The sequence below is a fragment of the Streptomyces lacaronensis genome, from assembly GCF_047337785.1.
Taxonomy (GTDB): Bacteria; Actinomycetota; Actinomycetes; order Streptomycetales; family Streptomycetaceae; genus Streptomyces; species Streptomyces lycopersici.
Genome location: NZ_JBLHDK010000003.1, coordinates 6597333 through 6655003 on the forward strand (window position 1 = coordinate 6597333; position 57671 = coordinate 6655003).

Consider the following 57671-nt stretch of genomic DNA (forward strand, 5'->3'; position numbering starts at 1 on the left):
GGCCTCCGGGCTCGTTCCCGTTGTGGACGCCGAAGCGGTCATGCGGCGGTGCCTCCCTTTCGGCCGCGTCCCCCGGAAGACAGCAGCAGGTGGATCAGATACGGGGCGCCGACCGCCGCCGTCAGCACACCCACCGGCAGTTCGGTCGGCGCGAACAGCTTGCGGGCCAGCAGATCGGCGGTGACGACGATGAACGCTCCGGTCAGGGCCGAGCACAGCAGCGGGATCTGGGCGGTCCGGGTCATCCGGCGGGCGATCTGCGGGGCGAGCAGCGCCACGAAGTCCACCGGGCCGGCCGCGCCCGTCGCCATCGACGCGAGTACGACGCCGAGGGCCACCAGGCCCAGCCGCGCCCGCCCGAGCCGTACGCCCAGCGCGGTGGCCGTGTCGTCGTCCATGGACACCGTGCGCTGCGCCCGCGCCGCCCACAGCACACCGGGCAGCAGCACCAGCAGCGCCCAGCCGAGGGGAGTGGCCTCGCCCCAGCCGCGTCCGTTGAGCGAACCGGTCATCCACACCTTCGCCTGCTGGGCCACGAGATAGTCGCCCTTGGTCAGGAAGAGATGGGTGATCGAGCGCAGCGCGACGGCGAAGCCGATGCCGATGAGTACGAAGCGGGCCGCCTGGAGTCCGCCGCGCCAGGCGAAGACGTAGACCAGCGCGGCGGCGGCGAGGCCGCCCGCGACGGAGAGGTACGGCAGGACGGCGTAGGAGCTGACCCCGTAGGTCATCGCGCCCACGGTCACCGCGCTAGCGCCCTGGCTGACGCCGATGATGTCGGGGCTGGCGAGGGGGTTGCGGGCCACCGTCTGGATCAGCGCCCCCGCGATGCCGAAGGCGGCGCCGACCATCAGGCCGAGCGTCATCCTGGGCAGCCGCAGCGTGCCGACGACGAGGTCGTTCGGGGTGGCCTGGCCGAGGCCCCACTGGGTGTGCAGGACGGCTTTTACGGCCTCGCCAGGGGTGATGAAGCTCTCGCCGACGCACAGATACGTCACGCAGGCGGCGGCGGTGGCCAGGGCCAGCCCGATCGCGACGAGGGCCGAGCGGCGGTGCAGCAGGAACGATCCGCCACGTCCACCACGTCCGCCATGTCCACCATGCCCTTTGCTCTTGATGCGGATCAGGCCGTACCCGGCCGGGCGGATCCCCGGGCGGGCCTCCGGGATCTCCGCGCTGACCGTACGGGCGTCGGTACGGCTCTCCATCGCCGTCACGCGGCCACCGCCTTCCGGCGCACCAGCGTGACCAGGAAGGGCACCCCGATCAGCGCGGTCATCACGCCCGCCGGGACTTCGCTCGGCGGGAAGACGACCCGGCCCACCACATCCGAGACCAGCAGCATCACCGGGCCGATCAGGGCGGCCATCGGCAGCACCCAGCGGTGGTCGGTGCCGACGATCGCGCGGGCGATATGGGGGACCGCGAGGCCGATGAACGCGAGCGGACCGGCGGCGGCGACCCCGACGCCGGTGAGGATCGTGGCGCCGAGGGCGGCGACGATCCGTACGACCGCCACGTTCTGGCCGAGCCCCTTCGCGACGTCCTCGCCGAGCGCCAGCGCGTCCAGACCGCGTGCCACCGCGATCACCAGCACCGTGCCGACCAGCAGGAACGGCCAGATCTGGCCGACGATCCCGGTGTCACGCCCGGCGAGCGAGCCGATCTGCCAGAAGCGGAACTCATCCAGGGCCGCCGCCTTCGTCGTCAGCACGCCCGTTGTCACGGACACCAGCAGGGCGTTGATCGCGGCGCCGGAGAGCGCGAGTTTGACCGGGGTCGCGCCGCCACGCCCGCTGGTGGCGATGGCGTAGACGGCGACCGACGCCAGCCCCGCGCCCGCGAAGGCGAACCAGACGAAGCCGCTGAGCGTGTGCACCCCGGCGAAGGCGATCGCGAGCACCACGCCCACCGAGGCGCCCTGGCTGATGCCGAGGATGCCGGGGTCGGCGATCGGGTTGCGGGTGACGCCCTGCATCACGGTGCCCGCCATGGCGAGCGCCGCGCCGACCATCAGCCCGATAAGGGTCCGCGGCAGTCGCAAGGACCGCACGATGTCGGCGGCATCGCTCGAACCGCCGTGCAGCAGCGCGTCCAGGACCGCGCTCGGGGCGATCTGGCGGCTGCCCACGGCGAGGCTCAGCAGGACGGCGAGCAGCAGGGCGACGACGGCCGCGGCCGTCCAGCCGAGGCGGCGGCGGACCAGGGAGGCGCGAACTGGGGAGGCGGGGGCCGGGGAGGCGGGGGCCGGGGAGGCGCGGACCAGGGGGGCTCTGGGAGGGCGGTTGCTGGCCCGGTCGGCGGTCATCGCGTCCGTTCGCTCGTCGGCTACGAAGTTAGGCGAGGCTAAGTGTATGGGGTGGGCCAAGGCACAATGGCGGGCATGTCTTCGCACTCCGCTCTCACCGTCGGCTTCGACCTCGACATGACCCTCATCGACTCCCGGCCGGGCATCAAGGCGGCGTACGAGGCGCTCTCGGCCCGGACCGGCACCTACATCGACTCCGACCTCGCCATCACCCGGCTCGGCCCGCCGCTGGAGCAGGAGCTGGTGCACTGGTTCCCCGATGAGCGCGTCGAGGAGATGGGCGAGCTCTACCGCGAGCTCTACCCGGAGTACGCGATCGCGCCCACCCCGGCCATGAAGGGGGCGCGGGAGGCGATCGAGGCCGTGCGGCGGTCGGGCGGCCGGGCCATCGTCGTCACCGCGAAGCACGAGCCCAACGCCAAGCTGCACCTGAGCCACCTGGGCATCGAGGCGGACGCGGTGATCGGCTGGCTGTGGGCCGAGGCCAAGGCGGAGGCGCTACGGGAGTACGGGGCGACGGTGTACGTCGGGGACCACACGGGTGACGTACGGGGCGCCCGTACGGCCGGTGCGCTGTCCGTGGCGGTCGCCACCGGGCCCTGCGCGGTGGATGAGCTGCTCACGGCCGGCGCGGATGTCGTGCTGGACGATCTGACGGCGTTCCCGGCCTGGCTGTCGGGCTACATAGGTGATCGCACGGCGGGCTGAGCTGCCCAGTTCACGAGTTCACCAGCTCATTACGAGCTCTCGAGCTCTCGAGCTCCCGAGCTCAGCCAGTTCACCTGATGCACTCGGTCCACCTGATGCACCCGGTTCACCCGGACGGCGGTACGCGGGGCGGTGACACCCGGGCGGCGGCCGCGGCCTCCCGCCGCTGTGCCGCGATGGAGCGCAGCAGCCCGGCGGCGGCGAGGGCGAAGCCGACGCCCATCAGCATGCAGACGACGTACGCCACCGAGGGCAGCGGATCCGCGCCCAGGAAGAGTGGCGCGACGGTGACGAGCGTGGCCACCGCTCCGATGGCGAAGACGATGACACCGGACCGGATGAGCCGGTCGCCGGGAAGGGGCGCCTCTCGAGGGTGGCCGGGGGAGCCGCCGCGGTGCGGGGTTTCATTACTCACCGGACCAGGGTAGATCCGTGCCAGAGCGCGCATAGGAACCACCCGGGTACGTCTTGTCACCAGGCTCGGGACCATTAGCCTTGGTGGTGGCGGGTCTTACGACCCGCTGTAGTGCTATCGAGAGCTGTTTTTCCGTGTTTTCCGACGAGCGACGAGGACGAGACAGACGTGCCTACCGGCAAGGTCAAGTGGTTCAACAGTGAGAAGGGCTTTGGCTTTCTCTCCCGCGATGACGGTGGCGACGTCTTCGTTCACTCGTCGGTGCTTCCGGAAGGCGTCGACTCACTGAAGCCGGGGCAGCGCGTGGAATTCGGCGTGGTGGCCGGAAATCGCGGGGATCAGGCATTGTCCGTCACCGTTCTCGATCCGACTCCTTCCGTGGCGGCCGCCCAGCGCCGCAAGCCGGATGAGTTGGCGTCCATCGTCCAGGACCTGACCACCCTGCTGGAGAATGTGACGCAGCAGCTGGAGCGCGGCCGCTATCCGGACAAGGCACACGGCCACAAGATCGCGGGCATGTTGCGGGCGGTGGCCGACCAGCTCGACGTCTGACCTGAGTCCGGTCTGAGCCTGATCTGAGTCCGGTCGGAGTTCGGTCCGAGTCCGGTCTGAGCCTGACCTGAGTCCGGTCGGAGTCCGGTCTGAGCCTGACCTGAGTTCGGTCCGAGTTCAGTCCGAGTTCGGTCCGAGTTCGGCCTGAGCGCCCGGCGCGCATCGGCACATACGACATTCCGTCATTCCGTCATACGCGATTTCTCCAGCGGAGCCGGATGGATACCCATCCGGCTCCGCTGGGCGTGCGACCACTTGCCGAAGCGTCAGACCACGTCCAGCGCCCCGGGTCCGAGGGGCGGTACCAGCCCCTCCGCCGCCGCCCGGGTCAGCAGCCCGCGCACCGCGGCGTAGCCGCTCTCGCCGAGGTCGGCGGTGAACTCGTTGACGTACAGCCCGATGTGCTGATCGGCCACGGCCGGGTCCATCTCCTGGGCGTGGTCCAGGACATACGCCCGCGACGCCTCCGGGTCGTCCCAGGCCATCCGTACCGATGTCCGGGCGGCGTCGGCGAGCTCCCGCAGCCGCTCGGAGCCCAGTGAGCGCTTGGCGATGATCGCGCCGAGCGGGATCGGGAGTCCGGTGGTCTGCTCCCAGTGCTCGCCCATGTCAGCCAGGCAGTGCAGTCCGTAATTCTGGTAGGTGAACCGGGCCTCGTGGATGACGAGCCCGGCGTCGACCTCGCCGTCCCGCACCGCAGGCATGATCGCGTGGAACGGCAGCACCTTGATCTCGCCGACCCCGCCCGGCACCTCGGCGGCGGCCCACAGCCGGAAGAGCAGATACGCGGTCGAACGCTCGCTCGGCACCGCGACCGTCTTCCCCGCCAGATCCTTGCCGGTGAGCTGCTGTCCCTCGCCGGGCTGCCGCGAGAGGACCAGCGGACCGCAGCCGCGACCGAGCGCGCCGCCGCAGGGCAGCAGCGCGTAGTCGTCCAGCACCCACGGCAGTACGGCGTACGACACCTTCAGTACGTCGAACTCACCGCGCTCGGCCATCCCGTTGGTGATGTCGATGTCCGCGAAGGTGACATCGAGCGCGGGCGCGCCGGGGACGCGGCCGTGGGCCCAGGCATGGAAGACGAACGTGTCGTTGGGGCACGGGGAGTAGGCGATCTTCAAAGGCTCAGTCAGGGGATCGCTCAGGGGCTCAGTCACTGCCGGGTTCCTTCCGGGTCAAAGGTCCAGGTGCCGAGGAGGGGGGCGATGGTCGCGAAGGCGCCCGTGAGCGCTTCGAGCGCCTCCCCGATCCGCCAGGCCGCGCGGTCGCGCGGTCCGACGGCGTTGGAGACCGTCCGTACCTCCAGGGTGGGCACGCACTGGGCCGCGGCGGCCTCCGCGACGCCGAAGCCCTCCATGGCCTCGGCGACGGCGCGCGGATGGCGGCGCAGCAGCTCGGCGGCCCGTTCGGCGCTCCCGGTCACGGTCGACACGGTGAGCACGGTGCCGCGCACGGCGTCCGTCGCCTCGGCGACGGCGGCGACGAGCGGGGCGGGCGGGAGGTGTTCGACGGTTCCGAAGCCCAGCTCGGTGACGGCGGCGAAGCCGTCGGGAGTCTCGGCGCCCAGGTCGGCGGCGACGATGGCGTCGGCGACGACGACGGAGCCGAGGTGCGCGGCGGCGGGCGTTGTGGGGGAGGTCGCTGGGGTGGAGGTGGAGGGTGCTCCGGTGCCGGGCGTTGTGGCGGCGGGCGCTGCGGTGTCGGGCGTCGTGGCGGCGGGCGCTGCGGTGCCGGGCGTCGTGGCGGCGGGCCGCGCCGTGGCCGTGGTGGGCAGCGCGGCGACGGGGTGCGCTGTGGTGAAGCCGCCGCCGATACCGGCCGATACGGCGAGGTCATAGGGGGTGCGGGCGACCGCGGCCGCGGTCAGGGCGGCGGCGGTACCGGCCGCCGCGGCTGCCGGGCCGACCCCGGCGGCCAGGACGTCCACGGTGAGCGGCGGCCCGGTGGGCGGCGCCGGGCTCAGCCGGTGGAGCACCCCACCGGGGACGGGGAGTTCGGCCAGCTCGGGGGCCGTGGCGCCAACGCCCCGTACGACGGCGTCCCGCTCGGCGGGTACGGCCGTGACGATCAGTACGCGCATGGGTGACTCCCCCTTGTCACACACAACCCTGTCGCGGCGCGGCCGGCTGCCCGGTGTGACCGGGCCTCGTCCTGCGGAGTCCCGCCTGTCGGGAGTCCCGTCGGGAACCCTCTCAGGGGGCCAGTCGGGAGTCCCATCGGGAGTCCCATCGGGAGTCCCGTCGGGAACTCCGCCAGGGGGCCAGTCGGGAACCCCGTCAGGAGTCCCGTTCCAGCGTGAAGCGCCAGATGCCCTTGACGCCCTGGCTGCTCTTGCCGAGCTCGGCGACCGTGATGGTGACCTTCTTCTCGAGCGTGGTCTGGCCGGTCTGCGGGTTCTGCTTGGAGAAGAGCGTATCGCTGTCGAAACTGCGGTACGTCTCCTTGCTCGCCTCGGCCATGACCGGGTTGTTGGCGATCAGGCCCCAGCTGGACTTGGCGATCTCGGGGTCCACCCCCAACCGCACCTTGTCCCCAGGGGTCACCTTGATCGTCTTCTCGGGCTTGGCGGACAGGCAGTCCTTGAACTTCTTCGAGCTCAGGTCCTTGCCGTCGCCGTAGCAGCCGTTGCTCGCCTCGGCCGTCACGGTGTTCGAGCCGACCGTCACCGTTGCCAGCGGGGTCGGCTTGTCGCAGGCGGAGAGGGCGACGAGCCCGAGGGACACGGCACAGGCGGCGGTGACGGCGCGGCGGCCCTTGCCCCTGGAAAACAGCGCAGCGGTCATGCGGGCAGGCTATCTGGCCCCACCGATCGTCTCGCGCGCGGGTACGACTCGCCGACGGCGGTCCCGCCAGGGACCCAGGCCTCCGGTAGCTCCCAGGACTCACACCGCCCGTTGATTCCAGAACTCACGCCCCCCGTAGCCCCCAGAACTCACGCCACGCGCGGATACGGCGCCCCCTGTCGGGAGGCGCTCAGCAGTCCGCGGACGCTCAGCGCCGTGCCCAGAGCGATCACCGCCGCGGCGACCGCCATCCCCAGCGCCCCGTGGAGCGGCAGCACGATGCCGATGGCGCCGCCGACGACCCACGCCATCTGGAGCGTCGTCTCGGACCGCGAGAACGCCGAGGTGCGGACCTCCTCCGGGACGTCACGCTGGATCAGCGCGTCCAGCGACAGCTTGCCCAGCGCCTGGGAGATCCCCGCGGTGGCGGCCACGGCGGCCACCGTCACAGCGCCGTAGAGGGCCGCCGACACGATGAGCACGCCCAGGGCTGAGCTCAGCACCACCGCGATGATCAGTTCCGGGCCGCGCGCCCGCAGCCAGGCGCCGATCGCGGTGCCCAGCGCGTTGCCGCCGCCCGCGCAGACCGCGGCCAGGCCGAGCGAGATCTCGGGGCCGAGTCCGCCCAGCGGCTGGTCGCGGAGGAGGAAGGCGAGGAAGAGGGTGAGGAACCCGGACAGGGTCTTCAGCGCGGCACACGCTTGCAGGGCGTGCAGCACGGAGGGGCCGACCGTACGGAGGCCGGGCCGCCCGGACCGGCCCCTCCAGAAGGCGATCCGGGAGAAGACAGTCCGGGAGAAGGCAGTCCTGGAGAAGACGGTCCTGGAGAAGGCGGACCTGTCCCCACCGGTCGCCGGGGCGGTCCTGGCCCCGCCCACCCTGGCCTTGGGCTTGCGCACCGTGACCGGCAGATGCAGATGACGCTGCCCCGAGGTCAGCTGCGCCCTGGCCTCGCCCTTCGAGGAATCCACCTTGTGCGGCAGGGTGAACGACAGGAATGCGCCCAGCACGAAGATCACGGACGCCCCGTACAGCGGCCAGCTCGGCCCGATCTGGTGCAGCCCGGCCCCCAGCGGGGCGGCCGCGCCGGTGGCGAGCAGCCCGGCCAGGGTGACCCGGGAGTTGGCCTTGACCAGGGAGAAGTGGGGTGGGAGCAGCCGTGGCACGACGGCGGAACGGACGACTCCGTACGCCTTCGACGCCACCAGCACGCCCAGGGCCGCCGGATACAGCTCGAGCCCGCCGCCCGCCACCGCGCCCGCCATCGTCAGCGCGAGCACCACGCGGGTCAGCATCGCGCCCGCCATCGCCGCGCGGCGGCCGTGCGGGATGCGGTCGAGCAACGGGCCGATGACGGGGGCGAGCAGCGCGAACGGCGCCATGGTGATGACCAGGTAGAGCGCGACCCGGCCACGGGCCTCGTCGGTCGGGACCGAGAAGAAGATCGTGGAGGCGAGGGCGATGGTGATCAGCATGTCGCCCGCGGAGTTCACCGCGTGCAGTTCGATCAGCTTGCCGAGCCCCGACTCGCCGGCGCCGTGGGCGTGGGTGGCCCGGCGGATGCCGCGCCCGGCCGCGGTGAAAGGGAGGCGGAGCGCGAAGGGGAGACGGAGCGCGTGGACGATCCAGCGGCCCGGCCTTCTGGTCGAGCCGCCGCTGTACCACCGCGTTCCTGCCACCTGACCATGGTGCAGCCCAAGCGGCCGAAGCGTCAGACCTTCGACGGCTTTCTGGATGGCGGCGCCCTCGGCGGAAATCGGCAACACCCCGCTGTCCAGCGGAAATGCGCTTTCGCGGAGGCGGGCGGGAAGGGGGCGTACGGCGCCGTGGCGGGAGGTGAGGATGAGACGGGGGTAGGGCCGGTGCGGCCGGACAAGGTAGCGTGCGTAACCGCGCCACCGAGGGTCGTTCCTGGCCGTGTGCCGAGTAGCCATCCCGCAGAATGGGACGTACAAGGTGCGCCCGAAGGCCGGATGGGCGCGGACGTCGACGCGGCCCCATGGTCCGCTCCGTCCGTGGTCCCGCGACGGCCGTACGGCTGGCGCACCAGGTCAGACGGCTGCGACGGCGTGGAAGAGAGAATCGATCCTGTGAGTGCGATGCGAAGCCGTACCCCCGACCGCCTGTGCGCCGAGGCGGTCGAACTCGCCCGCGAGGCGGCCGTGGAAGCCGCCCATCCGGGGCAGGTGGGCGAGTATCTGGGCGCTGTCGCCGAGGGCGACCGCGTGGTCACGCATCTCTTCGAGAGCCCCGAGCCGGGCTATCGCGGCTGGCGCTGGGCGGTCACGGTGGCCCGCGCCTCGCGCGCGAAGGCCGTCACCCTGGACGAGACGGTGCTGCTCCCCGGGCCCGACGCGCTGCTTGCGCCGGAGTGGGTGCCCTGGAGCGAGCGGCTGCGCCCCGGCGACATGGGGCCGGGCGATCTGCTCCCTACCGAGGCCGATGATCTGCGCCTGGAGCCCGGCTACACGGGCGAGGACGCCCCACCGCCCAACTCCGCGGTCTCGGAGGAGATGCAGCAGCTCGCGGCGGTGGAGGATGCCGATGTGACGGCCGGCGCTCCCGCGGCGCAGACCGCCGCGCCCACGACCGGTTCGATCGCGGCCGTCGCCGAGGAGCTGGGCATGCGGCGCGCCCGGGTGCTGTCCCGCTACGGCCTCCACATCGCGGCCGACCGCTGGGAGGAGGCGTACGGCCCCCAAACCCCCATGGCCCAGGCGGCCCCCGGCACCTGCGCGAGCTGCGGCTTCATGGTGGCCCTCGGCGGCTCGCTGGGACAGGCGTTCGGAGCCTGCGCGAACGAGTTCAGCCCGGCTGACGGCCGCGTCGTCTCCCTCTCCTACGGCTGCGGCGCCCACTCGGAGGCCGCCGTCATGCCCAAGCCCCCCCGCCCGGCCGAACCCGTAGTCGACGAAACCCTCGTCGAACCCCTCCCCCTCCACCCGGACCGCACGAGCGGCTCTGTCGAGCCGGACACGCCGCCAGAGGAGCTCGGCCACAGCTGAGGCATCCTTGCGGGGGCTCGCCCCCGGCGCCGCCCCGACCAGGCTGCTATGGAACGGTGGCCCGGCGAGGCTGGTACGGAACGGTGGCCCGGCGAGGCTGCTGCGGAGCGGTGGCCCGGCGAGGCTGCTGCGGAGCGGTGGCTCTGGTCCCGCTGCTACGGAACGTCCGCCCTGACCCTGCCGCTGCGGAGCGGTGGCGTGGGGCCTGCTGCTACGGAACGCCGTCCCTGGTCCCGCTGCTGCGGAGCGGTGGCGTGGGGCCCGCTACGGAGCGTCGCCCCTGACCCTGCTGCTACGGAGCGGCGGCCCCGGGGCCGCGTCGGCGCGGGGTCGCTGCGACGGCGGACGCGAACTCCCGCCCCGGCGGAGGCGGGCACGTCCCGGCTCATCGCGGCGGCAGCGCCCCCGACCCCTCGCGGCTGCCGCTCCGTCGGGTGACGGTTGCTGTCCGCCTCCGCCTCCGATACGCCGCCTCTCGGGACGGTCGGGCGACGTGTGGTCGGGTGTGGGCGGGCCCGTGCGCCCGGGCGGCTGCCTGCACGATGCGTCCCGGTCGTACTCGGCCCAGTACGCCTGAGGCCGGTGGCGGCCGAGAGCCTCGCGGCTGCCGCCCGGTCGGTGACGGGTGCTGCCCACCGCCGCCATCCCCCTCCCGGGCGGCCCGGTCAGGTGTGGGCGCATGAGGGTGGGCCCGCGCGCCCGGGTGGCGGTCCTGCGTGGCGCGCCCGGCCGTGCCCGGCCTCGTACGCCTTGGCGGCGCGGCACCGTACGGCTTCGGCCCGCCCGCTGCGTTGTCGTCAGGTCCCAATGGCGGGTCCGACCGCCCCGGTTCCCCCGCACCGGGCGGCCTTCAGGCTGCCGCCCCCACGCGGGCCGGGGCCGCGGTGCCCAGGGGCGCCTATGAGGTGGCCCCTTCCCGCGGCATCAATGTGCGGCTCCGCCGCGTGGCGGGGGCTTCGACCCTGGACCCCGGGCTCTGGCGCGGAGCCCCCCACGCCGCGGAGCCGCAGATCGTCAGGTGCCGGGAAGGGGCGGGAAGGGGCAGGAAGGGGCGGGGAGGGGAGCAGCCCGCCGCAGGCGTCACGATCCGCCGCCGGACATCCCCTGGGGCAAGCGGCGTGCCCGAGGCAGGGACCCGGTGGGACGGGGCCCGAGGGCCCCAAGGTGAGAGGGAGAATCCGGTTGTATGGGGCCCGGGGCGTCGTTTGCGGGCGGATAGCGGTACGTTCGCGGCTAGCAAGGGCGGCACGTCAGGGAACGGCGAGCGCGGTGGGGTGATCCGCACCGCGGGGGACTCGGCGGTGTGGCGCCGTGGCGCAGGACGGACCCCGACCAGGAACTTCCGGAGGCGAGACGTGAGCAGCACGGCGATGGTGCGAGGCGCGACCGAGGACGCGGACCCGTTCGGGACCGCGCGGCTGCGGCGCGGCGTGCTGGACGCCTGGGCCGCGTCGCCCGCCCGGTTCCGGGAGGACGCCAACGCCGAGGAGGATCTGGCGCTGGGCGGCCACCGGGACCGGCTGGTCGTCGAGATGGCCCAGAACGCGGCGGACGCCGCCGCCCGCGCCGGGGTGCCCGGCCGGTTGCGGCTGACCCTGCGTCCGGCCACCGACGGCGAGCCCGCCGTGCTGGCCGTCGCCAACACCGGGGCGCCGCTGGACGCGGCGGGCGTCGAGTCGCTGTCCACTCTGCGGGCGTCGGCCAAGCGCGATGAGCCGGAGAGTGCGGTCGGGCGGTTCGGCGTCGGCTTCGCGGCGGTGCTCGCGGTGAGCGACGAGCCCGCGGTCGTGGGCCGCACCGGCGGGGTCCGCTGGTCGCTGGCCGAGGCGCGGGAGCTGACCCAGCGCGCCGCCGCCGTCGGCGGCGGCCCCGGCCTCGCCGAGGAGCTGCGCCGCCGTGACGGCCACGTCCCCCTGCTGCGGCTGCCGCTGCCCGCCGAGGGGAGCGCCCCGGAGGGCTACGACACCGTCGTGGTGCTGCCGCTGCGCGACGGCGCCGCTTGGGACGTGGCGGAGCGGCTGCTGGCCGGGATCGACGACGCGCTGTTGCTCACCCTCCCCGGTCTGGCCGAGGTCGTGGTCGAGACCGTCGAGGGCACCCGGACGCTGCGCCGTCGCCAGGACGGCCCGTACACCGTCGTCGAGGACAGCGGCGCCCGCGGTACGACGCGCTGGCGCACCGAGAGCGTCGGCGGGCGGCTGGACCCGGAGCTGCTGGCCGACCGTCCGGTGGAGGAGCGGCTGCGCCCGGTGTGGTCGGTGACCTGGGCGGTTCCGGTGGACGCGGAGGGCGCGCCGACGCGCCCCACGACCGCCCCGGTCGTCCACGCCCCGACACCGACCGACGAGCCGCTGGGCATGCCCGCGCTGCTGATCGCGTCCTTCCCGCTGGAGCCCACCCGCCGCCACACCGCCCCCGGGCCGCTCACGGACTTCCTGCTGGACCGCGCGGCCGAGGCGTACGCGACGCTGCTGCGCGACTGGCATCCGGTCTCGGTCGGCTCGATCGACCTGGTCCCGGGCCAGCTGGGCCGGGGCGAGCTGGACGGGGAGCTGCGCCAGCGGGTTCTGGAGCGGCTGCCGAGGGTGCCGTTCCTGCCCAGTGCCGCCGCACCGGCGGTGGGCGTGGGTACGGAGGACGCGGCCGTGGCCGAGGCCGTGGCGGGCTGGCTCGGCTCGCCGGAGGCGCTCGGCCCGGACGCCGCCCAGGGCGGCCCCGGGGCGGGGGAGCCGGCTGCCGCCCCGCTCGCGCCCGCCCCGGCCGACTGGGATGACGACGTGCTGGCGCGCGGCGGCGCCGAGGGCGAGCCCCACGCGCTGCGGCCCCGGGACGCCGAGATCGTCGAGGGCGCGGGCGCGGAGACGGTGGAGGTGCTGGCCGAGCTGTTCCCGACGCTGCTGCCCGCGGGTCTCGAGCGCCGCTCGGAGCTGCGGGTGCTGGGCGTGGCCCGGGTGCCGCTGGGCGAGCTCATCGACCGGCTCGCGGGGGTGGAGCGCGCCCCGGCCTGGTGGCGGCGGCTGTACGACTCGCTGGGCGGCATCGACCCGGACCGGCTCAGCGGGCTGCCGGTGCCGCTGGCGGACGGCCGGACGACGATCGGGCCCCGGCAGGTGCTGCTGCCGCTGCCGGGCGAGGCCGACGGCGACCTGGACAGCCTGCGCGGTCTGGACAGCGGCGGCGACCTGCGCAGCCCGGACAGCATCGGAACCGCCGAGTCCGCCGAGTCCGCCGAGTCCGCCATGACCACCGAGCCCGCCGGACCGGCCGAGTCCGCCATGACCACCGAGTCCGCCGGAATCGCCGGGCCTGCCGGAATCGCCGTGCCCGCGCGGACCCCCGAGCGCGGCGCCGGGATCAGCGATACGCATCGCACCCTCGCCCGCCTCGGCCTGAAAGTTGCACATCCGGACGCCGCCCATCCGCTGCTGGAGAAGCTCGGCGCGACCCCCGCCACGCCCCGCGCCGTGCTGACGACCCCGCAGGTACGGACCGCCGTCGCGCATTCGCTGGAGGCGGAGGACGAGTACGACCCGTTCGCGGAGGAGGGCGAGGGCGGCCTGGGCGCGGCGCTGGACGCCGACACGCTGGCCGACACCGTTCTCGGTCTGGTCCAGCAGGCCCGGCTGGCGCCCGGCGACGAGCCGTGGCTGGCCGCGCTCGCGCTCCCGGACGAGGACGGTGAGCTGGCCCCGGCCGGTGAGCTGGTCCTCCCCGGCAGCGCCTTCGAGCAGGTGATGCGGGAGGGCGAACTGGCCGCGTGCGACGCCGAGCTGGCCGGGCGCTGGGGTGAGCAGCCGCTTGCCGCGGTCGGTGTGCTGGCGGGCTTCACGCTGGTCAGGGCCACCGATGTGGTGCTGGACCCGGATGAGCTGGAGCCTCGCGAGGGCGACTTCACCGAACCGGACGACGTCGGTGTGCTGGACGCCGTCGACGTGTGGTGCGAGGACGTGCTGGACCGGCTGCCGGAGACGCCGGTGCCGCCGGTGGCCACCGAGATCGTGGCCGTACGGGATCTGGACCTGGTCGACGACGACGCCTGGCCGCGGGCGCTGGCCATGCTCGCCCAGCCGCCGCTGCGCGACGCGCTGACCGCGCCGGTGCGGGTGCTGCTGCCGGACGGAACGACGGAGATCGTGCGCTCGTACACCGCGTGGTGGCTGCGCGGCCATCCGGTGCTGGACGGCCGGCGCCCCGCCGGGCTGCGCGCGGCCGGGGGCGATCCGCTGCTGGCCGGGCTGTACGAGGCGGTGGACGCGGCCGGGTTCGAGGACGAGCAGGTGCTGCGGGCGCTGGGGGTACGGACCTCCGTCGCCGCGCTGCTGGACGAGCCGGGCGGCGCCGCCGAGCTGCTGGCCCGCCTCTCCGACCCGGATCGCGAGGTGACCCCTGCCCAGCTGCACGCCATCTACGGGCAGCTGGCCGACCTGGAACCCGAGCAGGTGACCCTGCCGGACGAGCTGCGCGCCGTCGTGGACGGTGAGCCGACGGTGGTCGAGGCGGGCGAGGCGCTGGTCGCGGACGCCCCGGACCTGATGCCGCTGGCCGAGGCGGACGGCCGGGCGCTGCTGCCCGTACGGCCCGCGCGGGCGGCGGAGCTGGCCGAGCTGTTCCAGGTGCGGCGGCTGAGCGAGGCGTACCCGGCGCGGGTGACCTCACAGGGCGATCCGCACGAGGTGCCCGAGGCGGTCCGCGAACTCCTCCCGGGCGCTCCGCTGTCGTACATCGAGCATGAGGAACTGCTGATCGAGGGCGTGGGCGCGGGCGCGGGGGAGATCGAGCTGGACTGGCGGTATGTGGACGGCACCCTGCACGCCTCGACGGTCGAGGGCGTCGCGGCCGGTCTGTCCTGGGCCGCCGGCCACTGGGCGCGCCGGTTTGAGGTGGCGGCCCTGCTGGAGGATCTGACCCGTACGGAGGAGCTGGCGCGGGCTCGCTGGTTCGACTGACGGGCGCGCGCACGGGGTGTGCGCGGGCCTTGCCCCGGGGCAAGGCCTGGTCCGCGGACCAGGCCCGTTCCGCGGGACAAGGCCGGACCCCGGGACAAGGCCGGACCCTGGGACCAGGCCCGCCCCGGTCAGGGCTTGCGTGCCACGCCCGCGAAGATCGACAGCTCCTTGGCCTCCGCCTCGGCCCTGGCCTGCTCGCTCTCGGGCTTCCAACGGTGCGGCATCACCACGCCCGGATCGACAAGCTCCAGCCCGTCGAAGAATGGAAGGATCTCTTCCTGGGTGCGTCCCTGCACATGGATGCCGCTGCTGCGGTAGAGGTTGGTGACCGCGTCCGAGACCCCGGGGCGGGGGTCGAGCGCACCGTGTGAGAGCACGAGATAGCTGCCCGAGACCAAGGGTTCGACCAGTTGGCGCACGATCTCATACGGCTTCTGCTCGTCCGCGATGAAGTGCATGATCGCATTCAGCGACAGGGCGACCGGTTGGGACAGATCGAGGGTGTCGTTCAGATCCTCGGCGGCCAGGATCCCCTGTGGATCGCTGACGTCCGCGTGGATGTAGGCGGTGCGGCCCTCGGGCGTGGAGAGCAACAGGGCCTGCGCGTAGGCCAGCACTATCGGGTCGTTGTCCGCGTAGACGACCCGGGAGTCCGGGGCGGCCTTCTGGGCGACCTGGTGGAGGTTGGGCTCGGTGGGGATGCCGGTGCCGATGTCCAGGAACTGCCGTATGCCCGCCTCGCCCGCGAGCCAGCGGGTCGCGCGGTGCATGAATGACCGGTTGGCACGGGTCCACGGCTTGACGTCCGGCCAGACGGCCTCGACCTGTTCGGCGGCGTGAGTGTCGACCGCGTAGTGGGTCTTGCCGCCCAGGAAGTAGTCATACATGCGGGCCGAGTGCGGCTTGCTGGTGTCGATCTCATCGGCACGAAAGCGGTTACCGGTCATATCCCTCACATTACTGGTGAGTTGGCGACCACAAGACGGTAGTTCCCGAACAAAGTGCCCGCCGTGAGGCTTCCGCAACATTGTGAACGGCCCGTGAAGATCGTACAGTTGGCCCATCCGGCTCCGCCCGCGCGTCCCTGCGGCGGGGCCCTCATCTTTCTGTGCGCACCACTTTCTGTACGCACCACAGACGGGTGAGCGGGTGCGTGATGAGGAGGGGAGCGCGCCCGCGCACCAGGCCAGGGCGCCGGGCCGCTGCCGGGAACGGCGGACGGTCCGGCGCCGCGCCGTCGCGGGGTGTGCCGACCGTTCCGCGCGTCAGCAGTGCCGCTCGCGTCAGCCGTTCTGCTCGGGTCAGCCGTTCTGCTCGGGTCAGCTGTTCTGCGCGTCGGCCGTCCGCGCGTCGCCGTTCCGCGAGTCGCGGCGGATCGCCGCCTCCCGGGCCCGTACGTACCAGATGCCGAGCAGCCCGAGGCCGCCGCCGGCCAGGCAGGTCCACAGCCACCACAGATGTCCGTGCTCGTGGAACCAGCCGTAGAAGGGCAGCTGGGCGAGGAAGAGGACGAACCACACGATCGTGCCGCCGGTGATCGTGGCCACGACATTGCCCTCGAGGGGCTCCGGCGCCTCGTGCTTGGGGGTCCACTTCGTCATGGGCACAGCTTAAGCGGGGCGGGTCATGGGTCCGGCCGGGGCCGTGCCGCGGACCTCGCAGAGGCCGTACAGAGGCCGGGCAGAGGCCGTGCAGAGACCGCACAGAGGACCCACCGGGACCGGTTTGGCGATCGGACCTTGATAGTTTCATACTGAATACTTCTGGGTCTGAGTGGAATGTCTCGTTCGATCGTCCAAAGGGCCCGCTGTTGATGTTCACGCACCCTGAGGTCCTTCATGTCCCCCTCGGCCACCGTGCCGGTCGACGCCGGCAAGCAGGCTCCGACTCCCCCCGCCAACGGCATCGACAAGTTCTTCAAGATCAGCGAGCGTGGTTCCTCGATCTCCCGGGAGATTCGGGGCGGACTGGCCACGTTCTTTGCGATGGCCTACATCGTCGTACTGAACCCGATCATCCTCGGGGCCGGTACGGACAAGTTCGGGCATCAGCTCAACAACGGCCAGCTGGTCACCGCCACCGCCCTGATCGCGGGCCTGACCACGTTGCTCATGGGGATCATTGGCAACGTCCCCATCGCGCTGGCCGCTGGCCTCGGCATCAACGCCGTGGTCTCGCTCCAGCTCGCGCCCAAGATGAGCTGGCCGGACGCGATGGGCATGGTGGTGCTCGCGGGTCTGGTGCTGATGATCCTCGTCGCCTCGGGGCTGCGGCAGCGGGTGATGGACGCGATCCCATCCGGGCTGCGGCGGGCGATCGCGATCGGTATCGGGCTCTTCATCGCCCTGATCGGTCTGGTCGACTCCGGCTTCGTCAGCCGTAACCCCGACTCCGCGCACACCACCGTCCCCCTGGGCCTGGGCGTGGCCGGGCGGCTCCAGGGCTGGCCGGTGCTGGTCTTCGTGGCCGGTCTCGCGCTCACCTTCATCCTGATCGTCCGCAAGACGCGCGGCGCGATCCTGATCGGCATCGTGACCATGACCGTGGTCGCGATCGTGATCAATTCCCTGGCCCAGATCCCGGACGCCCAGTGGGGGCTGACCATCCCCTCGGTGCCGGAGAAGGTGGTCGACACCCCGGACTTCGGCCTCGTCGGCGATGTCAGCCTCTTCGGCGGCTTCCATGAGGTCGGCCTGCTCACCGGCTGCCTCTTCGTCTTCACCGTGCTGCTGTCCGGCTTCTTCGACGCGATGGGCACGATCATCGGCGTCGGCGAGGAGGCCGGGCTGACCGATGAGCGCGGTCAGCTGCCGGGCATGGGCCGGATCCTGATGATGGACGGCGTCGCGGTCGCGGGCGGCGGCTTCGGCTCGGCCTCGGCCAACACCTGCTTCGTGGAGTCCACGGCGGGCGTCGGGGAAGGGGCGCGCACCGGACTCGCGAACGTGGTGACCGGCGCGCTTTTCCTGCTCGCGCTGGTCTTCACCCCGCTGGCCAAGGTGGTGCCCTCGCAGGCCGCGACCCCCGCGCTGGTGGTCGTCGGCTTCTTGATCATGGCGGCGAACGTCAAGGAGATCGACTGGAGCGATTCCACGATCGCGATCCCGGCCTTTCTGACCATGATCTCGATGCCGTTCACGTACAGCATCACCAACGGGATCGGGCTGGGCGTCCTCTCGTTCCTGCTGCTGCGCATCGCCACCCGGCGGACCCGGGAGATCCCGTGGCTGCTGGGCGCGGTGGGGCTGTGCTTCCTGGTGTACTTCCTGCTCAACCCGATCGAACAGGCACTCGGCGTCTCCTGAGCCGAGCTCGGCCCCCGCCTGGGTCGCCCCGCGCCTGGGCCGCCCCGACTGGGCCCCCGCCTGGGTCGCCCCGCGCCTGGGCCGCCCCGACCGGGCCCCCGCCTGGGCCGCCCCGCGCCTGGGCCGCCCCGCGCCTGGGCGCCCCGGCCTGGCGGAGTCGTCGTCCCGCCCTGGTGTACGCCGTCCCGCCTGGCGCATGAGCGTTCCGCCCTGAGCGCCCCGGACCCCCGTGGTCCTGGGCGCTCATGCGTGCCGCCGTGCGTCACTACCCGGAGTCAACTCACTCGTCCGGGTGAAATAGAAATAGGGAAGTAACCAGGGTTTCATTAGGCGAGGTAATGAGTTATGCTAAAGACCATGCCGGATCTGTCCCGCCCCCAGCACCAGGCGGAGGCGCCCCCCGATGACGCGGCCGCCGTGAGTGCCCTGCGGTCCGGAGTGATGCGTCTATCGCGGCGGCTCAAGCACCAGCGGGTGGACGAATCGCTCAGCCCGACCGAGATGGCGGTCCTGGGCACGCTGGCCCAGTGCGGCTCCGCCACACCTGGCGAGCTGGCCCGCAAGGAGCACGTCCAGCCGCCGTCGATGACCCGCATCGTGGCGCTGCTGGAGGCCAAGGGGCTGGTCAGGCTCGAGCCGCATCCGGAGGACCGGCGGCAGAAAGTCGTCTCGCCGACCGAACGGGCAGAGGCCATGCTCGAAGAGAGCCGACGCAAGCGCAACGCCTGGCTGGCCGAGCTGGTCGGGGAGCTGACCGAGGACGAGTGGGACGTGCTGCGCGCCGCCGCGCCCGTGCTGGAGAAGCTCGCGCATATGTAAGAACGACCCCGAGGCAGCCAGGAGGCGAACGCACTTGAGTACGGGACCCGGAGCAGACTCCGCACCCGCACCGAAGAACCCCGCAAACCCCGGAAGCCCGGGATCCCCGGGAATCTCCGGACCCCCCGGAACCCCGGGAGCCGCCGGACCCGCCGGAACCCCGGGACCCCCGGGAACCGCCGGACCCCCGGGAACCCCCGCATCCGCCGCCGCATCCGCACCCGCCGTCACCGCCGGACGCACCAGGGGCGGTGGGACCTTCCGTTCGCTGAGGATCCGCAACTACCGCCTCTTCGCGACCGGTGCCATGATCTCCAACACCGGCACCTGGATGTCGCGGATCGCCCAGGACTGGCTGGTCCTGAGTCTCACCGGCTCCTCCACCGCGGTCGGTATCACCACCGCGCTGCAGTTCCTGCCCATGCTGCTCTTCGGTCTCTACGGCGGGGTCATCGCGGACCGATGTCCCCGGCGCCGACTGCTGCTGTTCACCCAGACCGCGCTGGGGCTGTGCGGGCTCGCCCTCGCCGCCCTCACCCTCAGCGGCCATGTGCAGGTCTGGCACGTCTATCTCATCGCGTTCCTGCTCGGCATGGTCACCGTCGTCGACAACCCGACTCGCCAGGTCTTCGTCAACGAGATGGTCGGCCCCAAGGATCTGCGGAACGCGGTCAGCCTCAACTCCGCGAACTTCCAGTCCGCCCGGCTGATCGGCCCGGCGGTCGCCGGTGTGCTGATCACCGCCGTGGGCAGCGGCTGGGCCTTCCTGATCAACGGAGTCTCCTTCGGCGCCCCGATCATCGGGCTGCTGCTGATGCGCACCAGCGAGCTGCACAAGGTCGAGCGGGCGCCGCGTGGCAAGGGGCAGCTGCGGGAGGGGCTGCGCTATGTGGCCGGGAACCCCGATCTGATCTGGCCGATCGTGCTCGTCGGCTTCATCGGCACCTTCGGCTTCAACTTCCCGATCTGGCTGAGCGCCTTCGCCGACGGTGTCTTCCACGCCGGGCCGGGTACGTACGGCCTGCTCAACACCCTGATCGCGATCGGCTCGGTGACGGGCGCGCTGCTCGCCGCCCGGCGGGTGGTGGCCCGGCGGCGGCTGCTGGTCGGGGCCGCGCTGATGTTCGGCGTGCTGGAGATGGTCGCCGCGGCCACCCCGTACTTCTGGCTCTTCGCGGCGCTCATGGTGCCGATCGGGATCTTCAGCCTGACGTTCAACGTGACCGCGAACTCCAGCGTCCAGCTCGCGACGGATCCCGCGATGCGGGGCCGGGTGATGAGCCTGTTCATGATGGTCTTCGTCGGCGGTACGCCGATCGGCGGCCCGCTGGTGGGCTGGGTTACCGACACCTGCGGCGCGCGCATCGGATTCGCCGCGGGCGGCCTGATCTCGGCGGCCGCCGCGGCCGCGGTGGGGCTGATCCTGGTCCGGGTCGGCGGCCTGCGGCTGAAGCTGAACCTGCGCCGGGGCCACCCGCATGTGATCTTCGTGCCGCGCACGCCTGAGACGGAGGAGAAGCCGCTGGCAGCCACGGCCTGAACCGCCCTTTGGCCTCGCCGGGGCTCCGCCCGGGACCCCGCTCCTCAAACGCCGGAGGGGCTGAGTTGCCAGCCCAGGAGAGGCTGGGCTGCCAACTCCCGGAGAGGCTGGGCTGCCAACTCCCGGAGAGGCTGAGTTCCCCACCCCCGGTGCGGGAGACTGGGCGGATGAGACTCTTCGCCGCCGTGTTGCCGCCGGAGGCGGCCGTCGCCGAGCTGGCCGCGCGGGTCAAGGCGCTCCGGGCGTTGCCGGGGGCGGACGGGCTGCGCTGGACCGAGCGGGAGGGCTGGCACTTCACACTCGCCTTCTTCGGCGAGGTGGCCGAGGACGTACTGCCCGAGCTGCACACCCGGCTGGCCCGCGCCGCCCATCGGCACCACCCCCATGAGCTGCGGCTCGCGGGCGGCGGCCGGTTCGACGACCGGGTGGTGTGGGTGGGTGTCGACGGCGACAGCGAGGCCCTGCGGCGGCTGGCCGACTCCGCCGAGGCGGGCGGCCGACGGGCCGGGGTCCCGATGGACCGGCACCGCCCGTACCACCCGCATCTGACCATCGCCCGCGCCCGCTCCGCGCGGCACCTCTCCCCGCGCCACGGCTCCGCCACCAGCCTCGCGCCGTACGTGGACGGGCTCATGGACTTCGCGGGCCGGGAGTGGTCCGTGGGCGAGCTCAGCCTGGTGCGCAGCCATCCACCGGCCCCGGGCGTCCCCGGACAGCAGCCGCGCTACGAGGTGGTGGCGGCCTGGCCGCTGGGGCACTGAGCGGTCCGGCTAATCTCGAGGTGTGGACCCCAAGACCAGAAACATGATCATGAGCGGCGCGCTGGTGCTGATCCTCGTCGTAGTCGCCGCGGCGGCGGCCCTGGGAGGCTGAACGCGAGGGGGCGTGGACCGCCGCGCGGCCCACGCCCCCTCCTGGCTCCCGCCCTCGGCTACCAGGCGAACGCCTCCGGCGACGGCCCCGGACCCGGGAAGATCTCGTCCAGCTCCGCCAGCACCTCCTCGCCCAGCTTCAGCTCCGACGCCCGTACCGCCGACGTCAGCTGCTCGGCCGTGCGCGGACCCACGATCGGACCGGTGACCCCGGGCCGGGTGAGCAGCCAGGCCAGGGCCGCCTCGCCGGGCTCGATGCCATGCTTGGCCAGCAGGTCCTCGTACCGCTGGATCTGATCGCGCACCGTCGCGTTCTTCAGCGCGTCGGCGCTGCGCCCGGACGTGCTGCGCGAACCGCCGCCCTCGCGCTCCTTGCGGAGCGCTCCGCCGAGCAGCCCGCCGTGCAGCGGCGACCAGGGGATGATGCCCACGCCATAGCCCTGCGCGGCGGGGATGACCTCCATCTCGGCGCGGCGCTCGGCCAGGTTGTACAGGCACTGCTCGCTGACCAGCCCGTACGAGCCACGGCGGGCCGCGGCCTCATTGGCCTGGGCGATGTGCCAGCCGGCGTGGTTGGAGGAGCCCGCGTAGACGATCTTGCCCTGCTGTACGAGGATGTCGATGGCCTGCCAGATCTCGTCCCACGGGGTGGAGCGGTCCACGTGGTGGAACTGGTAGAGGTCGATGTAGTCCGTGCCGAGCCGCTTGAGACTGGCGTCCACGGCCCGGCGGATGTTCACGGCCGAGAGCTTGTCGCTGTTGGGCCAGGGCTCACCCTCGGCGGCCATGTTTCCGTACACCTTGGTCGCGAGGACCGTCTTCTCGCGCCGCCCGCCGCCCTTGGCGAACCAGCTCCCGATGATTTCCTCGGTGCGGCCCTTGTTCTCGCCCCAGCCGTACACATTGGCGGTGTCGAAGAAGTTGATGCCCGCGTCGAGCGCGGCATCCATGATCGAGTGGCTGTCGGCCTCCTCCGTCTGCGGACCGAAGTTCATGGTGCCGAGGACGATACGGCTGACCTTGAGACCTGTGCGTCCGAGCTGCGTGTACTCCATGAGGATCAGCCAAGCCGTTGGAGTGCGCTCTAATCAAGGGGGGGGCGGGCCGGGTGCGCCGTCATCGGCGGCGGCAGGGTCCCGGCCGAGAATTCCCCGTGGAAAACCCGAAAGCCCGCTTTTTGGCCCCCCGTGCGGTCAAAAAGCGGGCGTCTTGGGGTTTTGCGGCTCCGGTCGGAATTCAATCGAGCATGATTGCCGGAGGTCGCCGCTGAATATGGGCGTCGAATGCGACCGGTCTTTTCGGATTACCGGGCGGCGCGGGACTTCATAAAGCCGAGAACGCCGAGGGCCAGGGCCATCAGCGCGCCGACCAGGACCATGTAGAGCCCCGGTCCCGCGGTCATGTCGTACAGCTTCGCGGCCTGCTCCGCGGCCTTCTCCGCGACCTGCTGCGACACCCCCTCCTCGTCCTTCAGCTTCTGGACGACGAGTCGCTCGGGGTCCGCCATGTTGATGACCGCGACAATGGCCATGGCCAGCCCCAGAACGCCGCCGACCAGGTAGAGCGCCGCCTTCTTGGTGGCCATGGCGGCGATGAACAGGATCGCCGCGACCAGGGCGACGATCAGCGTGATGATGCCGTCGCCGTCGATGCCCTTGATGCCCCCGGTGGCGCGCTCGGCGTCGGAGATCACCCAGTTCACCATGGAGCCGACCAGCGCGATGACCGAGCCGACGATCGCGAAGATCGCGATCTTCTTGGACGGCGCGGCCGGTGCCGCACCATGGTTGGGGGCGCCGGCGGAATGCGTGGGCGGTGCGGTTTGCGCATAAGAGGACTGGCTGTATTCGCTCATGAGCTCAGACCGTAAGCGGGGCCTTTCCGCATTGCAATGCCGCCGCCCGCTATGCCGTCAATGACCGATAAATTTCTCGCCGAAATAATCCCAGGATGAGATCAAATAATCTCGGGGTTATTTCGGGGTGGCTGCCCGCACAAATAATTGACAGACGTTATCTGCCCGTGATCGCGGAAGTCATGCGCGATCACAGAAGTGATGCCGGGGCGGAAGGCGGAAGGCGGAAGGCGGAACGCGGAGCCCCTGCTCGGGCGGAAGCCATGCGTGGCCGGAGGGGCCCCTCGGCGTGGTTCCGGCGCCGGACGCCCCCGGCGGGATGGCAGGCTTGGGCCCATGCGTCCGCTTCCGTTCGTACTCGGTGCCGCCGCGCTGCTGACCGTGTCCGCAGTCGCCCCGGCCGCCGCCGACGACTCGTCGTCGCCGTCCCCCTTCACGATCCAGGATTCACGGATCACCGAGTCCAGCGGCCTCGCCGCGAGCCGTCTCCACCCCGGCGTCTACTGGACGCACAACGACAGCTCGGACGGCCCGTACGTATACGCCGTGGACGGCAGGACCGGGAAGACGGTCGCGCGGGTCACCCTGCGCGGGATAGGGGATCCCCGCGATGTGGAAGCGATCTCGATAGGGCCGGACGGCAATGTCTACGTCGGCGATATCGGCGACAACCTGGGCGGTCAGTGGTCCCATGTGTGGATCTACCGCTTCCCGGAGCCGAAGCAGCTGAAGGACACCACCGTCACCGCGACCCAGTTCACCGTCAAGTATCAGGGCGGTCCGCGCAATGCCGAGGCGCTGATGGTTCACCCCAAGACGGGCCGCGTCTACATCGCCAGCAAGAGCGACGAGGACGGCGGGCTGTACGCCGGACCGACCACACTGAGCCCCTCCGGGGTGAATGTCTTCCAGCGGGTCGCCGACATCGACATGGAGGTCACGGACGGGGCGTTCTCCCCGGACGGCACCCGGCTGGTGCTGCGCGGTTACTTCTCGGCCGCCGAGTACCGCTGGCGGAACGGAAAGCCGGCGCGGCTGGAGGAGGAGCCGGGGCTGCCGCTCCAGCGCCAGGGCGAGTCGGTCACCTTCACCCCGGACGGCGGCACCCTCATGTACGGCACCGAGGGCGCGGGCTCCAAGGTGACGCCGGTGGACCTGGGCGGGGAGCTGCTGCCGGACGCCACCGCGAAGGAGCAGAAGAAGAAGGGGGAGTACTCCGACCGCGTCGACGGCAAGCTCACCGACGGCGACAAGAACGGCAACCTGGTCAAGGCCGGGCTCACCTTCGTCGGCGCGCTGGTGGTGTTCCTCGGCCTGCGCAAGCTCTTCCGTCGGAGCTGAACCCGGAGCTGATCCCGGGGCCGGTCGTCAGCGCGTACGAAGGGGCCCGCAGCCGGTGGTCGGCCGCGGGCCTCCAGCGCTTGGAGTGAGTCCTCTAGGGCTCGCAGTGAGTCTCTAGGGCTCGGAGTGAGTCCTCAGAGGTGCTCGATGACGTAGTCCACGCACGCCGTCAGGGCCTCGACGTCCGCCGGGTCGACGGCCGGGAACATCGCCACCCGCAGCTGGTTGCGGCCCAGCTTGCGGTACGGCTCGGTGTCCACGATGCCGTTGGCCCGCAGCGCCTTGGCGACCGCGGCGGCGTCGATCTCCTCGTTGAAGTCGATCGTGCCGACGACCTGCGACCGCTTGGCCGGGTCGGCCACGAACGGGGTGGCGAACTTGGACTCCTCGGCCCAGCCGTACAGCGTGCGCGAGGAGGTCGCGGTGCGGCGGACCGCCCAGTCCAGACCGCCCTGGCCGTTGATCCACTTCAGCTGGTCGTCCAGCAGGAAGAGCGTCGCCAGCGCCGGGGTGTTGTACGTCTGGTTCTTCAGCGAGTTGTCGATCGCGGTCGGCAGCGAGAAGAACTCGGGGACGTGCCGACCGGAGGCGTGGATCCGGGCGGCGCGCTCAAGCGCGGCGGGCGAGAAGACGCCGATCCACAGGCCGCCGTCCGCCGCGAAGGACTTCTGCGGTGCGAAGTAGTAGACGTCCGTCTCGGCGGTGTCGACCGGCAGACCGCCCGCCCCGGAGGTGGCGTCCACCAGTACCAGCGCGCCCTCGTCGGCGCCGGCCACCCGCTGGATGGGCATGGCGACACCGGTGGAGGTCTCGTTGTGGGTGAAGGCGTAGACGTCCGTGCCGCTCTCGGCGCGCGGCTCCGGGTGGGTGCCGGGGTCGGAGGTGATCACCGTGGGCTCCTCGAGCCACGGCGCCAGCTTCGCCGCCTTGGCGAACTTCGAGGAGAACTCGCCGAAGGACAGGTGCTGCGACTTGGAGTCGATCAGCCCGTGGGTCGCGATGTCCCAGAAGGCGGTGGAGCCGCCGTTGCCCAGGATGACCTCGTACCCCTCCGGGAGTTGGAAGAGCTCGCGCACCCCTTCGCGTACGGTGCCGACCAGGTTCTTGACCGGGGCCTGGCGGTGGGAGGTGCCCAGCAGGGAGCTTCCGGTCGCGGCCAGGGCGCTCAGCGCCTCGGTGCGCACCTTGGAGGGGCCCGAGCCGAAGCGTCCGTCGGCGGGCTTGATGTCATCGGGAATCCGGATCTCAGCCACGAGCCGAAGCCTAATCTGTCGGCCGCCGCGGTCCGACCGTCCGTCCAGCGGGTGAGACGGTATGTCCACATCCTGTTGACGCGCGAGGATGCGCCGGTATAGGGGATGCGCCGGTATAGGAACCCGATCGCGGAACATGGTGGCCTTAAGGCGGCCATGCGGCCATGCGGCCATGCGGCCATGCGGCCATGCGGGCCATGCGGGCATGCGGGCCATGCGGCCATGCGGGCCATGCGGGCTACGTGGGGCATGCAGGCCATGCATGGCGGCCATGAAGCGGCCGTCGAGAGGCCATGAAGCGATCCTGCGCGATCGTGTGCCGAGGCTATGAAGCGCCCGTGTACGGGCCATGCACAGGCCATGCATGCTGACCATGAAGCGGCCATGAATCGGAATTGGACATTCTCAACGGCCGCGTCGCCGTGGACCATGGAGGACATGGCTGATCACCAGGCAGACGAGCTGGAGCAGGCGCTGCGACGAGCCGTTCGCGGGGACGTCTCCTTCGATACGGCGAGCCGGGCCCTGATGACCATGGACGCGTCGAACTACCGGCGGGTCCCCGCCGGGGTGGTCGCGCCCCGCGACGGCGACGATGTGGCGGCGGCGCTGGCCGTGTGCCGGGAGCGCGGGGTGCCGGTGGTCGCGCGCGGCGGCGGGACCTCGATCGCGGGCCAGGCCACCGGGCTCGGCGTCGTCCTCGACTTCACCCGCCATATGCGCGGCATCCTCTCGCTCGACCCGGAGCGGCGTACCGCCGTCGTCCAGCCGGGCGTGATCTGCGACGACCTCCGTGCGGCGGCCGGCGCCCATGGGCTGACGTTCGGCCCCGACCCGTCCACCCACAGCCGCTGCACCCTCGGCGGCATGATCGGCAACAACTCCTGCGGCTCCCACTCCGTGGCGTGGGGCACCACCGCCGACAACGTCCACGAGCTGGACGTGCTCACCTACGGCGGGGAGCGGGTGCGTGCCGCCCAGGGCCTCCACGACCTGCCCGCCCGGCTCCGTGACGGCATACGGTCCCTGGCCGGCCAGCATCTGGCCCTGTTGCGCACCGGCTTCCCCGAGCTGCCCCGCCGGATCTCCGGTTACGCCCTGGACGAGCTGCTGCCCGAGAAGAACGCCGACCTCGCCCGCGCCCTCACCGGCAGCGAGGGCACCCTCGGCGTGGTGACGGAGGCGACCGTAAGGCTGGTGGAGGCGCCCGGCGCCCGTGCCCTGGCCGTACTCGGCTACCCCGACGAGAGCGCGGCGGCCGAGGCCGCGCACACCCTGCTGCCGTACGGTCCGCTGACCGTCGAGGGCATGGCCGCCGATCTGGTCGCCGGGACGACCGGGCTGCCCAAGGGCGGTGCCTGGCTGTTCGTGGAGGTCGGCGGCGCCACCCGCGAGGAGGCGCTCTCCCGCGCCCAGGAGGTGGCCCGCGCCGCCGCCGGGGCCACCACGGACCACACCGTGGTCGCCGACCCGGCCGGGCAGCGCGCCCTGTGGCGGGTACGCGAGGACGCCTCCGGGACCGCCACCCGGACGCCTGACGGCAGCGAGGCCTGGCCCGGCTGGGAGGACTGCGCGGTGCCGCCGCCCCGGCTCGGCGCGTATCTGCGCGATTTCCGCGCGCTGATGGCCCAGCACGGGCTGCGCGGCACGCCGTACGGGCACTTCGGGGACGGCTGTATCCACGTCCGCATCGACTTCGACCTGCTGACCGAGCCCGGCATCCGGGTCTTCCGATCCTTCTCCGCCGACCTCGCCGATCTCGTCGTCGCGCACGGCGGCTCGCTCTCCGGCGAACACGGCGACGGCCTGGCCCGCGCCGAACTGCTGCCGCGCATGTACGGGACCGAGATGGTCGGCCTCTTCTCCCGCTTCAAGGACCTGTGGGACCCGGAGGGCGGCCTCAACCCCGGCGTCCTGGCCCGCCCCCAGCGCCTGGACCAGAACCTGCGCTTCGATCCGCTGCCGAGGCGCCCGGTGGACGTCGAGTTCGGCTATCCGCACGACAAGGGCGACTTCTCGGCGGCGGTCCGGCGCTGTGTGGGCGTCGCCAAGTGCCGTAACGAGTCGGTGTCCGGCGACGGCGTGATGTGCCCGTCGTACCGCGCCACCGGCGAGGAGAAGCACTCCACGCGCGGCCGCGCCCGGCTGCTGCACGAGATGCTCGCGGGCGAGGTCGTCCAGGACGGCTGGCGATCGGAGGAGGTACGGGACGCTCTCGACCTGTGTCTGTCCTGCAAGGGCTGCCGCAGCGACTGCCCGGTGGAGGTCGACATGGCCACCTATAAGGCGGAGTTCCTGCATCACCACTACGAGGGCCGACTGCGCCCCGCGGCCCACTACTCGATGGGCTGGCTCCCGGTGTGGCTGCGCGCGGCGTCCCTCCTGCGGGCGGCCCCGGCGGCCAACGCGCTGGCCGGGGTGAGCCCACTCGCCACCCTGGCCAAACGCCTGGGCGGCATCGCCCCCGAACGCGGCATCCCGGAACTGGCCCACGAGCCCTTCATGAGGTGGTGGCGCGGCCGGGTCCGCGAGGCGGTACGCGAGGCGGGGGCCGGGGCCGAATCGGGATCGGGACGGCCCGAGCGCGGACAGACCGTCGTCCTCTGGCCCGATACCTTCACCAACCACCTCTCCCCGTCCGTCGGCCGGTCGGCGGTCGCCGTGCTGGAGGCGGCCGGGCTGCGGGTGGTCGTCCCGCCGAAGCCCGTGTGCTGCGGGCTGACCTGGGTCTCCACCGGCCAGCTCGACCGCGCCCGTACGGTCATGCGGCGCACCCTGGACGTCATGGCCCCGGCCCTGGACGCCGGACTCCCGGTGGTCGGCCTCGAACCCAGCTGCACCGCCGCCCTCCGCACCGACCTCCCCGAACTCCTCACCGCCGACCCGCGCGCCGCGCGCCTCGCCGAGTCCGTCTCGACGTTCGCCCAGACACTGGAGCGGTACGCCCCCGACTGGCAGCCCCCGAGGATCGACCGCCCCGTCGTCGGCCAGACCCACTGCCACCAACACGCCGTCCTGGGCGACACCGCCGAACGCCGCCTCCGCGAACGTGCGGGCCTTACGGGCACCTTGAGCGGCGGCTGCTGCGGCCTCGCGGGCAACTTCGGCTTCGAGAACGGCCACTACGAGGTCTCGGCGGCCTGCGCCGAGGAGCAACTGCTGCCATCCGTAAGGGCCGCGGAACCCGGCACCGAGATCCTGGCGGACGGCTACTCCTGCCGCACCCAACTCACTCAGCTGGCGGGCCGGAAGGGCCGCCACCTGGCGGAGGTACTGGCGGAACGGCTGCCGTAAGGCGAGCCGGTCGCGGTTGCCGGGGGCTGGTCGGCCGAGCCACACACCTCGTCGAGCCGACCAGCCCCACTCTTGGCGCGCCTGACGGGCCGTCTCAACCGGCTGAATCATGCAAGCGTGCTTGATTGTTTCTCGTCGCGCTGCCACCCTCGCTCGACGAGAGCACTCGAAGCACTCGAAGCACTCGACGAGGGCAAGAGAAGGCCGACACCCGACAGACCCGACGACGGGAGCGACGCGTGTCCGAGACGGAGGCTCTGCTCGGCGACCTGCGGGCGGAGGGGGACGAGTTGGACGGCCTGGTGGCCGGGCTCGGGGGCGCGGAGTGGCGGATGGCGACGCCCGCGCCCGGGTGGACCATCGCCCACCAGATCGCCCATCTCGCATGGACCGACGAGCGGGCCGTACAAGCCGCCGAGGACGCCCAGGGGTTCGCGGACGAGGTGCGCCGGGCGTGGGCCGCGCCGGAGGCGTTCGTGGACGAGGGCGCCGAGCGGGGCGCGGCCGAGCCGCCCGAGGTGCTGCTGGGCCACTGGCGCGAGGGGCGGGAGCGGCTGCTCCGGACGCTGGCCGCGCAGCCGCCGCGCGCCCGGCTGCCGTGGTACGGGCCGCCCATGAGCGTGATGTCCATGGCGACCGCCCGGCTGATGGAGACGTGGGCGCACGGCCAGGACGTCGCCGACGCCCTGGGTGTGCGCCGGGTCCCCACCGCCCGGCTGCGCCATGTGGCCCGGATCGGCGTCCGGGCGCGGGGCTACGCGTACGCGGCGCGGGGGATGGAGCCGCCGGCCGAGGAGTTCCGGGTCGAACTCACGGCTCCGGACGGTGAGGTGTGGGCGTACGGGCCGGAGGGCGCCGCTCAGCGGGTCACCGGACCCGCGCTGGACTTCTGTCTGCTGGTGACCCAGCGGGCCCATCGCGACGATCTGACCGTGCGGGCCGAAGGGCCGGACGCGGACCGCTGGCTGGACATCGCCCAGGCGTTCGCGGGGCCGCCCGGAAAGGGGCGCGCTCCGGGGCAGCGGACGGAGCACTTGGCGGGTGGCGACGCCGGAGGCGGCCCCGCGAACCCCGCCCCGCAGAGCGGTGTTCCCGGACACCGCCCGGGAGGCGCCCCATGACCCCTCCGCCCCGCCCCCTCCGTATCGGCAACGCCTCCGGCTTCTACGGCGACCGCTTCGACGCGTTGCGCGAGATGCTCACCGGCGGGCCCCTGGACGTGCTGACCGGTGACTACCTCGCCGAGTTGACCATGCTCATCCTGGGCCGGGACCGCGCCAAGGACCCCGCGCGGGGCTACGCCACGACCTTTCTGCGCCAGCTCGAGGACACCCTGGGGCTCGCCATGGAGCGCGGCGTACGGCTCGTCACCAACGCGGGCGGGCTCAACCCGGCCGGGCTGGCGGACGCGATCCGCGAGCTCGCCGAGCGGCTCGGGATCGGCTGCCGGGTGGCCCATGTCGAGGGCGACAACCTCCTCGGCACCCGCGACTGGGGGCCCGGCGTGGTCACCGCCAACGCGTATCTCGGCGGGGCCGGGATCACGGCCTGTCTGCGCGGTGGCGCGGATGTGGTGGTCACCGGGCGGGTGACGGACGCCGCACTGGTGACGGGCCCGGCCGCGGCGCACTTCGGATGGGCCGCCGACGACTGGGACGCGCTCGCCGGAGCCGTGGTCGCCGGGCACATCCTGGAGTGCGGTACCCAGGCGACCGGCGGCAACTACTCCTTCTTCGCCGAGTACGACGTCCGCCGTCCCGGCTTCCCCCTCGCCGAGCTCCACCCCGACGGCTCCAGCGTGATCACCAAGCATCCGCACACCGGCGGCGCCGTCACGGTCGGGACCGTCACCGCCCAGCTTCTCTACGAGACGGCGGGCGCCCGCTATCCGGGCCCGGATGTCACCGCTCGGCTGGACTCGGTGCGGCTGGCCCAGGACGGCCCGGACCGGGTGCGCGTCCACGGCGTACGGGGCGAGGCGCCGCCCCGCACCCTCAAGACCGGGCTGACCCGGCTCGGCGGCCACCGCAACGAGGTGGTGTTCGTGCTCACCGGCCTGGACATCGAGGCCAAGGCGGCGCTCGTACGGGACCAGATGGAGGGGGCGATGAGCAAACGCCGCCCCGCCGAGGTCCGCTGGTCCCTCTCCCGTACCGACCACCCCGACGCGGCCGTACAGGAGGAGGCGAGCGCACTGCTGCGGCTGGTGGTGCGCGACCGGGACCCGGAAGCGGTGGGGCGGGTGATCAGCGGCGCGGCGGTCGAACTGGCCCTCGCCAGCTACCCCGGCTTCCATGTCACCGCCCCGCCCGGAAAGGGCTCTCCTTACGGTGTCTTCGAGGCCGTGGAGACCCCGGCCGACACCGTGCCGCACACCGCCGTACTGCCGGACGGCTCCCGGCTCTCCGTTCCCCCGGCGCCCACCACGCCTGCCGCCGGAGGCCCGGTGGACGAGCCGCCGCTGCCGCCCCCGCTGCCGCCGGGCCCGACCCGCCGCGCCCCGCTCGGCGCGGTCGCCGGGGCCCGCAGCGGTGACAAGGGCGGCAGCGCCAACATCGGCGTCTGGGCGCGCGGCGAGGACGCCTGGCGCTGGCTGGCCCACACCCTCACCGTCGACCGGCTGCGGGAACTGCTTCCGGAGACGGCCGAACTGAACGTCACCCGCCATCCGCTGCCCCGGCTGCGGGCCCTGAACTTCGTCGTGGACGGCCTGCTCGGCGAGGGCGTCGCCGCGCAGGCCCGCTTCGACCCCCAGGCCAAGGCCGTCGGCGAATGGCTGCGCTCCCGCCATCTGGACATACCGGAGGTACTGCTTTGACTCCCCGTTCCGGCTTCCGGGCCACGGCCGTTGGCGATGGGTCGCCCTCTCGCGGCCTGGACATACCGGAGGTATCGCTGTGACCGTGCTCGCGTCCGCGCTCGACCCCGCAGGCGCCGAGCACACGGCCCACCGGGAGGCGATGCTCGCCAAGCTCGCCGAGTTGGAGGGTGAGCACGCCAAGGCGCTCGCCGGGGGCGGTGAGAAATACGTCCAGCGCCATCGCAAGCGCGGCAAGCTGCTGGTCCGCGAGCGGATCGAGATGCTGCTGGACCCGGACACCCCCTTCCTGGAGCTGTCGCCGCTGGCCGGCTGGGGCAGTGACTATCCGGTGGGGGCCTCGATCGTCACCGGTATCGGGGTGATCTCCGGTGTGGAGTGCCTGATCAGCGCCAACGACCCGACCGTACGCGGCGGGGCCAGCAACCCCTGGACGCTCAAGAAGGCGCTGCGCGCCCATGAGATCGCCCGCGCCAACCGGCTGCCGCTGGTCAGCCTTGTCGAGTCCGGCGGAGCCGACCTCCCCTCCCAGAAGGAGATCTTCATCCCCGGTGGGGCGATGTTCCGGGATCTCACCCGGCTGTCCGCCGAAGGGATCCCCACGATCGCGGTGGTCTTCGGCAACTCCACCGCCGGAGGCGCGTACATCCCCGGGATGTCCGACCACGTGATCATGGTCAAGGAGCGCTCGAAGGTCTTCCTGGGCGGTCCGCCGCTGGTGAAGATGGCCACCGGCGAGGAGAGCGACGACGAGTCGCTGGGCGGCGCCGAGATGCACGCCCGCACCTCCGGGCTCGCCGACTACTTCGCCACCGACGAGCCGGACGCGCTGCGCCAGGCCCGCCGGGTGGTCGCGCGCCTCAACTGGCGCAAGGCGCACCCGGATCCAGGGCCCGCCGAACCGCCGAAGTACGACGCCGAGGAGCTGCTCGGCATCGTTCCGAGCGATCTGAAGGTCCCCTTCGATCCGCGCGAGGTGATCGCCCGGATCGTCGACGGCTCGGACTTCGACGAGTTCAAGCCGCTGTACGGGCGCAGCCTGGCCACCGGCTGGGGCGCGCTGCACGGCTACCCGGTCGGGGTCCTGGCCAACGCCCAGGGGGTGCTGTTCAGCGAGGAGTCGCAGAAGGCCGCGCAGTTCATCCAGCTCGCCAACCAGCGCGACATCCCGCTGCTCTTCCTGCACAACACCACCGGCTACATGGTCGGCCGCGACTACGAGCAGGGCGGGATCATCAAGCACGGGGCCATGATGATCAACGCCGTCTCCAACTCCCGCGTCCCGCATCTGTCGGTGCTCATCGGTGCCTCGTACGGCGCCGGTCACTACGGGATGTGCGGCCGGGCGTACGACCCCCGCTTCCTCTTCGCCTGGCCCAGCGCCAAGTCCGCCGTGATGGGCCCGCAGCAGCTCGCCGGGGTGATGTCGATCGTCGCCCGGCAGTCCGCCACCGCCAAGGGGCAGCCGTACGACGAGGAGGCCGACGGCGCGCTGCGCGCCATGGTGGAGCAGCAGATCGAGTCCGAGTCGCTGCCGCTCTTCCTCTCCGGGCGGCTCTACGACGACGGCGTCATCGACCCGCGCGACACCCGCACCGTGCTCGGCCTGTGTCTGTCCGCCCTGCACACCGCGCCGGTCGAGGGCGCGCGCGGTGGCTTCGGCGTCTTCCGGATGTGAGTGAGGAACCCGTGAACTGTGCCTGTTTGTCCGCCTGTCTGTTCGTTCGCCTTGCCCGCCGCGCCCGGACGTGAGTGAGGAACCCCGTGATCCGTTCCCTCCTGGTCGCCAACCGCGCCGAGATAGCGCGGCGAATCGTCCGCACCTGCCGTGACCTCGGTATCGCCACCGTCGCGGTGCACTCCGACGCGGACACCGACGCGCCCCACGCGCGCGAGGCCGACGCCGCCGTAAGGCTGCCGGGCGACGCCCCGGCCGACACCTATCTGCGTGGCGATCTCCTGGTGAAGGCCGCCCGGGCCGCCGGGGCCGACGCCGTCCACCCCGGCTATGGCTTCCTCTCGGAGCACGCCGACTTCGCGCGCGCCGTAAGGGCCGCGGGGCTGGTGTGGGTGGGGCCGCCGCCCGAGGCGATGGAGGCCATGGCCTCCAAGACCCGGGCCAAGGAGATCATGCGCAAGGCGGGTGTGCCGCTGCTCGATCCGCTCGACCCGGCGGAGGTCGCCCCCGGCGATCTGCCTGTGCTCGTCAAGGCGGCGGCGGGTGGCGGCGGCCGGGGCATGCGGGTGGTGCGCGAGCTGGCCGCGCTCCCCGCCGAACTCGACTCCGCCCGCGCCGAGGCGGCCTCCGCCTTCGGCGACGGCGAGATCTTCGTGGAGCCCTATATGGAGGGCGCCCGCCATGTCGAGGTCCAGGTACTCGCCGACACCCACGGCACCGTATGGACCCTCGGCACCCGCGACTGTTCCCTCCAGCGCCGCCACCAGAAGGTCATCGAGGAGGCCCCGGCCCCCGGACTGGACGAGGAACTGCGGCGCATCCTGGCCGAGTCGGCGGCGAACGCGGCGCGTGCGATCGGCTACGAGGGTGCGGGCACGGTGGAGTTCCTGGTCTCGCCCTCGGGGCGGGCGTACTTCCTGGAGATGAACACCCGCCTCCAGGTCGAGCACCCGGTCACCGAGGAGATCCACGGTCTCGACCTGGTGGCGCTCCAGCTGCGGATCGCGGAGGGGGAGCGGCTCGACGCCGAGCCTCCGGCGGCCCGGGGGCACGCCGTCGAGGCGCGGCTGTACGCCGAGGACCCGGCGCGCGACTGGCGGCCGCAGACGGGGATCCTGCACCGGCTGGAGATCCCCGGGCTGCGGGTGGACTCCGGGCCGGACGGCGGGGACGCGATCGGCGTCCACTACGACCCGATGCTGGCCAAGGTCATCGCCGTGGGCCCCACCCGGGCCGAGGCGGTGCGGCGGCTGGCCCACGGGCTGGAGCGGGCCCGGATCCACGGCCCGGTGACCAACCGGGAACTGCTCGTACGGGCGCTGCGCCACCCTGAGTTCGAGGCGGGCCGTATGGACACCGGGTTCCTCGAACGCCATCTGCCCGAGCTGACCGCTGAAGCCTCCGAGAACGATGAGGCGGCTCCGCTCGCCGCCCTCGCCGCTGCTCTGGCCGACGCGGCGCGGCGCCCGGCGACCGTGGCGGGGCGGCTGGGCGGCTGGCGCAATGTGCCCTCCCAGCCGCAGCTGAGGAGCTACCGCGCCGAACCGGGCGGCACCGAGCACGAGGTGCGCTACCGCCTCACCCGTGACGGGCTGCGCGCGGAGGGCTTCCCCGACGTCCGGCTGCTGACCGCCGGACCGGGGCGGGATGCCGGGCCGGGGCGGGATGCCGATCCGGCGCGGGCCGTCGATCCGGCGCGGGTCGTCCTCGATGTGGCCGGGGTCCGGCGGACGTTCGAGGTGACGGCCTATGGGGACCGCCGCTATGTCGACACGCCCCAGGGCAGCCATGTGTTCACCGCGCTGCCCCGCTTCCCCGACCCCACCGCCCGCACCGAGCCCGGCTCGCTGCTGGCGCCCATGCCGGGCACGGTGGTGCGGGTCGCCGAGGTGGCGGTCGGGGACCGGGTCGAGGCCGGACAGCCCCTGCTGTGGCTGGAGGCCATGAAGATGGAGCACCGCGTGACCGCGCCCGCCGCCGGGGTGCTCACCGCCCTGCACGCGGCCCCCGGCCGCCAGGTCGAGGTCGGAGCCCTGCTCGCCGTCGTGGCGGCGGTGGAGTGACCGGGCCGCGCGGGACCGTAACGGTCCGCGGCGCAACGCATCACAGCTGGACCGCGCAACGCATCGCAAGGGGCCCGTACAGCACAGCGCACGTGGCCCGCACAACGCACGTACGTGGGAGGAGCCGTCCATGACCAGCCCGCACACGCCCGTGGACACCCCGGAGCGCGTGGCGCTCCGCGCCGCGGTGTCGTCCTTCGCCAAGGGGCACGCCCCGGGCGGCCCCCAGGAGGGCGACGGGGCCGCCGAACTGTGGGCCGAGGCAGGAAAGCTGGGCTACCTCGGCGTCAACCTCCCCGAGGAGTACGGCGGCGGGGGCGGTGGGATCACCGAGCTGTCCATCGTCCTGGAGGAGCTGGGCGCGGCGGGCTGCCCGCTGCTCATGCTCGTCGTCTCGCCCGCCATCTGCGGCACCGTCATCGCCCGGTTCGGCACCGCCGGGCAGAAGGAGCGCTGGCTGCCCGGTCTGGCCGACGGGAGCATCACCATGGCCTTCGGCATCACCGAGCCCGACGCCGGATCCAACTCGCACCGCATCACCACCACCGCCCGCCGGGACGGGAGCGGCGGCTGGATACTCAACGGCCGTAAGGTCTTCATCACCGGTGTGGACAACGCCGACGCGGTCCTTATCGTCGGCCGCACGGAGGACGCCAGGACCGGGAAGCTCAAGCCCTGCCTGTTCATCGTCCCGCGCGAGACCCATGGCTTCTCCCACCACCACATCCCGATGGAGCTGGCCGCCGCGGAGAAGCAGTTCGAGCTGGTGCTGGACGACGTGGCGCTGCCCGCCGACGCGCTGGTGGGCGACGAGGACGCCGGGCTGCTCCAGCTGTTCGCCGGGCTCAATCCGGAGCGCATCATGACGGCGGCGTTCGCGCTGGGCATGGGCCGCTACGCACTCGACAAGGCCGTGGACTACGCCCGTACCCGACAGGTGTGGAAGGAGCCCATAGGCGCCCACCAGGCGATCGCCCACCCCCTCGCCCAGGCCCATATCGAGCTGGAGCTGGCCCGGCTGATGATGGCGAAGGCGGCATACCTGTACGACGAGGGTGACGACGCGGGCGCGGGCGAGGCCGCCAACATGGCCAAGTACGCGGCCGGGGAGGCCGCGGTGAAGGCGGTGGACCAGGCCGTTCACACCCTCGGCGGCAACGGCCTGACCGCCGAGTACGGGCTGGCTCGGCTGATCACGGCCGCCCGGGTGGCCCGGATCGCCCCCGTCAGCCGGGAGATGATCCTCAACTATGTCTCCCACCAGACCCTGGGCCTGCCCAAGTCGTACTGAGCCGTACTGAGTCGTACGGAGCGGCGTGGGGGCTGGCAGGCGTTGTCGGTGGCGCGGGCTAGCGTGATGGGGCTGGGAGGGAGGATTCGCTGTGTCGTCCGGTCGCAGATACATGTGCTTCAGCAGACTCTGATGGATCTGGACCGGGCGTGTCGTGAGCCCTACCGCTCGGCCACCGGCAAGATCCTCAGGCGTGAACCGCGCGCCAGGGAAAGGAGTTCGACCGCCCCATGACCGACGGCCCCACGACCGGCCCCACGGCCGACCGCCCACTGACCGACGGCCTTACGGCCGACGGCTCCACGACCGACGGCCTTACGGCCGACGCGCAAAAGCCGCTCGTACTGGCCGCCTTCGCGCGCGGGATCACCACCCTCACCCTGGACTCGCCGCACAACCGCAACGCCCTCTCCTCGCGCCTGGTCGCCGAGTTGCGCGCGGCGCTGGCGGCAGCCGGGCGGGACGAGCGGGTGCGGGCGGTGCTGCTCACCCACACCGGCACGACCTTCTGCGCGGGCGCGGACCTGAGCGAACCGCCCTCGGCGTCCGGGGCGTCCGGTCTTGTGGATCTGTTGCGGTCGATCGTGGAGCTGCCCAAGCCGGTGGTCGCCCGCGTCACCGGGCACGTACGGGCCGGCGGGCTCGGGCTGCTCGGGGCCTGCGACATCTCGGCGGCCGGGCGCGGCGCCAGCTTCGCCTTCACCGAGGCCCGGCTCGGCCTCGCCCCGGCCGTCATCTCGATGCCGCTGCTGCCCCGGCTGGACCGGCGCGCGGCGGCCCGCTACTACCTCACGGGCGAACGGTTCGACGCCGCCGAGGCGGCCCGGATCGGGCTGGTGACGCTCGCGGACCCGGAGGGGGACGCGGACGAGGAGCTGGCGCCCGTCCTCGACGGGCTGCGCCGGGGATCCCCGCAGGGCCTGGCCGAGTCCAAGCGGCTGGTGACCGCCGATGTGCTGCGCGCCTTCGACCGGGACGGCGAGGCGCTGGCCGCGCTGTCGGCCCGCCTCTTCGCCTCCGAGGAGGCGCGTGAGGGCATGCGGTCGTTCCTGGAGCGGCGCGACCCGGCGTGGGTACGGCAGACGGCGGCCGACGCGGAGGTGGCGGCGGATACGGGGGCGATACCGGCCGCGGGGGCGGCGGCGATACCGGCTGCGGGGGACACGGGGGCCACGGGCTCCGCCGGGGCGTCCCGATGACCCCCCGTACGGCATTGCGCGACCCCAAGCAGGACCGCAGCCGCGCCACCCGCAGGCGGCTGCTGGAGGCCGCCGTGGCCTGCCTCGCCGAGCGCGGCTGGGCCGGTTCCACGGTCGCGGTGGTCGCCGAGCGGGCCGGGGTGTCGCGGGGCGCGGCCCAGCACCACTTCCCGACCCGCGAGGATCTCTTCACGGCCGCCGTCGAGCATGTCGCCGAGGAGCGCTCGGCGGAGCTGCGCGCCCTCCCCGCGCCGCACGGGGAGGGCCGCGTCCCCGCGGTGGTCGAGGCGCTGGTCACCCTCTACACCGGCCCGCTCTTCCGGGCCGCGCTCCAGCTGTGGGTGGCGGCCTCGTACGAGGAGCAGCTGGGCGCCCGGGTGACCGCCCTGGAGGCGAAGATCGGCCGGGAGACGCATCGGATGGCGGTGGAGCTGCTGGGTGCCGACGAGTCGGTGCCGGGCGTCCGGGAGGCCGTCCAGGGCCTGCTCGACATGGGGCGGGGCCTCGGCCTGGCCAATCTGCTGACGGACGACGGCCACCGCCGGGAGCGGGTGGTGGCCCAGTGGTCGCGGATCCTGGAGGGGATCCTGTCCCCGAAGGACCCGGACGACCACTCGGTTGGCGACCACCCGGCTGGCGACCACCTGGTTGGCGACCCCCCGGCCGGCGATCACCCCGCCCACGACCGCCCCGCCAGCGACCGCACTGCCAACGACCGCCCCGCCCCGGCCGCCTCCCGACCTACCGCGAGCTGACACCCACGGCGAGCTGACCTACCGCGAGGCGGTGTCCCCGTAGCCGTCGACCTCGTGCGGGCTGCGCGCGCCGGGGCCGATGTACCGGGCCGACGGCCGCACCAGACGGCTGGTCCGCTTCTGCTCCAGGATGTGCGCGCTCCAGCCCGCCGTACGGGCGCAGGTGAACATCGAGGTGAACATGGGGGCCGGGACCTCGGCGAAGTCCAGCACGATGGCCGCCCAGAACTCCACGTTCGTCGCCAGCACCCGGTCCGGCCTGCGGTTGTGCAGCTCGTCCAGGGCGGCCCGCTCCAGCGCCTCGGCGACCTCGAAGCGGGGTGCGCCCAGCTCCTTGGCGGTGCGCCGCAGTACCCGCGCCCGCGGGTCCTCGGCGCGGTAGACCCGGTGGCCGAAGCCCATCAGCCGCTCACCCCGGTCCAGGGCCTGCTTCACGTAGCGGGTGGCGTCCCCGGTGCGCTCGATCTCCTCGATCATGCCGAGCACCCGGGAGGGCGCGCCGCCGTGCAGCGGCCCCGACATGGCGCCCACCGCGCCGGAGAGCGCGGCGGCCACATCGGCGCCGGTGGAGGCGATGACGCGGGCGGTGAAGGTGGAGGCGTTCATGCCGTGCTCGGCCGCCGAGGTCCAGTACGCGTCGACGGCGGCCACATGCTTGGGGTCCGGCTCACCGCGCCAGCGCCGCATGAAGCGCTCCACGATGGTTCCGGCCTTGTCGATCTCCCGCTGCGGCACCATCGGCTTCGCCTGGCCACGGGCCGACTGGGCCACGTAGGACAGGGCCATCACGGCCGCGCGCGCCAGGTCCTCACGGGCCTGCTCCTCGTCGATGTCCAGCAGCGGTTTGAGGCCCCAGACGGGCGCGAGCATGGCCAGCGCGGACTGCACATCGACCCGGACGTCCCCGGAGTGGACCGGGATGGGGAACGGCTCGGCGGCCGGCAGCCCCGGGTTGAAGGCGCCGTCGACCAGGAGACCCCAGACGTTCCCGAAGGAGACATGGCCCACCAGATCCTCGATGTCCACGCCTCGGTAGCGGAGCGCGCCGCCTTCCTTGTCGGGTTCGGCGATCTCCGTCTCGAACGCGACGACTCCTTCGAGTCCGGGTACGAAGTCGGACATCAGGCGGCTCCTCATGCTGCGGACGACGGTCGGCGACGGACGGTGCCGGAACGGCTACGCGGCCGCCTGACACGGCTCGCGGTCCGTACCGGTCACTCCGTGATGTGCCCCGTGCGGGTGTTGGTCACCCAACCGCGGCGGGGAGTGACCTCCGTGACACGGGGGGTGGTGCCTGCCCAGGCGCCGAACGGGCGGCGCGTGGTCCGCTCAGTCTGCTGCGTGCCCTGCCCATGGGGAAGCGTGAGAAGTGGCACATGCCCTCCGGAACGCGGGAGGGTTACGGGATGCGGGGACGGGGGAGGAGAGCGCTCTTCCGGGGCTGCCCGTCCGACGGACCGATGATGTTGCAAGATATGCCCGTGCCTCACGTTGACTCGGAGCCCTCGGCTTCCTCCGCGCGTACGTACGACCCGGCCGCCATGCGCGAGCACTACCGCGCGGCCGGTTTCGACGAGGCGGACCTGGCGGGTGATCCGTTCCGGCAGTTCACCCGGTGGTTCGAGGACGCCGTCGGCAGCGGACTGTTCGAGCCGAACGCCATGGTCGTCTCGACGGCCGACGCGCGGGGCCGCCCCAGCTCCCGCACGGTCCTGATGAAGAGCTTCGACGAGCGAGGCTTCGTCTTCTATACCAACTACGGCTCCCGCAAGGGCCGTGAGCTGGGCGAGAACCCGCATGTCGCCCTGCTCTTCCCCTGGCACCCCATCGCCCGGCAGGTGATCGTGACGGGCACCGCGCGGCGCACCGGCCGTGACGAGACGGCGGCGTACTTCCGCACCCGGCCGCACGGGTCGCAACTGGGGGCGTGGGCGAGCTCGCAGTCCACGGTGGTGGGCTCGCGGGAGGAGCTGGACCGCTCGTACGAGGAACTGGCGGACCGCTATCCGCCGGGCGAGCAGGTGCCGGTGCCGCCGGAGTGGGGCGGGTTCCGGGTGGTGCCGGAGGCGGTGGAGTTCTGGCAGGGCCGGGAGAACCGGCTGCACGACCGGCTGCGGTATGTCCGGCTGCCCGAGAAGGAGGGCGGCTGGCGCGTGGAGCGGCTGTACCCGTAGAACCCGCCCGAGAACGCCCTGAGAACGCGGACAACCCGCGGGTCTGTCCCCTGACGCCCTGAGGCGGAAGGGGGCCGGTCGGACGTACCGGCGACCCGCGGGTCGGGTGACTGCTTGGGATTGGCCGGCTGCGCACCTCTGGTGCGCCAGTCCGGCGAATGCGCTGAGCGCGACGACGGACTGCTAGCCCGCAGTCACCTCACGCGTCCGGATTTCATACATCTGCCGAACCACCTCCCTTCTCGTGTACCGACACACTAAGAACCCCCTCCTGCCACACACAAGCGAATTTCCGTGTGGCAACGATTTCGACGAATGCGGTGTGGCGCGTGTCACGTTCGAGTTCAATGTCCGACGTGCCCCACCACAGACAGCCACGTCCAGCAAGGGGTGTCAGGTGAGCGCTTCACAACGTTCCGAACCCGCACGTCCAGCGCGTTCCGCCCGGTCCTCGCGGGGGGTCCCGGGACAGCCGGGCGCGGCTCCGTCGGCGTCCGGCCACCCCGACTGTCCGGACGGCCCCGAGCGGCCCGACTCCGAACTGCTCGCCGCGCTGCTCGACGGGATGGACGCCGCCCTGTGCGCGTTCGACGCCGACGGCACGGTGACCCACTGGAACCACGAGGCCGAGCGCATCCTCGGCTGGACGGCGGCGGAGGCGGTCGGCCGCAAGGGGCTGGGCGGCTGGGCGGCCCGCCCGGGGGACGCCCGGGACGTCGAGGCGCGCCTTACGGAGGCCATGGGCGCCACGGGGCGCAGGGTGCACGAGTTCGCGCTGCTGACCAAGGACGGCGGCCGGGTCCTGGTCCGTACGCAGTCCTCGGGGGTGCCGGGCGCGGACGGCCGCCCGGCCGGGGTGTACTGCGCCTTCAGCGAGGTGCACGCCCAGGTCGACCTGGAGCGGTCGATCGCGCTGAGCGAGGCGCTGCTGGACGACGCGTCGTGGAACGTGATCCTGGTCGACGCGGATCTGCGGGTGGCCGTCGTCAACGCCAACGCGGCGGGCGCGCTGCGCACCGCCCGTAAGGCCGCGCCCGGACGGCCGCTGGGGGACTTCCTGGACCAGGGCGTGGGGGAGGCGGAGGCCGCGCTCCAGCACGTCCTGGCGGAGGGCGCGCCCCCGGCGCCCACCGAGCTGTGGGTGACGCTGCGGGACGCCGACGCCGACGTGGCGGACGGCCTCGAAGGCGCGGAGGGCGTGCGCTACGAACTGCTCGACGACGACGAGGCGGTGCGCGGCGAGGGCGGCGACCGGGGCGAGGCCGGGGCGGCGGCGCGGCGCCGCTGCTGGCGCAGCGGCTTCCTCCGGCTGGCCTCACCGCTCACCGAGGAACCGGCGCCGCTCGGAGCGGCCTGGATCTTCCAGGACGTGACGGAGGTGAAGGGCCAGGAGCAGGAGAGTGCCCGGATGCGCTTCCGGGGCAACCAGCTGCACCGGTCGGCGCGGGCGGCGGCCGAATGCGAGGATCCGATGGAGGCCGCCTCGGTCCACCTGGACTTCGCGCTGGCGGGCTTCGCCGACCACGCCCTGATCGACCTGGTCCTGGACTCGCCGCCGGGCGCCCCGGCCGACCGGATCCGGCTGGTCCGGGCGGCGGCCACGCCCACCGACGCCCCCGGCCCCTGCCCGCCCGTCGTCCCGGGCGGTATCCCGCTGGCCTACCCGGAGGGCCATCCGGCGCTCCAGGCGGTCGAGCGCTGCGGGTCGGTACGGGCGAGCGCGAGACGCTCGGACGAGTCGGGGACGGCCCGGTGGGCGGCGGCACGCAAATGGCCGGGGGGCGCGGTGCACGGCCTCTGCGCGGTGCTGCGCAGCCGCGGCCGCACCCTCGGCGTGGTCACCTTCCTGCGCACCTCCAGCCGCCGGGCCTTCGACCGGACGGACGCGACGTACGCGGAGGACGTCGCGGCCCGGGTCGCGGCCTCGGTGGACCTGGCCGTACGCGGGTGCTGACGCCGTGCTGGAGCGGTGCCGGCGCTGTGCAGGGCGGTGCTGACGCCGTGCTGGGCGGTGCCGGCGCCGCACCTGGGACCGGCGCGCGCCCGGCGACCACGGGGGGCGCCGGGCAGTGGATCACCGAGGGCGGACCGTCACCGCCGGTAGAAGATCCGGTCCCCGTATTCGGTCATCACCTTACGGTTCCACTCGTGCCCGCCGTCCACGTTCCCCGACCTCAGCATGGGCGGCTCGATCCCGCGCTCGGCCAGTTCCCCGATCCCGGCCGCCACCATGGACTGCATGATCGCGCTCGTCACGACGGTGGACGCGGGCGCGAAGGGCGCGCCCACGCCGTCCGCCGTGAGCTCCGCGTCCCCGACCGCGATCTTGTTGTCGACGACCAGGTCGCAGTGGTCCTTGAGGAAGCCACCGGAAGGGTTGCGCGAGGTCGTGCCGGTCGCGTAGCCGACCGAGGTCACCCCGATGACCTTGACGCCGCGTTCCCGCGCGCTGATGGCCATCTCCACGGGCAGGGCGTTGCGCCCGGACAGCGAGATCACGATCAGCAGGTCCCCGGCCTGGAGCGGGCTGCTGTCGAGGACGGTGGTGGCGAGCCCGTCGATGCGTTCGAGCGCGCTGCCCAGGGTGGCGGGGACGACGTCCACGCCCACCGCACCCGGTACCGGCAACAGGTTCATCAGCGCGAGCCCGCCCGCGCGGTAGACGACGTCCTGAGCGGGCAGGGAGGAGTGCCCGGCGCCGAACGTGAAGAGGCGTCCGCCCGCGGCGACCGTATCGGCGATCAGGGTGCCCGCCGCGGCGATATGCTCGCCCTCCTCGTCCCGCACCTGCCGCAGCAGGCCGATGGCCGCGTCGAAGAATTGCCCGGCCGGTTTGGACTCGCTCATCAACGCGTCGCCTTCCCTGTGGGGGTTTCGATCATGACGCTGTGAATAGCAGCCCGGCCCCTTGCGGCGGAAGGGGCCGACTCGGCCCCGTTGTCGGTGGGATGCGTCAGAATTGGTTGAGGGCCACCGCACGACACTTCGAGGGGCACGCATGTCCGGACTGATCGACACCACGGAGATGTATCTCCGCACCATCCTCGAGCTCGAGGAGGAGGGCGTGGTCCCCATGCGCGCCCGGATCGCGGAGCGGCTCGAGCAGAGCGGTCCGACGGTCAGCCAGACGGTGGCGCGGATGGAGCGCGACGGGCTGGTCACGGTCGCGGGCGACCGTCATCTGGAGCTGACCGAGGAGGGCCGCCGGCTGGCCACGCGCGTGATGCGCAAGCACCGGCTCGCGGAGTGCCTGCTCGTGGATGTGATCGGGCTGGAATGGGAGCAGGTCCACGCCGAGGCGTGCCGCTGGGAGCATGTGATGAGCGAGGCGGTGGAGCGGCGGGTGCTGGAGCTGCTCCGCCATCCGACCGAGTCGCCGTACGGAAACCCGATTCCGGGCCTGGAGGAGCTGGGCGAGAAGGCCGAGGCCGATCCGTTCCTGGACGAGTCCATGGTGAGCCTGCGTGAGCTGGAGCCGGGTTCGGAGGGCAAGACGGTGGTGGTGCGCCGCATCGGCGAGCCCATCCAGGCCGACGCCCAGGTGATGTACACGCTGCGGCGGGCCGGGGTGCAGCCGGGATCCGTGGTGAGCGTCACCGAGTCGCCGGGCGGGGTCCTGGTCGGCAGCAGCGGCGAGGCGGCGGAGCTGGAGGCGGAGATCGCCTCGCATGTCTTCGTGGCCAAGCGCTGACGCCTCCCTGGCCTCGCTTTCCAACGGCGTGCCGGCCTCGCTTCCCAAGAGCGCAAGAGCGTGCCGGCCTCGCTTCCCAACGACGTGCCGGCTTCGTTTGTTGCCAAGAGCGTGCTGGCCTCGCCTTCCAACGGCGCGCTGACCTCGTTTCCCAAGAGCGCGCTGGCCTCGCCTGGCCTCCCAACGGCGCGCCGACGTCGCCTCCCATACCGCGCTGATCCGGCTTCCCAACACCGCGCGAACACACCTCCGCACGGCCCCCCGCGCCTCGACACGCTGACCGATACACCCGGTTCAAGTCATTCGGCCGTCACGACCTGCGACGACGGATTTTCCCGATACCGGAGTCGACAGAAACCGAGCGGGCCGGGGCGACGCGTGCGACGCTGTCGCTGACGCTCGGATCGTCAGGGGAGGGGGTCCGGTGGGCCCGATGGGCTGTGCCGCCGAGGGGGTGTTCTTGAGCGGGGGCCCCGGTGCCGTCAGGTGCCGGGGCCCCGCTTCCCCATGTCCCCCCGCTGGGCCCCGGGCCGCACGGACCGCGCGAACGCGGCCGGTGCGACCCGGGGCCCTGGTGACCCGGAGCCCCGAGCTCCCAGGGTCGTCCCCCGCGGACTCCCTTCCCCGAGCAGTCCGCCTCCCGCTAGCTGTCTCCCCAGGGCGCAGACGATCAATCCCCGAGCACGGTCACTCGAACGAGGGGTGTTGGACGGCAATGCCCCGTGTTCGAATATGAGTTCGATACTGTGAGGGTGTTCGAGAGAGGGTTGGAGGTGCCAGACCACATGGTGCGACGTATCGAAGTGAGCGGGGCCGGCGGCGTGCGGCTCGCCGCCTGGGAGTTCACCGATCCGCCCAAGGCAGGCGCTGGCCGCGAGGGAGCGCGGGGCCCCGGAGTGCTGTTGCTCCATGGGCTGCTGGGGCGGGCCGCCCACTGGGCGGAGACGGCCCGCTGGCTCTCCACCCGCTATCGGGCGGTCGCCCTCGACCAGCGCGGCCATGGCCGCAGCCAGAAGCCGGCCGAGGGGCCGTTCGGCCGCTCCACCTATGTGGACGACGCCGAGGCGGCCGTGGAGCAGCTCGGCCTCGCCCCCGTGACCCTGATCGGCCATGCCATGGGCGCCCTCACCGCCTGGCAGCTCGCCGCCCGCCGCCCCGATCTGGTCCGGGCGCTGGTCATCTGCGATATGCGGGCCTCGGCTCTCGGCGTCGCCTCACAGCGCGAGTGGGTCGAGTGGTTCCGCTCCTGGCCGGTGCCGTTCGCCACCCTCGCCGATGTGCGCAAGTGGTTCGGTGAGGACGATCCGACGCTGGAGCGCCCGAATCCGCCCCGGGGCGACTTCTTCGCCGAGGTCATGGCCGAGCGCTCGGATGGCTGGCGCCCGGCGTTCTCCTGCCGCCAGATGCTGAAGGTCCGTGACACCTGGGTCCATGACGCCCATTGGGAGGAGCTCGCGCAGGTCGAGTGCCCCACCCTGGTCGTGCGCGGGCTGGACGGTGAGCTGGGCCGCGCGGAGGCGCAGGAGATGGTCCGCGTGCTGCCTCGGGGGCAGTATGCGGAGGTGGTGGACGCGGGCCATCTCGTCCACTACGACCAGCCGGACGGCTGGCGCCGCGCCGTGGAGCCCTTCCTGGCCTCGGTCCTGCCCGTCTAGCCGCACAGTGGCCTGCGGGGCCCAACCCGGTGATGTGGCGCCCGGTTCAGAACGTCCCGTTCAGAAGGTCCCGTTCAGAACTGCCAGACGAACGGTTCGCCGCCGATCTCCGTCCACATGACCTCGACCGACCTCGCCCGTGCGGGAATCAGGAAGGTGTTGCAGAGCAGATGGCTCTGCCCGCTCCTCCAGTTCTTGATCTCATCCGAGTCCGCGCATCCCTTGGGCCGTCCGGCGGCGCCGCCGGTGACCTTCGCTCCCCGTCGTCCGTCCGCGTACACCTCCGCGTAGTCCCCGACCCGCGGATACTCCTTCACGGTGGCCCCGCGCAGATGGGTGTACTTCACATAGGCCACCACGGGCACCTTGCCCTCGGCGTCCGCCGGGTTCGACACCAGCGCCTTCGCCTCGGCCGCCGTGCCGATGTCGACCTTCTGTGCCGCGATCCGATAGGTGGGCTCGACCCCGGTGTCCTCCTTGAAGGCACGCGTAGCGGCCTCGCCCGGCTGGAGCGGCGACTCACCTTCCGATCGCATACCGACCTTCTGCGCACCGCTTCGGTGACCATCGGTGACACCCGTGCGGGAAGTGTGGCGTGCGTTCTCGGATGTATCGCCCTTTTCGTCGAATGGTCCGCACGCGGTCAGGGCGAGAGCCAGTACGGCAACGAGCGCGCCGGCACGCAGCCACGTTGTCTTGGTCAGCGGCAAGTGGAACTCCAATGCGGGAACGTGGCCTCATCGCGTTCCGGTGTGATCCCTTGAACGCGATCGACGGTTCGTCGATCCTACGAGTCCTCTACTCCCTTACAGCAATGGGAAATTGACCAGTCATGGACAGGTGAAGGGAAGCACATGATCGGTGGCGACAGCACGGAGCCGGAACCCGGCAAGGACTGGGCGGCATTTCAGTACGAGATCTATCTGAACGGGATGACCGGCGCCGTTCCCCGGCTTCCCGCCGATCTCACCCGGCTCGAGGAACTGGCCGAGGCGCGGCTGGGGCCGGGGCCGGTGGGCTATGTGGCGGGCAGCGCGGGCAGCGGCAGCACCGAGCGGGCCAACCGGGCGGCGCTGGACCGGCATCGGATCGTGCCCCGGATGCTCCGTGACGTACGGCGGCGGAATCTGTCGGTCGAGCTGTTCGGCACCCGGCTGCCCGCGCCGCTCGCGCTCGCGCCGATCGGCGTGCTGTCGATCATGCATCCGGAGGCCGAGTGCGCGGCGGCGCGGGCAGCCGCCGCGCAGGGCGTGCCGTTCATCCTCTCCTCCGCGTCCAGTACGCCCATGGAGCGGGTGGCGGAGGCGATGGGCGACGGTGAGCGGTGGTTCCAGCTCTACTGGGGTAAGGACCGCGAGGTCACCAGGAGCTTTCTGGGCCGGGCCAGGTCCTGTGGTTTCACGGCCCTGGTGGTCACCCTCGACACCCCGCTGCTGGCCTGGCGGCCGCGCGACCTCGACCAGGCGTATCTGCCGTTCCTGCACGGTGTGGGCACCGCCAACTACTTCACCGATCCGGCGTTCCAGGCGGGGCTCGCCAAGCCGGTCCACGAGGACCGGGACGCCGCGGTGCTGCACTTTGTGCAGCTGTTCGGCGACCCCGGGAAGACCTGGGACGACTTGGTGTTCCTGCGCGAGCACTGGGACGGCCCGATCGTGCTGAAGGGCGTGCTGCACCCCGATGACGCCCGTCACGCGGCGGACGCGGGGATGGACGGCGTCGTCGTGTCCAACCACGGCGGCCGCCAGGTGGGCGGCTCGATCGGAGCGGCCGACGCGCTGCCGGGGGTGGTGGAGGCGGTCGGCGACCGGCTGGCGGTGCTCTTCGACAGCGGAGTGCGCACCGGTGACGATGTGTTCAAGGCGCTCGCGCTGGGGGCCCGCGCGGTGCTGCTGGGGCGGCCGTACGCCTATGGGCTCGGGCTGGACGGGCAGCCGGGGGTGGAGCATGTGATCCGCTCGCTGCTGGCCGAGTTCGAGCTGACGCTGGCGCTGTCGGGCCATCCCGATGGAGCGGGGCTCACCCCGGAGGCGCTCGGCTGACAATTCCCTTCGGCTTTCAACTTGTCAGCCACACCGGTCCATCGGCGACTCGCCGAGGGGGCGTCGGGGTTTTACCGGGTCCTCAGCTTCCGGATTGACGGGTGCTACGCTCCTTGGCGCGCAATGAATTATCTGATCATGGGGGGTGGTCGCGTGAAGATCAAACGTAAAGCCTCGATGGTCGTGCTCTCAGCGGCGCTGATGCTGGGCGGTTCCGTCGCCCTGGCACCATCGGCGTCGGCGGTGGGGTCATCGGCGTGTCAGTTCAATTCCCCGGATGTCAATTTCAGGGTCTCGACCAGTGGCGCCAGATTCCGCACCGGACCGGGAAAGCGGTACCGCGCTATAGGGACGCTTTACCGAGGGGATTCCTTTCGGTACTTCTGCCGCACCCGGGGCTTTGAGAACAGCTGGTCCTACGGAAAGATCCTCAAGCGGACCACGACCGGAATTCATGCTGGAACCAGAGGCTGGGTGTACAGCAAGTACCTCGACTAGCCGGAACGTTACGGCAGTTGGGCGCGGCAGTCGGGCGCGCGGCAGTTGCCCGCGCGGCAGTCCGGCGAACGGCAGTTGCCCGCGCGGCAGTCCGGCGAACGGCAGTTGCCCGCGCGGCAGTCCGGCGAACGGCAGTTGGCCGTGCGGCGCTCGGGCGCGCAGGCTTCGTACGACGGCACGCGGCGGGGCCGGGGAATCGCCCCGGCCCCGCCGTCCGTGCCCGTGCCCGGGTCGCCACTCTCACCCCTTGCTGACCGCCGCCAGGATCTCGGGCAGCCGCGCCGCGACCCGTGGCGCCGCCACCCGCAGGCCGGTCTCCGCGATGGCCGCGCCGTACACCGCGCCCAGCGGGAAAACCACCCACAGCAGGCCGTGCGTCCCGGAGACATGCAGCCAGATCGTCAGGCCCAGCACCGGCGCGCAGAGCACGGAACCCACGATTATCCCGCCGAGGATGCTGATCCAGGCGATCCCCGCCTGCGCCGGGACGACGTTCTTGTAGCCGCTGTCCTGCGGAATGGAGTACGGGGCCAGCACCGAGGTCAGGGCGCCGGTCGCCAGCATCGAGCCGAGCAGCGCCAGGGCGATGCCGAGCGCCTCGGGGGCGGCCGACCAGCTCTTCAGGACGGCGGCACAGCCGAGCACCGCCACCGCCACGTACGGCACCGCGACCAAAAGCAGCGCCAGCGCACGGCCCCGCAGCTCCAGATAGGCGTCGCGGGGCGAGGAGATCGTCTGGGCGACCATCCAGAAGGCGGAGGTGTCCTGGCCGAACTGGTTGTACATCAGCATGCCGAGCATCCCCGACGCCCAGCAGGCCCAGTAGATCGAGCCGTTGCCCTGGGCCGCGGTGATGAAGGGGAGCAGCAGGCCGACGCCCAGCGAGGTGACCCATGCCGACTTGGTCTTCGGGTCCCGTACGGCATAGCGCAGCGTGCGCAGCAGCACCGTGCCGGTGCGGCCCGAGGGCAGCAGCCGGGCGAACGGGCCCGAGGCGTCCGGGGTGTCGGCCGCGCCGGAGGACCGCCGCTCGCGCGGCGCCGCCGCCTGGATCGTGGAGGCGTCCGGCGTGGTCATCAGATGGGTGAGGGTGCCGCGCCACCACCACATCAGCAGGGCCAACGCCGCGACGGTGAGCGCGAACTGGGCCGCGGCGACCCCGTAGGCGCCGTCACTCACGCCCTGGACGGCGTCCACCGCCGCCGCGGGCGGCACCCAGCGCAGCACCGCGGACGCCGGTTCCAGTACGGACAGGCCGTTCTTACCGCCGAGCTGCTGGGCCCCGAGGTTCACGAACTGCGCGCCGATCGCCACGAACAGACCGCTGAGCACCGCCATATCGCGGCCCTTACGGCTGGTGAGGAGGCGGGTGTTGGCCGTGGCGACGGCGCGGGCCAGCGCCACGCACACCAGCACCGTCAGCACCACGGCCACGACGCCCGCCACCGCGGCGGCCGCCCCGTGCGCGACGGCGATCGCCGAACCGGCCACCAGGGTCAGGGTGAACAGCGGGCCGATGCCGATCAGCGAGGACACCAGCAGTGCGGTGATCAGCGAGCGCGGCCGCAGCGGCAGCATCACCAGCCGGGTCGGGTCGAGGGTCTCGTCGCCGCCGGGGAAGAACAGCGGCATCACCGCCCAGCCGAGGGCGAGTACCGCCGTCAGCAGTGTGACCAGCGCGTCGACGTGGTTCGTACCGCGCAGCAGCACCAGGCCGAGCAGCTGCAACACGGCGAACAGCATGGCCATCACCAGCGAGGTGATGTACGCGGCCCGCCGGCCGCTGGACTGGCGCAGCCCGTTGCGCAGCAGCGCCAGCTTCAGGGAGACGAAGACGGGGGTGGGGGAGCCGGTGGGGACGGCGGGCGGCGCGGGAGCCGCGGTGCCGAGCGGGTTCTCGGCGCCGAGCGGGTCGGTGAGCGTCATCGGGCGCCGCCGCCCAGCCAGTCGAGGCTCTGGCCCGCCTCGCGCCGGTTGGCGCCGACGAGTTCCAGGAAGGCGTCCTGCAGTGAGGGCGCGTCGCCCCGCACCTCGGCCAGCGGGCCATGGGCCCGGATCCGCCCGCTCGCGATCACCGCCACCCAGTCGCACAGCGACTCCACCAGCTCCATGACATGGCTGGAGAAGACGACGGTCGCGCCGGAGCGGGTGTAGCGCTCCAGGACGCCGCGGATGGTCTGAGCGGAGACCGGGTCGACGCCCTCGAAGGGCTCGTCGAGGAAGAGGACTTCCGGGTTGTGGAGCAGCGCGGCGGCCAGTCCGATCTTCTTCCGCATACCGGTGGAGTAGTCGATGACCAGCTTGCTCTGGGAGCCCGCGAGATCAAGGACGTCCAGCAGCTGGGTGGCGCGCCGGTCGACCTCCGCGCCGGGCAGCCCGCGCAGCCGCCCGGTGTAGGTGAGCAGCTCCCGGCCGGAGAGCCGCTCGAACATCCGCAGCCCCTCGGGCAGCACCCCGATCCGCGCCTTGACCTCGACCGGGTCCCGCCAGACGTCATGGCCGCCGATTTCCACGGTCCCCTTGTCGGGGCGCAGCAGGCCGGTGATCATCGAGAGCGTGGTGGTCTTACCGGCGCCGTTGGGCCCGACGAGTCCGATGAACTGCCCGGCGGGCAGCTCCAGATCGATCCCGGCGACCGCGACCTGCTCCCCGTAACGCTTCCACAGGCCGCTCACCCGCACGGCGGCGGCCCGGGACGACTGTGGCTGTGCGCTGTCTGCTGCTTGCTCCTGCGGCACCGGCTAACCCCGTTTTCCCGTGGGACGTGTCCCACTGACGTATCACGCGGGGGCCGGTCATAACGCCCCCGCCGTCGCTCCACGATAGGGGCCGTCCCGGGGAGTCCTCCGGAGTGTCAGCGGCGCTCGCGGCCGCAGGCGTAGGCGAGGGCGCTCACCAGCTCTTCCGCGTCGGGCAGCCAGCGGTTGGCGGCGGTGGGCCGCCGGGCCCACTGGATCGGGCCGCGCACGCCCACCCGGGTCGGCGGCGCGACCACGTAGTCGCCCTCGCCGCGGGCGGTCAGGTCGATCGCGTTCGGCGGCCAGCCCAGATTCCGCACCAGGTCGGGGACCTTGGCGGCGGCGCCCGGGAGGACGAAGAAGAGGATCCGGCGTCCGGGGGTGCAGGTGACCGGGCCCAACTCGACCTGGCGGCGCTCCATGCGGGCGAGCGCCAGACAGCCCGCGGACTCCGGGACGTCGAGCGCGTCGAAGGTGCGGCCGGTGGGCAGCAGGATGGAGGCGCGCGGCGTCCTGGCCCACATGCGGCGGATCACGACCGCGCTGCCGGTGGCCTGGTTCACCCAGTCCCGGCCGGTCGGATGGGCGCCGGGGGCCGGGCAGTCGGCGGTTCCGCAGGAGCAGCGCTCCACTCCGTCCACGGCCTCGAGCCAGGCGCCGGAGAGCACGTCCCAATGCCGCTCCTCGGCGTATCGCACCGCCGCGTCGCGCAGCCGCTCCCCGCGCTGCTGAGGGATCTGCGAGGTTCCCGCGGGGAACCGCGTTGGTCCTGTCACGTCCATGGTCTCTTCCACGCACAGGACAACTTCCGCCGTCAACGAGGGTTACGGCCGGGCCCCCGCACGGGCGGTGCCGTCGGGGGTCCGGGGTGCGCGGTGACGGCACGGCGGGGCGCATGGGTGCACGGGCGGGGGCGCGTGTGGGGTTGCGGCTGCGTAAGCGGGTAGCCACCATGCGTGACGGGCGTGCGAGTGTCCGGCGGCCATGCCGCGGCGTCAGGGGGAGGGCGGTCCCGGACTCGGATCGGCGCCGTACGCGAACGATGCGGTCTATGCGGTCAATACGGGCAAGTTCCGCATTCGCCGTATACCTGCGATATCTGCGGGGCATCACTCAGCAACAGGGACGAATACGCCGAGAACGCAAGCAGTCACTGGGGGTAATGCCATGGCCGCTAGGCCGCTTGTGGCGCGGCAGCCGAACGAACGGCTGCAGGCGCTCATCCAGGAAGCCGGCTGCTCCAACGCCGGGTTGGCGCGCAGGGTCAATATGTGCGGCGCCGAGCACGGTCTCGATCTGCGGTACGACAAGACGTCGGTGGCCCGTTGGCTGCGTGGTCAGCAGCCACGGGGCCGGGCGCCGGGCATCATCGCCGAGGCGCTCGGCCGCAAGCTCGGCCGTACGGTCACGATCGACGAGATCGGCATGGCCAACGGCAAGAACCTCGCCTCCGGGGTCGGTCTGCAGTTCTCGCCCACCGTCCTCGGCGCGATAGAGCAGGTCTGCGAGTTGTGGCGCAGCGATGTGGGGCGCCGTGACTTCCTCAGCGGCTCGACGGTCGCCGCCTCGGCGCTGGTCGAGCCCAGTCGCGACTGGCTGATCACCGGTGCGGACGCCCAGGTGGCGCGCACCGCGGGCGCCCGGGTGGGGCGGTCCGACGTCGCGGCGGTGCGGGCCACGACGGACGCGCTCGTCGACCTGGACCACCGCTACGGCAGCGGTCATGTGCGCCCCGTCGTCGTCCACTATCTGAACAGTGTGGTCTCCGGGCTGCTGGCCGGCTCGTACAGCGAGGCGATCGGCCGCGAACTGTTCGCGGCCGTCGCGCGGTTGACGGAGCTGGCGGGCTATATGGCGGTCGACACCGGTCAGTCCGGTCTCGCCCAGCGGTACTACATCCAGGCGCTGCGGCTCGCCCAGGCCGCCGGGGACCGGGGCTACGGCGGCTATGTGCTCGCCGCCAGCATGAGCCATCTCGCCGCTCAGCTGGGCAATCCCCGGGAGATCGCCCAGCTGGCGAAGGCCGCGCAGGAGGGCGCGCGGGGCCAGGTGCCGCCGCGTGCCGAATCGATGTTCCTGGCGGCCGAGGCGCGCGGCCACGCCCTGATGGGGGACGCCCGGGCCTGCCAGTCCGCGGCCGGGCGGGCGCTGGACGCCATGGAGCGGGCGGTGGGCAGCGGTTCGGGCTCCGTCACGGGCGACGAGCCCAACTGGATCCGCCACTTCGACCATGCCTATCTCGCCGATGAGCTGGCCCACTGTCACCGTGACCTGGGCCAGGCCGAGCAGGCCAGGCGGCGCGCCGAGGAGGCCCTGGAGGGGCATCCGGAGGGGCGGGTGCGGCGGCGGGCGATCGGGCTGCTGCTGCTGGCCACCGCGCATGTGCAGCAGCGCGAGGTGGAGCAGGCGTGCCATGTGGGGACCCAGGCGGTGGATCTGCTGGGCACGCTGCGGTCCAACCGGGGCGCGGAGTATCTGGACGACTTCCAGCAGCGGTTGGAGCCGTACCGGGACGAGCCGGTGGTGCGGGAGTTCGGGGCGCGGCTCCAGATGCAGGTGGCCTGAGATCCGGTCTGATTCGGCCTGGGGTCCGGTCTGATTCGGCCTGCGAATCGGCTGGGATTGGGTCCGGGGTTCGGCCCGGGATCCGGCCCGGGGTTCGGCCCGGGGCGTCCGCCGGGCGCCGGGCGTTGTGGGGCGTTGAGCGGTGTGGGTGCTACGGGCGCGTTGTGTTGTGGTGGCTGATGCGCGTGTGGTGAGGCATGGGTGTTGTGGAGTGTGTTGCGTTGTGTTTACCGCAGGTACGGATGGGGTTCATATCGCCCCCGATCGTGGTGATGTGCCCCATGTCGCGGTGACCAGTCTCTCTCCGTCCCGATGAGCTCATGGGCACCGCGCCCGCTGGGGAACCGGTAGCGTGACCCGACGATTCCGTCGTTCCGTATAACCAAGGAGTCCCGGTGACGCAGAGCGGTCAGGGGAATGAGCCGCGGCTTCCCGCGGTCCCGCCCGCGCACCCCGTGCGCGAGGGGGTTGTGCTGCCTGCCCAGGGGGACTACAGGCCCTCGGACGCCCAACAGGGGGCCGCCCCGGCCGGGGGACAGGCGTGGGGGCAGCCTTGGGGGCCGCAGAGCGCTCCGGAACCGCCGCAGCAGGGCGAACTGCCGCCGCCGGGTGAGTTCGGCGCGCCGCCGCCGCAGGGGGAACTGCCCCCGCGGGCCGAGTTCGGTGCCCCGCCGCCGCCCGAGACGCCGCCGTACGGGCAGCAGCAGGGCTGGACGACTCCCGAGAGACCGGCCCAGCCGCCGCACAACGCCCAGCCGCCGTACAACGTCCCGTCGCCGTACCAGCCCCAGCAGCCGCCGTACCAGCCTCAGCAGCCGCCGTACCAGGCCGCCGACGAGACCCAGGTGATGCCGCCGCAGCCCGCCGGGGACGCGGACGAGACCCAGGTCATACCCCCGGTCCCGGGTGAGGCCCCGCCGCCCCTGGACACCCCTACCACCACGCTCGCCCCGGTCAAGAGCGCGCCGCTGCCGCCCGAGAACCGGCCCGAGTCACCGGCCGAGTCCACCACCCAGCTGCGCGCCGTCCGCCCCGGCCGCCGGGGCGCCCACCGCCAGCAGCCCCCCGCGGCCGCGGCCGCGGAGGAGACCGCGGTGCTCCCGCCCACGCCCGCCGCGCCCGCCGCGCCCGCGCCGATTCCGGAGCGGCCGGGCAGCGCCCCGTACGCGATCCGTCCCGGCCGTCCCGGGGACCGGCCGCCGCCCTCGGAGTTCGACGGTCTGTTCCGCGACTCCGGCGGTGCCGGTGGCGGTGGCGCCGATGAGACGCAGCAGCTTCCGCAGTTCGGTCCGGACGTTCCGCAACCGCCGTCCGGCGGTCGTGGTGACGGCGGTCATGGCGGCGGTGGGCGGCGCCGGATGTCGCGGGGCATGATCATCGGCGTCGTGGTGGTGGCGAGCTGCGCCGTCGCCGGACTCGCCGCGGGAGCCGTGCTCAGTATGGGCGGCGACGACGACGGTAAGGACAACTCGACGCTGAGCAGCGCCTCGCCGAGCGCGGCGGAGTCGTCCAAGGCGCCCGACCCCGTCGAGACGCAGGCGAAGGCGCTGGACGCGCTGCTCGCCGACAGCAACAACAGCCGGGCGTCGGTGATCAAGGCCGTGGACAACATCAAGTCCTGCAAGGACCTGACCACCGCGGCATCCGATCTGCGGACCGCCGCGGGCCAGCGCAATGACCTGGTGACCCGGCTGGGCAAGCTGTCGGTGGACAAGCTGCCCGACCACGCGCGGCTGACCGCGTCGCTCACCAGGGCGTGGAAGTCCTCGGCCAGGGCCGACAACGAGTACGCGGCCTGGGCCGACCAGGTCGGCGGCAAGAAGGGCTGCCCCAAGGGCAAGGCCCGCCGTTCGCCCCGGGTGGGGGCGGCCGAGCGGGCGAGCGGCGAGGCGACCCAGGCCAAGAAGACGGCCTCGGGGCTGTGGAACCCGATCGCCTCCCAGTACGGCCTCACCTCGCGCCAGGCCACCGACCTGTGACCGGGCGGCCGGGGACGGCGCTGCTGCCGTCCCCGGCCCAGCCCGTGGGCCCCGGCCCAGCCTGTGGGCCCCGGCCCAGCCCGTGGGCCCCGGTCGGTCCGTGGGCCCCGGTCAACCCGTGGGCCACGGTCAACCCGTGGCTCAGTCCGCCGGGTGGTAGCGCTCCAGGATCTTGGACACGTTGACGAAGCCCTTGCGCACCGCCACCAGCCGGCCGTCGCGCACCATCTGGTAGGTGACGTCCGCGTTGACGATCCGCGAGTAGTTGGGCACGTGCAGCGTGTCGTCGTAGCCCCAGCGCAGCGTCGGGGTCAGCCCGCCGGTGTTGACCGCGTGGCCGTTGTCCAGCGCGTTGCGCACGGTGCGGGCGCTGATGTCGTCGGCGTGCAGGGACATCAGCACCGAGCGCAGCACCGTGTAGCCGATCCAGGTGGTCTGCGTCCCGGGGTCGGCCGGGTCGATGCGGTTGTCGTCGAAGGCGTACTTGTTGATGACCTTCTTCATGGGGTTCCAGCGCGGATCGTCCCCGGCCGGGTACCAGCCGGTGGCGTAGGTGCCCTCCAGGGGGCTGGAGGTGCCGCCGGTGGAGTCGATCAGGGACTGCCGGACGCCGCCGAGGATGGAGGCTATCCGCACCTTCGGATGGTTCTCCTGCACTCGGCGGAAGGAGTCGAAGAAGGTGCCGGTGCGGTTGCCGAGCGCCGCGGTGACGCACGAGCTCTCCAGGGTCGCGCCCTGGTCGGCGCCGCCGAGGGAGCTGTCGGCGCCGACACCCTCCAGAGCCGTGGTGGCCTGCTTGCTGTAGTCGCCGGCGCCCTCGGGGGCGCGTACGTCATGGGCGTCGGCGCGATTGCCCGCCCTGAGGCCGGTGTTGAGGAGCTGGGGGAGTTCGTCGCCCGCGATGGTGTCGGGGCGCACCAGCGCGGTGCGCTCGCAGCGGGAGGCCAACTGGCGGCCGTTGCCCACCAGCAGGGCGGCCTGGCCGCCGTTGACCGGATAGGAGTAGGGGCTGTCGAACTCCTCCTGCGTCAGCCCGTAGCCGCCTATGTAGGGGATACCGGCGACCTCCAGCGGGGAGATGAAGGACCGGCCATACTGGCTGTACGAGCCGACGACCGCGACGGCCTTGTCCTCCTTGGCCTGCTGGGCGCAGCCGGCGGCCTGGACGGCGTCGTTGCGCTCGTTGCAGGTGACGACCTCGAGCTTGCGGCCGTGGATGCCGCCGGAGTCGTTGACCCAGCGGGCAAATGCCTTCGCCATGGCGGGCATTCCCGGCATATTGGTCGCTTTGGTGCCCTCCGGGGCCCAGGTCATGACCGTGATGGGGTCGCTGTCGCCCTTGTTCGGCAGCACCGCGCCGCAGCCGGACAGCAGCGACGCGCCGACCGCCGTACACAGTGCCGCGACGGCGGCTCGAAAGGGGCGGGAGGAGGGGCGTCGCCGTCCGGTCATGGCAAGCGAGCTTGGTGCTTCGCGAGGAACGCAGCCGCTATGACAAGACAAGGAATGGTGACGTAGAGGTGAACAGC

The 57671-nt window shown here is 72.4% G+C and carries 43 protein-coding genes and 1 pseudogene; 25 read left to right on the forward strand and 19 right to left on the reverse strand.

The genetic code is table 11. The features are described from left to right. Positions 1 to 38: 38 nt before the first annotated feature. Both ACMTAK_RS28715 and ACMTAK_RS28720 read right to left on the reverse strand, forming a co-directional pair. On the reverse strand, positions 39 to 1208 hold the full coding sequence (locus tag ACMTAK_RS28715; RefSeq protein ID WP_413813021.1) for a FecCD family ABC transporter permease: 1170 nt from the start codon (positions 1206 to 1208) through the stop codon (positions 39 to 41). A 5-nt stretch (positions 1209 to 1213) separates the two neighbouring features. Then, positions 1214 to 2308, reverse strand: a complete 1095-nt coding sequence (locus ACMTAK_RS28720; protein WP_413808852.1) for a FecCD family ABC transporter permease — start codon at positions 2306 to 2308, stop codon at positions 1214 to 1216. A gap of 66 nt (positions 2309 to 2374) precedes the next feature. Here ACMTAK_RS28720 and ACMTAK_RS28725 point away from each other — a divergent pair, with 66 nt between their 5' ends. After that, positions 2375 to 3016 (forward strand): HAD family hydrolase, encoded by a 642-nt coding sequence (locus ACMTAK_RS28725; RefSeq protein ID WP_413808853.1) that lies wholly within the window; start codon positions 2375 to 2377, stop codon positions 3014 to 3016. A 106-nt stretch (positions 3017 to 3122) separates the two neighbouring features. On the opposite strand, the gene ACMTAK_RS28730 is transcribed toward ACMTAK_RS28725, so the two are convergent. Next, positions 3123 to 3431 carry a hypothetical protein gene (locus ACMTAK_RS28730; protein ID WP_413808854.1) on the reverse strand — a complete coding sequence of 103 codons (309 nt, stop codon included), beginning with the start codon at positions 3429 to 3431 and terminating at the stop codon, positions 3123 to 3125. A gap of 168 nt (positions 3432 to 3599) precedes the next feature. On the opposite strand from ACMTAK_RS28730, the gene ACMTAK_RS28735 reads away from it, so the two are divergent. Then, positions 3600 to 3983: a cold-shock protein gene (locus ACMTAK_RS28735; protein WP_014177506.1), complete on the forward strand. Its 384-nt coding sequence runs from the start codon at positions 3600 to 3602 to the stop codon at positions 3981 to 3983. A gap of 266 nt (positions 3984 to 4249) precedes the next feature. Here ACMTAK_RS28735 and ACMTAK_RS28740 read toward each other — a convergent pair whose 3' ends face one another. The 4 genes from ACMTAK_RS28740 to ACMTAK_RS28755 all read right to left on the reverse strand — a co-directional run bounded on the left by ACMTAK_RS28740 (position 4250) and on the right by ACMTAK_RS28755 (position 8700). Next, a complete protein-coding gene (locus tag ACMTAK_RS28740) occupies positions 4250 to 5140 on the reverse strand; it encodes a 1,4-dihydroxy-6-naphthoate synthase (RefSeq protein ID WP_413808855.1) in 891 nt (296 codons plus the stop codon). Then, the gene (gene mqnB / locus ACMTAK_RS28745) at positions 5137 to 6063 is read right to left on the reverse strand and encodes a futalosine hydrolase (RefSeq protein ID WP_413808856.1); all 927 of its coding nucleotides are present in this window, start codon (positions 6061 to 6063) and stop codon (positions 5137 to 5139) included. The genes ACMTAK_RS28740 and mqnB overlap by 4 nt, the downstream gene beginning before the upstream one ends. 196 nt (positions 6064 to 6259) lie before the next feature. Next, positions 6260 to 6766, reverse strand: coding sequence for a hypothetical protein (locus tag ACMTAK_RS28750; RefSeq protein WP_413808857.1), 507 nt, complete (start codon positions 6764 to 6766; stop codon positions 6260 to 6262). Positions 6767 to 6915: 149 nt separating this feature from the next. Then, positions 6916 to 8700: an MFS transporter gene (locus ACMTAK_RS28755; RefSeq protein ID WP_413808858.1), complete on the reverse strand. Its 1785-nt coding sequence runs from the start codon at positions 8698 to 8700 to the stop codon at positions 6916 to 6918. A 165-nt stretch (positions 8701 to 8865) separates the two neighbouring features. Here ACMTAK_RS28755 and ACMTAK_RS28760 point away from each other — a divergent pair, with 165 nt between their 5' ends. Together ACMTAK_RS28760 and ACMTAK_RS28765 are read left to right on the forward strand one after the other, a co-directional pair. Next, positions 8866 to 9771, forward strand: coding sequence for a DUF3027 domain-containing protein (locus ACMTAK_RS28760; protein ID WP_413813022.1), 906 nt, complete (start codon positions 8866 to 8868; stop codon positions 9769 to 9771). Positions 9772 to 11141: 1370 nt separating this feature from the next. After that, positions 11142 to 14717 (forward strand): sacsin N-terminal ATP-binding-like domain-containing protein, encoded by a 3576-nt coding sequence (locus tag ACMTAK_RS28765; protein ID WP_413813023.1) that lies wholly within the window; start codon positions 11142 to 11144, stop codon positions 14715 to 14717. A 128-nt stretch (positions 14718 to 14845) separates the two neighbouring features. On the opposite strand, the gene ACMTAK_RS28770 is transcribed toward ACMTAK_RS28765, so the two are convergent. Both ACMTAK_RS28770 and ACMTAK_RS28775 read right to left on the reverse strand, forming a co-directional pair. Then, entirely contained in the window at positions 14846 to 15664 is an 819-nt protein-coding gene (locus tag ACMTAK_RS28770; protein WP_413808859.1) for an SAM-dependent methyltransferase, read from the reverse strand. Between the two features lie 372 nt (positions 15665 to 16036). After that, a complete protein-coding gene (locus ACMTAK_RS28775) occupies positions 16037 to 16318 on the reverse strand; it encodes a DUF2530 domain-containing protein (protein ID WP_413808860.1) in 282 nt (93 codons plus the stop codon). 237 nt (positions 16319 to 16555) lie between these two features. On the opposite strand from ACMTAK_RS28775, the gene ACMTAK_RS28780 reads away from it, so the two are divergent. The 4 genes from ACMTAK_RS28780 to thpR all read left to right on the forward strand — a co-directional run bounded on the left by ACMTAK_RS28780 (position 16556) and on the right by thpR (position 21142). Beyond that, positions 16556 to 18022: an NCS2 family permease gene (locus ACMTAK_RS28780; RefSeq protein ID WP_413808861.1), complete on the forward strand. Its 1467-nt coding sequence runs from the start codon at positions 16556 to 16558 to the stop codon at positions 18020 to 18022. 357 nt (positions 18023 to 18379) lie between these two features. Then, entirely contained in the window at positions 18380 to 18841 is a 462-nt protein-coding gene (locus tag ACMTAK_RS28785) for a MarR family winged helix-turn-helix transcriptional regulator (RefSeq protein WP_044573694.1), read from the forward strand. 34 nt (positions 18842 to 18875) lie between these two features. After that, positions 18876 to 20381 (forward strand): MFS transporter, encoded by a 1506-nt coding sequence (locus ACMTAK_RS28790; RefSeq protein WP_413808862.1) that lies wholly within the window; start codon positions 18876 to 18878, stop codon positions 20379 to 20381. 167 nt (positions 20382 to 20548) lie between these two features. Then, positions 20549 to 21142, forward strand: coding sequence for an RNA 2',3'-cyclic phosphodiesterase (thpR, locus tag ACMTAK_RS28795; RefSeq protein ID WP_413808863.1), 594 nt, complete (start codon positions 20549 to 20551; stop codon positions 21140 to 21142). 170 nt (positions 21143 to 21312) lie between these two features. On the opposite strand, the gene ACMTAK_RS28800 is transcribed toward thpR, so the two are convergent. Both ACMTAK_RS28800 and ACMTAK_RS28805 read right to left on the reverse strand, forming a co-directional pair. Beyond that, positions 21313 to 22308: an aldo/keto reductase gene (locus ACMTAK_RS28800; RefSeq protein ID WP_413808864.1), complete on the reverse strand. Its 996-nt coding sequence runs from the start codon at positions 22306 to 22308 to the stop codon at positions 21313 to 21315. Between the two features lie 248 nt (positions 22309 to 22556). Next, complete coding sequence (locus tag ACMTAK_RS28805) at positions 22557 to 23108, reverse strand: hypothetical protein (RefSeq protein ID WP_413808865.1); 552 nt, start codon at positions 23106 to 23108, stop codon at positions 22557 to 22559. 336 nt (positions 23109 to 23444) lie between these two features. Here ACMTAK_RS28805 and ACMTAK_RS28810 point away from each other — a divergent pair, with 336 nt between their 5' ends. Then, a complete protein-coding gene (locus ACMTAK_RS28810; protein ID WP_413808866.1) occupies positions 23445 to 24449 on the forward strand; it encodes a hypothetical protein in 1005 nt (334 codons plus the stop codon). Between the two features lie 134 nt (positions 24450 to 24583). Here the strand turns inward: ACMTAK_RS28810 and serC are convergent, their stop codons facing one another. Then, a complete protein-coding gene (gene serC, locus ACMTAK_RS28815) occupies positions 24584 to 25702 on the reverse strand; it encodes a phosphoserine transaminase (protein ID WP_413808867.1) in 1119 nt (372 codons plus the stop codon). Positions 25703 to 26140: 438 nt separating this feature from the next. Here serC and ACMTAK_RS28820 point away from each other — a divergent pair, with 438 nt between their 5' ends. From ACMTAK_RS28820 to ACMTAK_RS28855, 8 genes and pseudogenes are all read left to right on the forward strand, one after another. Continuing rightward, positions 26141 to 28996 (forward strand): FAD-binding and (Fe-S)-binding domain-containing protein, encoded by a 2856-nt coding sequence (locus ACMTAK_RS28820; protein ID WP_413808868.1) that lies wholly within the window; start codon positions 26141 to 26143, stop codon positions 28994 to 28996. A gap of 239 nt (positions 28997 to 29235) precedes the next feature. Then, positions 29236 to 30117, forward strand: coding sequence for a TIGR03084 family metal-binding protein (locus tag ACMTAK_RS28825; protein ID WP_413808869.1), 882 nt, complete (start codon positions 29236 to 29238; stop codon positions 30115 to 30117). Next, positions 30114 to 31814 carry an acyclic terpene utilization AtuA family protein gene (locus ACMTAK_RS28830; RefSeq protein WP_413808870.1) on the forward strand — a complete coding sequence of 567 codons (1701 nt, stop codon included), beginning with the start codon at positions 30114 to 30116 and terminating at the stop codon, positions 31812 to 31814. The genes ACMTAK_RS28825 and ACMTAK_RS28830 overlap by 4 nt, the downstream gene beginning before the upstream one ends. A gap of 79 nt (positions 31815 to 31893) precedes the next feature. Then, positions 31894 to 33492: an acyl-CoA carboxylase subunit beta gene (locus ACMTAK_RS28835; RefSeq protein ID WP_413808871.1), complete on the forward strand. Its 1599-nt coding sequence runs from the start codon at positions 31894 to 31896 to the stop codon at positions 33490 to 33492. An 86-nt stretch (positions 33493 to 33578) separates the two neighbouring features. Continuing rightward, entirely contained in the window at positions 33579 to 35555 is a 1977-nt protein-coding gene (locus ACMTAK_RS28840; protein ID WP_413808872.1) for an acetyl/propionyl/methylcrotonyl-CoA carboxylase subunit alpha, read from the forward strand. 130 nt (positions 35556 to 35685) lie between these two features. Further along, a complete protein-coding gene (locus tag ACMTAK_RS28845; RefSeq protein WP_413808873.1) occupies positions 35686 to 36846 on the forward strand; it encodes an acyl-CoA dehydrogenase family protein in 1161 nt (386 codons plus the stop codon). 230 nt (positions 36847 to 37076) lie between these two features. Further along, the gene (locus ACMTAK_RS28850) at positions 37077 to 38045 is read left to right on the forward strand and encodes an enoyl-CoA hydratase family protein (protein ID WP_413808874.1); all 969 of its coding nucleotides are present in this window, start codon (positions 37077 to 37079) and stop codon (positions 38043 to 38045) included. Further along, a pseudogene (locus ACMTAK_RS28855) lies at positions 38042 to 38635 on the forward strand (TetR/AcrR family transcriptional regulator); the annotation flags it as partial. The gene ACMTAK_RS28850 and the pseudogene ACMTAK_RS28855, both read left to right, overlap by 4 nt. A gap of 183 nt (positions 38636 to 38818) precedes the next feature. Here the strand turns inward: ACMTAK_RS28855 and ACMTAK_RS28860 are convergent. Further along, complete coding sequence (locus ACMTAK_RS28860) at positions 38819 to 39922, reverse strand: citrate synthase 2 (protein WP_413808875.1); 1104 nt, start codon at positions 39920 to 39922, stop codon at positions 38819 to 38821. A 353-nt stretch (positions 39923 to 40275) separates the two neighbouring features. On the opposite strand from ACMTAK_RS28860, the gene pdxH reads away from it, so the two are divergent. Both pdxH and ACMTAK_RS28870 read left to right on the forward strand, forming a co-directional pair. Beyond that, the gene (gene pdxH / locus ACMTAK_RS28865; protein WP_413808876.1) at positions 40276 to 40974 is read left to right on the forward strand and encodes a pyridoxamine 5'-phosphate oxidase; all 699 of its coding nucleotides are present in this window, start codon (positions 40276 to 40278) and stop codon (positions 40972 to 40974) included. A gap of 397 nt (positions 40975 to 41371) precedes the next feature. Beyond that, a complete protein-coding gene (locus tag ACMTAK_RS28870; protein ID WP_413808877.1) occupies positions 41372 to 42928 on the forward strand; it encodes a PAS domain-containing protein in 1557 nt (518 codons plus the stop codon). A 137-nt stretch (positions 42929 to 43065) separates the two neighbouring features. On the opposite strand, the gene ACMTAK_RS28875 is transcribed toward ACMTAK_RS28870, so the two are convergent. Then, positions 43066 to 43821 carry an SIS domain-containing protein gene (locus ACMTAK_RS28875; RefSeq protein WP_413808878.1) on the reverse strand — a complete coding sequence of 252 codons (756 nt, stop codon included), beginning with the start codon at positions 43819 to 43821 and terminating at the stop codon, positions 43066 to 43068. 151 nt (positions 43822 to 43972) lie between these two features. On the opposite strand from ACMTAK_RS28875, the gene ACMTAK_RS28880 reads away from it, so the two are divergent. Both ACMTAK_RS28880 and ACMTAK_RS28885 read left to right on the forward strand, forming a co-directional pair. After that, complete coding sequence (locus ACMTAK_RS28880; RefSeq protein WP_020870546.1) at positions 43973 to 44665, forward strand: metal-dependent transcriptional regulator; 693 nt, start codon at positions 43973 to 43975, stop codon at positions 44663 to 44665. 785 nt (positions 44666 to 45450) lie between these two features. After that, on the forward strand, positions 45451 to 46320 hold the full coding sequence (locus tag ACMTAK_RS28885; protein WP_413808879.1) for an alpha/beta fold hydrolase: 870 nt from the start codon (positions 45451 to 45453) through the stop codon (positions 46318 to 46320). A gap of 74 nt (positions 46321 to 46394) precedes the next feature. On the opposite strand, the gene ACMTAK_RS28890 is transcribed toward ACMTAK_RS28885, so the two are convergent. Further along, entirely contained in the window at positions 46395 to 46856 is a 462-nt protein-coding gene (locus ACMTAK_RS28890; protein WP_413808880.1) for a hypothetical protein, read from the reverse strand. A gap of 318 nt (positions 46857 to 47174) precedes the next feature. On the opposite strand from ACMTAK_RS28890, the gene ACMTAK_RS28895 reads away from it, so the two are divergent. Together ACMTAK_RS28895 and ACMTAK_RS28900 are read left to right on the forward strand one after the other, a co-directional pair. Further along, a complete protein-coding gene (locus tag ACMTAK_RS28895; protein ID WP_413808881.1) occupies positions 47175 to 48362 on the forward strand; it encodes a lactate 2-monooxygenase in 1188 nt (395 codons plus the stop codon). Between the two features lie 123 nt (positions 48363 to 48485). Further along, on the forward strand, positions 48486 to 48860 hold the full coding sequence (locus tag ACMTAK_RS28900) for an SH3 domain-containing protein (RefSeq protein ID WP_413808882.1): 375 nt from the start codon (positions 48486 to 48488) through the stop codon (positions 48858 to 48860). A gap of 240 nt (positions 48861 to 49100) precedes the next feature. Here the strand turns inward: ACMTAK_RS28900 and ACMTAK_RS28905 are convergent, their stop codons facing one another. The 3 genes from ACMTAK_RS28905 to ACMTAK_RS28915 form a co-directional block, all read right to left on the reverse strand. After that, the gene (locus ACMTAK_RS28905; protein ID WP_413808883.1) at positions 49101 to 50786 is read right to left on the reverse strand and encodes a transporter; all 1686 of its coding nucleotides are present in this window, start codon (positions 50784 to 50786) and stop codon (positions 49101 to 49103) included. Continuing rightward, positions 50783 to 51598, reverse strand: coding sequence for an ABC transporter ATP-binding protein (locus tag ACMTAK_RS28910; protein WP_413808884.1), 816 nt, complete (start codon positions 51596 to 51598; stop codon positions 50783 to 50785). The genes ACMTAK_RS28905 and ACMTAK_RS28910 overlap by 4 nt, the downstream gene beginning before the upstream one ends. Positions 51599 to 51714: 116 nt before the next feature. After that, positions 51715 to 52380, reverse strand: a complete 666-nt coding sequence (locus tag ACMTAK_RS28915; protein ID WP_413808885.1) for a bifunctional DNA primase/polymerase — start codon at positions 52378 to 52380, stop codon at positions 51715 to 51717. 385 nt (positions 52381 to 52765) lie between these two features. Here ACMTAK_RS28915 and ACMTAK_RS28920 point away from each other — a divergent pair, with 385 nt between their 5' ends. After that, the gene (locus ACMTAK_RS28920) at positions 52766 to 54163 is read left to right on the forward strand and encodes a transcriptional regulator (protein WP_413808886.1); all 1398 of its coding nucleotides are present in this window, start codon (positions 52766 to 52768) and stop codon (positions 54161 to 54163) included. 395 nt (positions 54164 to 54558) lie between these two features. Then, complete coding sequence (locus ACMTAK_RS28925) at positions 54559 to 56142, forward strand: hypothetical protein (protein WP_413808887.1); 1584 nt, start codon at positions 54559 to 54561, stop codon at positions 56140 to 56142. 141 nt (positions 56143 to 56283) lie between these two features. Here the strand turns inward: ACMTAK_RS28925 and ACMTAK_RS28930 are convergent, their stop codons facing one another. After that, positions 56284 to 57594, reverse strand: a complete 1311-nt coding sequence (locus ACMTAK_RS28930; RefSeq protein ID WP_413808888.1) for an ABC transporter substrate-binding protein — start codon at positions 57592 to 57594, stop codon at positions 56284 to 56286. Between the last annotated feature and the right edge of the window lie 77 nt (positions 57595 to 57671).

What these genes read in the sequence shown, in the direction of transcription:
- ACMTAK_RS28715 (WP_413813021.1), bottom strand. Translation starts at nt 1,208, where the DNA reads ATGGAGAGCCGTACCGACGCCCGTACGGTCAGCGCGGAGATCCCGGAG.
- ACMTAK_RS28720 (WP_413808852.1), bottom strand. Translation starts at nt 2,308, where the DNA reads ATGACCGCCGACCGGGCCAGCAACCGCCCTCCCAGAGCCCCCCTGGTC.
- ACMTAK_RS28725 (WP_413808853.1), top strand. Translation starts at nt 2,375, where the DNA reads ATGGCGGGCATGTCTTCGCACTCCGCTCTCACCGTCGGCTTCGACCTC.
- mqnB (WP_413808856.1), bottom strand. Translation starts at nt 6,063, where the DNA reads ATGCGCGTACTGATCGTCACGGCCGTACCCGCCGAGCGGGACGCCGTC.
- ACMTAK_RS28750 (WP_413808857.1), bottom strand. Translation starts at nt 6,766, where the DNA reads ATGACCGCTGCGCTGTTTTCCAGGGGCAAGGGCCGCCGCGCCGTCACC.
- ACMTAK_RS28755 (WP_413808858.1), bottom strand. Translation starts at nt 8,700, where the DNA reads ATGGCTACTCGGCACACGGCCAGGAACGACCCTCGGTGGCGCGGTTAC.
- ACMTAK_RS28760 (WP_413813022.1), top strand. Translation starts at nt 8,866, where the DNA reads ATGCGAAGCCGTACCCCCGACCGCCTGTGCGCCGAGGCGGTCGAACTC.
- ACMTAK_RS28765 (WP_413813023.1), top strand. Translation starts at nt 11,142, where the DNA reads ATGGTGCGAGGCGCGACCGAGGACGCGGACCCGTTCGGGACCGCGCGG.
- ACMTAK_RS28770 (WP_413808859.1), bottom strand. Translation starts at nt 15,664, where the DNA reads ATGACCGGTAACCGCTTTCGTGCCGATGAGATCGACACCAGCAAGCCG.
- ACMTAK_RS28775 (WP_413808860.1), bottom strand. Translation starts at nt 16,318, where the DNA reads ATGACGAAGTGGACCCCCAAGCACGAGGCGCCGGAGCCCCTCGAGGGC.
- ACMTAK_RS28780 (WP_413808861.1), top strand. Translation starts at nt 16,556, where the DNA reads ATGTCCCCCTCGGCCACCGTGCCGGTCGACGCCGGCAAGCAGGCTCCG.
- ACMTAK_RS28785 (WP_044573694.1), top strand. Translation starts at nt 18,380, where the DNA reads ATGCCGGATCTGTCCCGCCCCCAGCACCAGGCGGAGGCGCCCCCCGAT.
- thpR (WP_413808863.1), top strand. Translation starts at nt 20,549, where the DNA reads ATGAGACTCTTCGCCGCCGTGTTGCCGCCGGAGGCGGCCGTCGCCGAG.
- ACMTAK_RS28800 (WP_413808864.1), bottom strand. Translation starts at nt 22,308, where the DNA reads ATGGAGTACACGCAGCTCGGACGCACAGGTCTCAAGGTCAGCCGTATC.
- ACMTAK_RS28805 (WP_413808865.1), bottom strand. Translation starts at nt 23,108, where the DNA reads ATGAGCGAATACAGCCAGTCCTCTTATGCGCAAACCGCACCGCCCACG.
- ACMTAK_RS28810 (WP_413808866.1), top strand. Translation starts at nt 23,445, where the DNA reads ATGCGTCCGCTTCCGTTCGTACTCGGTGCCGCCGCGCTGCTGACCGTG.
- ACMTAK_RS28820 (WP_413808868.1), top strand. Translation starts at nt 26,141, where the DNA reads ATGGCTGATCACCAGGCAGACGAGCTGGAGCAGGCGCTGCGACGAGCC.
- ACMTAK_RS28830 (WP_413808870.1), top strand. Translation starts at nt 30,114, where the DNA reads ATGACCCCTCCGCCCCGCCCCCTCCGTATCGGCAACGCCTCCGGCTTC.
- ACMTAK_RS28845 (WP_413808873.1), top strand. Translation starts at nt 35,686, where the DNA reads ATGACCAGCCCGCACACGCCCGTGGACACCCCGGAGCGCGTGGCGCTC.
- ACMTAK_RS28850 (WP_413808874.1), top strand. Translation starts at nt 37,077, where the DNA reads ATGACCGACGGCCCCACGACCGGCCCCACGGCCGACCGCCCACTGACC.
- ACMTAK_RS28860 (WP_413808875.1), bottom strand. Translation starts at nt 39,922, where the DNA reads ATGTCCGACTTCGTACCCGGACTCGAAGGAGTCGTCGCGTTCGAGACG.
- pdxH (WP_413808876.1), top strand. Translation starts at nt 40,276, where the DNA reads ATGCCCGTGCCTCACGTTGACTCGGAGCCCTCGGCTTCCTCCGCGCGT.
- ACMTAK_RS28875 (WP_413808878.1), bottom strand. Translation starts at nt 43,821, where the DNA reads ATGAGCGAGTCCAAACCGGCCGGGCAATTCTTCGACGCGGCCATCGGC.
- ACMTAK_RS28880 (WP_020870546.1), top strand. Translation starts at nt 43,973, where the DNA reads ATGTCCGGACTGATCGACACCACGGAGATGTATCTCCGCACCATCCTC.
- ACMTAK_RS28885 (WP_413808879.1), top strand. Translation starts at nt 45,451, where the DNA reads ATGGTGCGACGTATCGAAGTGAGCGGGGCCGGCGGCGTGCGGCTCGCC.
- ACMTAK_RS28890 (WP_413808880.1), bottom strand. Translation starts at nt 46,856, where the DNA reads ATGCGATCGGAAGGTGAGTCGCCGCTCCAGCCGGGCGAGGCCGCTACG.
- ACMTAK_RS28895 (WP_413808881.1), top strand. Translation starts at nt 47,175, where the DNA reads ATGATCGGTGGCGACAGCACGGAGCCGGAACCCGGCAAGGACTGGGCG.
- ACMTAK_RS28900 (WP_413808882.1), top strand. Translation starts at nt 48,486, where the DNA reads ATGAATTATCTGATCATGGGGGGTGGTCGCGTGAAGATCAAACGTAAA.
- ACMTAK_RS28905 (WP_413808883.1), bottom strand. Translation starts at nt 50,786, where the DNA reads ATGACGCTCACCGACCCGCTCGGCGCCGAGAACCCGCTCGGCACCGCG.
- ACMTAK_RS28915 (WP_413808885.1), bottom strand. Translation starts at nt 52,380, where the DNA reads ATGGACGTGACAGGACCAACGCGGTTCCCCGCGGGAACCTCGCAGATC.
- ACMTAK_RS28920 (WP_413808886.1), top strand. Translation starts at nt 52,766, where the DNA reads ATGGCCGCTAGGCCGCTTGTGGCGCGGCAGCCGAACGAACGGCTGCAG.
- ACMTAK_RS28930 (WP_413808888.1), bottom strand. Translation starts at nt 57,594, where the DNA reads ATGACCGGACGGCGACGCCCCTCCTCCCGCCCCTTTCGAGCCGCCGTC.